This window comes from Thiomicrorhabdus sediminis (assembly GCF_005885815.1).
Taxonomy (GTDB): Bacteria; Pseudomonadota; Gammaproteobacteria; order Thiomicrospirales; family Thiomicrospiraceae; genus Thiomicrorhabdus; species Thiomicrorhabdus sediminis.
Map to the genome: position 1 here is coordinate 1211103 of NZ_CP040602.1, position 57671 is coordinate 1268773.

Below are 57671 nucleotides of genomic sequence, written 5' to 3' on the forward strand. Positions count from 1 at the left end.
TAACATATAAGGCTGCTCGTAAACGGCGCGCCCCAGCATGACGCCATCAAGCGCGGGAAACCCCTGAAAATCGGCATAGTGTTTTAGGGCTTGCAGGTGAGTTTTGATACCGCCGTTGATGGCGATATCCAAATTCGGATATCGCTGTTTGATGTGATGCACCCATTCATATTTAAGGGGTGGGATTTCACGATTCTCTTTGGGTGAAAGGCCTTGTAGCCAGGCTTTACGTGCATGCAGAATAACACCATTAACCCCTGCTTCGACAAGCTTTTCAATAAACTCGCTAAGGGTGTCAAAATCCTCCTGCTCATCAATACCGATGCGGGTCTTTACCGTCACCGGAATCGACACCTTGGCTTTCATGGACGCCACCGCTTCAGCAACAATTTGTGGATGAGCAAATAAACAGGCGCCAATCATATTGTTTTGCACACGATCACTTGGGCAGCCTACATTAAGATTGACTTCGTTATAGCCCCACTCTTCGGCCAAAGCTGCACAGTGCGCCAACTCCTGCGCATCGCTGCCGCCAAGTTGCAAGGCAACCGGACTGTCGGCCGGATCATGTCCCAGAAAGCGTGGCAAGTTATTACCATGAATCAAAGCGCCCGTTGTCACCATCTCCGAATAAAGCCATGCTTTTTGACTGATTTGACGATGAAAGTAACGACAATGCTTGTCGGTCCAATCCAACATCGGTGCAACAGAAAAACCCACTGCACTATTTCGGTGAGATAAATTGTCAGAAACTTGCTCAGGGTTGAGGCTTGGTAAAGGTTGTGTCAAAACGTTTCCCGTTTTATATCGTGCTGTTAATAGCCGGTTATTTTATTAAATTTAAGTCGATATTAGGCTTTAAATTGGCTTGTTTGATATTAATTCACCGGCTTTTTGCACTCAAGTCCGGCTTTAAGCTTTCTATTTAATCGAATTTAAACCAATTGTCACAGGAAAATTATTTAGACAATAATAAAATCTTTTAGGGCTATTGGCGTAGAAGTTGCAGTAAAAGCCGCTAAAATAGCCATGTCTATCGATACGGTCATAGACAGTCATAATAAATTAAACCTCTGGATATTGGATTTATTCTTTAATGAGAGCAGGTTTAATACAAACGATTTAAAACGGTTTTTCCTAAAGAGTACTCATGCAGCAAGCAATCGAACAACTTTACCAAAAAGTCTTCAGCAGCCTTAAGCTTGACGATAAGCAGACTTCTTTGTGCTATAAGGCCTGCGAAATGGCGATCAAGGCGCAAGAGTTACCTGAAAAAGGCGTAGTGAGAAGCTTTTTGGTTGCCGAGGTGCTTGCTCCATTGAAGCTTGATGAGGAAACGCTGATTGCAACGCTGCTAAGCGATGCCAACCTCACCCCTTTTTATCCCTGTGAAAAAATCGCCGAGGAGTACAGCGAGCAAACCGCGCACCTGGTACGAGGCATTCGTCGTTTGAATCAATTTAAAGAGTTCGATCTCGATCGCAAGGATGACGACGTTCAAAATGAACGGCTGCGCCAGATGCTATTGGCGATGACGTCCGATATCCGTATTATGATCGTAAAACTCGCTTACCGCGTGGTACGCATGCGCGAGCTTAAACACGAAAGCGATGAAATCAAACAACAGATTGCTGCCGAAACCGAATTGATTTTCGCCCCGCTCGCTAATCGTCTGGGTATTGCTCAGCTTAAATGGGAACTGGAAGACCTTTCGTTTCGCTATCTCGAACCGCAAAAATATAAAGAAATTGCCAGCAAGCTTCGTGATAAGCGCTCGGAGCGAGAAGAATACATTAAGCTGGTTATCGAAACCATCGACAATATGCTTAAAGAGCACGGCATCAAGGCGGATATTTCCGGGCGCCCGAAACATATCTTCAGCATCTGGAAAAAGATGCACCGTAAAAACTTGCCGATTGAAGAGCTTTACGATTTACGTGCGGTGCGAATCTATGTTGATAGTGTGCAGATGTGCTATGAAACGCTCGGCCTGATTCACAGTCGTTGGAGCTATGTGCGTCATGAGTTTGATGACTACATTACCACACCGAAAGAAAACGGCTACCAGTCGATTCATACCGTTATTATTGGCCCGGAAGGCAAAACGGTTGAGATCCAGATTCGCACCCCCGATATGCATCATAATGCCGAATACGGCATTGCCGCTCACTGGCGTTATAAGGAAGGTGGTCACTCTAATTTCGATGAGAGTTTGGAACGCAGTATCGCCAACATTCGTCAGTTATTGGAAAACTCCAATACGCCTGATCTGTTTAAAGAGATCAGTACCGAACTGCAGACCAAGCATATCTATGTCATGACACCGCAAAACGAGATCGTTACCTTGCGCCAAGGCTCTACTCCGCTTGATTTCGCCTACCAGATCCATACCGAGCTGGGGCATCGTTGTCGAGGCGCTAAAATCAATGGGCGTATCCAGCCGTTGAGTTATGTTTTACAAACCGGTGACAAGGTTGAAGTCTTGACCATTAAAAATGGTGAGCCGAGCCGTAATTGGTTAAATCCCAACCTTGGTTATCTAACCAGTAGCAGTGCCAGAAACAAGGTTCGCAGCTGGTTTAACAAACAAAACAAATCCGAGAATACCTCCGCTGGAGAGGCGCTATTCCACAAAGAAATCAAGCGTTTGCATGCGGAATCTATAGACAGCAAGAAGTTGTTGCAGCGCTTCAAATACGACACGTTGGATCTGCTCTATGAAGACATCGGTAAGGGGCGCTTAAACGAGCGGCAGATTACCAATGCGATTCAGGATGAGTTGCGCCCGAATAAAACCCAATCACGACAGCAGCAAAGTTTTGGCTTCCCTGCTCACAGTGAAGAGGAAGCGGTTGCCTATGTGGTCGGTGCGGTGCACCTGACAACTCATCTGGCGCCCTGCTGCCAACCCAAACCTTTTGATGATATCGTCGGTTTTGTGACGCGTGGTCGTGGTGTGACCATTCACCATAGAGAGTGCGCCAATATCCTAAACTTGTCACATGAAGACCGTCGTCGCTTGATTGATGTCTCCTGGGATAAGGATAAGGCTGAACAACCATGTTTCTTGGCGGAGCTGCAAATCAGCGCATTTGATCGTAAAGGGTTATTGCGCGATGTGATGACAAAATTGACCGATATGGATATCAATCTGATCGCCTCCAACACCAAAACCAATACCCAGGAACACAGTGTCACCATGATTTTGACGCTGGAGCTGGATTACGCTACGAACCTAGGCGACCTGCTCGATCAGGTGGAGTTGATACCGAATATCGAATCGGTATCGATAAAGACGTAAGACGACTCTCAGGTCCACTTAAGCATCAAAAAGCCCGTTTTGATAATGGGCTTTTTCCATTGCATAAAATCAAGGCAATAAAAAACCCACTATAACATACGCTATAGCGGGTTTATTTATATGGCGTCCCGTAGGGGAGTCGAACCCCTGTTACAGCCGTGAAAGGGCCGTGTCCTAGGCCTCTAGACGAACGGGACGGATTGTTGTTATCAAAGATAACGTTTTTTCTAACAGCTTTCACTGTTAAAGTCTGTTGATGATGTATTAGCCTAGGTGTCATCAACACACTTGAAAATGGAGCGGGAAACGAGGATCGAACTCGCGACCCCAACCTTGGCAAGGTTGTGCTCTACCGCTGAGCTATTCCCGCATAGTGGCGTCCCGTAGGGGAGTCGAACCCCTGTTACAGCCGTGAAAGGGCCGTGTCCTAGGCCTCTAGACGAACGGGACACTATATTGATAGTTAAAAACCATCATTGTTATCAAGCTCAATTATTCGGCCTAGTGAATAATTCTTTAAGCATAAAGCTTAATTGGTGGAGCTAAGCGGGATCGAACCGCTGACCTCAACACTGCCAGTGTTGCGCTCTCCCAGCTGAGCTATAGCCCCTCGAGCTGATGGGTGCGTATTATATAGAGTTGGCTGGGTAGGTCAAGCCTAAAATGCAAAAAAATTAAGTTTTTTTACGCTTTTTGTTTTTTTCTCTAGCCCTTGGCTGGTGCGCCTTACAGCTACATCTTCGGTCAAGTCTTGGCAAGCGTTTATAAAGCAATTGTTTTTATTAAGAATTTCACTCCAGCACTTGATATGAATGCCTATGAATGCCGGATTTAAATCGGCATTCGTTCCCCCCCCTATTTATCAGAATTTTGTTTATACAGACGATTAGCGGGAGTTGGAGAGCAATAAAAAACCCGTATTGAATTTAGGTTTTAAACAGTACCTGAACTCAAATACGGGCTGATTGGTGCTAAATAGCGCTGCCTGAGAGCTTATATTGCTCAACAGGGCTTATCTCAGTTTATTGCTGATTGGCTTTGCGCTCGGCAATAAATTGTAATGCCATACCGATACGAGTCAAACAACGCTTTTTACCAATCAATTCAGCGGTCTGGTCGATTGCCGGAGATTGTCCACCTCCGGTAATGGCGACCCTAAGCGGCATGCCGACTTTACCCATACCGACTTCGAGTTCTTCAGCGGTTACATTGATTGCCTGATGTATTACCTCTGCCTGCCAGTCACTAATACCTTCAAGTTTAGTTAATAGCAACTGTAGCGGCTCTTCCGCCACCGGACGTAAATGCTTCTTGGCGGCATCCGCATCGAATTCACTGAAGTCATTGTAGAAATAAGTTGCCCCTTGCGCCATCTCGACCAAAGTCTTGGCTCTGTCACGCAATAGATCAGCCACCCGATTCAATTGCGGTCCCTGACTTAAATCACAACCTAACTGAGTGACAAACGGTGCTAGATGCGTTGCCAAGTGATCGGCATTGGCCATCTTGAGGTGTTGTTCGTTAATCCACGTCAGCTTGACGGTATCAAAAGTTGATGGCGACCCGTTTACCGCATCCAGATTGAACAACTGAACCATCTCATCCATAGTAAAGACTTCTTGATCACCATGAGACCAGCCTAGACGCACCAGATAGTTCAACAACGCTTCCGGTAAAAAGCCCTGCTCCTTATACTGTAAAACGCTGACCGCGCCGTGACGCTTGGAAAGTCGGCTGCCGTCCTCACCCAATACCATTGGAATGTGAGCAAACTTAGGCACAGGTGCTCCCATCGCTTCATATAGATTGATTTGTCTGGGTGTGTTATTAAGATGGTCATCACCACGAATAATATGAGTCATGCCCATATCCCAGTCATCAATCACAACGGTCAGGTTATAGGTTGGTGTGCCGTCCGATCGGGCAATAATCAAATCATCCAGCTCACGATTGTTAACGATAACTTTACCTTTTACCAAGTCATCAATAACCACATCACCTTCTATCGGGTTTTTAAAACGAATAACCGGATCAATGCCTGCCGGTGGTTCGCCATCGAAGTCACGGTAGCGACCGTCATAACGAGGCTTAAGCCCTGCCGCTTTCTGCTGTTCACGCATTTCATCCAGTTCTTCTGGTGTGGCATAGCAGTAATAAGCCAAACCGCGTTCCATCAGGTCATTGATGACTTCTTTATAACGCTCAAAACGATGCGTCTGATAGATCGGACCATGGTCGTAATCCAAACCTAACCAGCTCATCCCTTCCAAAATAGCATTTACAGACTCTTCAGTTGAGCGCTCAAGATCGGTGTCTTCGATACGCAGTGTAAATTCACCGCCATTTTTCTTGGCAAACAACCATGAATATAAAGCGGTTCTAACACCGCCGATATGTAAATAACCGGTAGGGCTCGGGGCAAATCGTGTACGAATCACAACAGGACTCCAAAAATTAGGTTTAGAAAAAACGCCTATTATAAACGCTTAGAGAACGCTTACGGCTAAAATTACATACCCTAAGCCATGCTTTTCATTATCTGTTGGCTGATTGGTCGGATGCATAGAAATCAGCCCAGCTGCTTTTAATTAACCAGACGGTTAATAAGCTGATCAGAACCAACAGGCTAATCAAAATCAAGCCACTAAGAACAGTCAGCCACAGGCTTTCATATATCTGTGCCATATATTGCAACAACAAGCCAAAAGCGGCTAGAGGATAGACATAAGCCCAACTGGCCATGGAGATGCCGCAAACAATAAACTGCCTTAATTGGATTAACCACAACACTAAAAACAGTGAGGCAAAACTCAACCCTATCCAGCTAATGACATTCAGGCTTGTTTCATCAAGTTGCGTGCTAGCCTGCGGCTCATGATTGATAAATAAAGAGGCAATTGCCGCCAATGAAATCGGTGCAAGAAAAATAAACAAGCTAGGCCTTATATTGGCGTCGAAGCGAGGATAAAACAACAGGCGATAAAACAGTAAGGTGGCGATAATTAACCAGCCGAAGCAGCCTATCGCATAAAACAGATAGGCAAGCTCTTGTAGCCATAGTAGTTGTGCAGGAGTCTTGATGCTTAGCAGGATGCTGGCGGTAAAATTTCCCGAAAGCATAATAAACCAACTCGGCTGCAGGGCTTTGATATCAAGTTGATCATTAAACAGCCAGCCACTTAACAGATAAATATTTAATATAAATTGCAAAACAACGAGCATCAACAACAGGTTTAAGGCCAGCTCGGATTGACTGGAAAGAACCTGCGCTTCGATAAGGCTGAGCCAAAACAATAGCAATGTCAGCATAATCGCTGCAATAAACGATCGCTTGGCAGAGTCTTTCCACTCGATCAGTTGGTTTTCATAATGGCGCAGCCAGCCGAATAGATAAATTGCCGACACCAGAGCCAAGCTTACCCAACCATACCAACGAAGCCCCAATGCTAAATCGTGCTCAACAGCGAGTAATTGCTGGAAATGATAGGCATTGACAGAGGTGCCGAGAACGCCAAGAGGAATACCAAACAGGAAAATACTGGAAGACAAGTTACGCACAAAGCCCCTTGTGATTCACCAAATGCCATATAAGATAATTCATTTTAAACCACTATCGCTTTAACAAAGCCTATAAATAAAAGATTGCACGGTTATAGAAGGTTTTATTGACGCTTTCAAATGATACAATGATTGGTATTGACTGTGCATTATTCATAGGTGGCTTTATGCAATCAGATCAGCCTAGATTGGCTTTTTTTCCTATTAATTTATTTGGCGCCATTATGGGGTATTGTGGCTTGACCCTGGTGGCCAAGGAAATCAGTGATATCTTTGGTTTCGCCAGCCAAATATTTTATGCACTGGCTTTTATAACAACTTTGTTTTTCACTCTGATTTCAGTGATTTACATGGCTAAACTAATCAAACACATGAAAGCGGTTCATAATGAATTCAGCCACCCTGTTGCACTCCACTTTTTTCCTACTTTCAGTATCAGTCTATTGCTACTGAGTTTGATCTATAAAGATATTGATTTCGATTTAGCCCAAGTTTTATGGACACTGGGTGCAGTGATGCAGTTTGGCTTTTTACTGATGATTCTTAACAACTGGATTCATCAGGAAAAGTGGCAAATCACCCATATGAACCCGGCTTGGTTTATCCCGGTTGTCGGCAATATCGTCGTACCGATTGGTGCGGTTAACTTTGCCCCGCTTGAAGTCGCCTGGTTCTTTTTTAGCATCGGTTTGATTTTTTGGCTGATTCTTAACAGCATTGTTATGTATCGCCTGTTTTTCCACCCGCCAATGCTTAAGGTATTGGAGCCGACGCTGTTTATTTTAATAGCACCACCTGCGGTCGGCTTCATCTCTTACATGAATCTGCAAGCCATGGCTGGCGTCGATGATTTCGCGCGAATCCTCTTTTATATTGCGCTATTCATGACAGTGTTGTTATTGAGCCAGCTGCCGCGCTTTATCGCCGTACCGTTTTCGCTTTCATGGTGGGCTTACACCTTCCCTATTGCCGCAATGACATTGGCCAGTTTTATTATGTATGAACAGCTCGATATGTCGTTTTTTGCCTATATCGGCTTTGCCCTGCTGGCTATGCTTATTGCCTTGGTGGCACATTTGACGGCAAAAACCTTATGGGCGGTGAAAAAACAACAACTTTGCGTGCCGCCGCAACCCGCACAGAAATAATAATTATTTACCGATGCCGAAAAGGACAAGACTCGTTAATATGATTTCTTATAGCATTACTCCACTGGATCCAAAAGCGCATTTATTTGCCGTCAGTTTAAATATTCAAAGCCCACAACAGCCGTTTCAATATTTACGCCTGCCCAACTGGATTCCCGGGAGCTACCTGATTCGCGATTTCGCCAAGCACTTATCCAAACTCGAAGCGCAGGATAGCCAAGGCAATCGGCTTGAGGTTGAGGTGCTCGATAAATCCAACTGGCGTATTGCCAATCATGGCAAAGCCTTGCAAATCAGCTATCAGGTTTATGCTTGGGACCTATCCGTGCGCGGCGCGCATTTTGATGAAAGTCATGGTTTTTTTAACGGTACCTCTATGTTCATTGAAGTGGTCGGGCAGCAAGATCAAGTTTGTCGGGTGGAAATCGCCCAAACTGAATTCTGCCGACAACAACGATGGAAAGTCGCCACAGGAATGCCGGCGCAAAAAACTGATAAAAACGGCTTTGGCCTTTATCAGGCGGAAAACTATGCGGCATTGATCGATTACCCGGTTGAGATGGGAACCTTTAAGGAAATTAGTTTTGAAGCTTGCGGCATCCCTCATAGGATGGTGATTACCGGTGTATTCGATTGTGATTATGAGCGTTTAACCGCTGATCTTATCAAAATCTGCGAGACTGAAATCAAACTGTTTAAAGACCCCCCGCCAATGCAGGATTATCTTTTTCAGGTAATGGTGACCGGCAGTGATTATGGCGGTCTTGAACACAGAAACTCGACCGCGCTGATTTGCAGTCGTAATGATCTTCCCTACCACGGCATGGAAAAAGCCACGGATGGCTATCTACAGTTTTTAGAGCTCTGTAGCCATGAGTATTTCCATAGCTGGAATGTTAAGCGCATTCAACCTAAGGCTTATCAGCTTGCCGATTTGCAAACCCCGGTCTATACCACCCAGCTATGGTGGTTCGAGGGGGTGACCTCCTATTACGACAGTTTGATTCTGTTGCGTGCCGGAGTCATCGATCAACCGACCTATTTATCCATCCTTGCCAAACAGATGACCCGCGTTTATCGCATGCCGGGGCGTTTCAAGCAATCGGTGGCCGATTCTTCATGGCTAACCTGGACCAAGTTCTACCAGCAGGATGAAAATGCGCCGAACGCGATTATCAGCTATTACACCAAGGGAAGTTTGATTGCCCTGGCTCTTGATCTAATGATTAGAGAACAAAACAATAATCAGAAGTCGCTCGATGATGTATTGCTTTTTCTTTGGCACAATTTCGGCAAAAAACAGATAGGACTCGAAGACGGTCAAATTGAAGAGATTTGTTCTGAGGTAGCCGGCATGGATTTAAGCGAGTTTTTTGCCAGCAGCTTGTTTGCTACCGATGATATCGATTTTGCCAACCTGTTTGCCAAGTTCGGCATTGATTTCAAGTTGCGTCCTGCCGGCAGCCTTGCCGACCAAGGCGGTAGTGATTCTGACGCCAAAGACAATTATCTGGCCAATGCTTTGGGGGCGAATGTCGTCGATAGTGGTAATAATTCGATTAAGCTGACTCATGTCTGGCACAATCAAGCGGCTTATCATGCCGGTTTATCGGCCGCGGATGAAATCATTGCAATCAACGGCTTACGCATGCAAAACAAGGCTCAGCTTGAACAGTTGATGACTCGCAATAAGCCTGGTGCAAACCTGAGCTGTCATTATTTCAGACGTGATGAGTTAAGAGCTACCGAACTAAGCTTGACCGAGGCGCCCGCTGACAGAGTGGTGCTAAGCATCAATGAGACAAAAACCGAACTGAACTGGTTGCCTGTTTAGATTAACCCAGTCCATGCCGCGATTCAGTGACAGGATCAACGTGCAAGCCGCTTTACTTTGTTTAAAGGGGCTCTTACACTGGTTAGAGGCTTGATGACAAGCTTTTGAGAGAAAAGATGAGCAAAACCATAACCCCCGATGTGATATTAGAGAAGTTTCATCAACTGGAGATCAATCAAAGTTTTCAGGATGAAACCATTGCCGCACTTGAAACCACGGTTGGCAAACAACACCAACAAATACAGTTATTGGAAAATAAAATCCAATTGCTGACGGAATACATCAAGAGCCTGAAGATACAGGACGGCATAAAAAAACCGGAAGAAGAAGTTCCGCCACCGCATTATTAAATGGCGATAATTTGATAGATTGAATAGAATTAAAAATTAATTGAACACAGGATAATTCAATGAAAAAACTCCTAGCGCTCGCGTTAGCCGTGTTTGTCTGGCAGCATTTTTACTATGTTTCTTCGGCACCAAAGCTGGGGCCTGGCGTTGTCGCAGGCGGTGCGCCTTATGTCTCTCAAGCAGATACAAAAACCTTCAGGGACGGTGACTTTACCATTTACCCTAGCAACAACTTCAGTGCTGAAGTACGTGTGCTACATGCTACCCATTACTATTTTGACCGCGCCTCAAGACTATCACCGTTTGCGATGATTGTCGGCTGGCAGGAGATGTCCGATGAGAGTTATATCGAAGCTTATGACTTTTCCCATTTCGAGCGTAGTTATAGCTGGGATTCGGAAACCATGCCCTTGGAGAGCGAGGATGTCGAGCATAAGATCGCCAATCTGAATATTATTCCAGCCAATAATGGCGTTAAGGCGATGTTAAACAATATCAAGATCGGCAACGTTGTTGAGATTGAAGGGTTTATCGTCAATGTGAAAAGCTCAACCGGGTGGCGCTGGAGTAGCGCCCACAACGACAAGCTGTCAGCAGAACCCGGTAACCAGATTATCTATGCAACCAAAATTTCGATTGTAAAAGCCATTAGCCGTTTGTAATCAATCTTAACGGCGTCTTTTCGGCTTATCCCAATCGTTCAAATCGTGAACGGTGCGCTTGCCTCTTTGCTTTAAGGAAGGTTTGCGCGCCACCGGCTTGCTGGCCGTTTGCATACGTTTCTTTTTCTTTTCGCTAACCACTTGATGTTTATTCAAGTCCGGACGGGCTTCCGGTGGCAGGTGGACCGATTTCAATAATTGATTGACCTGCTTCCAGGATAACTCCTGAGTTTTTCCTTTACGTAGGTTGCGTGGCAAACTGAACTCACCATAACGGACGCGGTGCAAGCGACTTACCTGAACACCGACTGCCGCCCATATACGGCGTACTTCACGGTTACGCCCTTCTTTAATGGTGACACGATACCATTGGTTCATCGAGTCGGCTTCATGGGTCGGCATTTTGGTGACCTTGCCGAATTTTGCCGGTCCGTCTTCCAATACCACACCGGTTGTCACCAACTGTTTGATAATGGCATCACTGATCTCCCCGAAAACACGCACCGTATATTCACGTTCGATCTCATATGACGGATGCATCATACGGTTGGCCAGCTCGCCGTTATTGGTCAACACCAGCAGACCACTGGTATTCAAATCCAAACGACCAACACTGATCCAACGACCGTTAACAATGCGTGGAAGCTGCGCGAAAATGGTATCGCGCCCTTTTTCATCATTGCGTGTACATAAACGGCCTTCGGGTTTGTTATAAAGAATGACTTGGGTTGGTTGCTTTTGCAGACGTGTTTCACGAACCGCCTGGTCCCGCACCTTAATTTTATCTGCCGCAGTAGCTCGATCACCAAGCTTAGCGGTGCGCCCATTGATCTTCACCAAGCCCTGCTCGATCAAAGCTTCTACCGAACGTCTTGAGCCGAAGCCGGCTCTGGCTAGTATTTTCTGTAGTTTTTCACCTGTTGGTGCGTTCATAAATATTCTCGTATTCTCAAGCGTATGCAAACTAATGGCGCTATTTTACCGCGATTAGCATAATTGGGGTGCGCCAGTATTCTCAACTAGTCAAGTCATAGACCTACCAAAGCAAACAATAGCGCTTTGAGGTAATTAAAAGGCCCCAGCAATAAAGGGGTTAGGATGCCGAAAAACAGCAAGCCTAATAAAATAAAAAAACCGTAAGGTTCTAGGCGGTTGTATTGCCAAGCCAGCGGCTTGGGTAAAAACGCCGATAACACTCGACTGCCATCTAAAGGCGGAATCGGAATCAGGTTTAATACCATTAGAATCAGGTTGATGCTGACACCTGCGATACCGCTATAGATAACGAACTGAGCCATATCCGGTGAAGTTTCGTACATTACCGTGCCAAGCTTGGTCAGTAAAGCCCAGCCGATGGCCATCAATAAATTGGCCGCAGGCCCGGCTAATGCCACCCAAGCCATATTCGCCGCAGGGTTTCTGAAGTTACGCGTATCGACAGGCACCGCCTTGGCCCAACCGAAAACAAAACCGCCTAAAACCACCAAAACCAAAGGCACTATGACCGTACCGATCGGATCGATATGCTTTAATGGATTCAAGGTTAAACGGCCTAACATCAATGCAGTTTTATCACCGAACTTTAATGCCGCCCAGCCGTGAGCCACTTCATGCAAGGTTATGGCAAAGATGACCGGCAATGCCCAAACAGCGACTAACTGAATGGTGCTAAGCTCATTCACTGCAGGAACTCCCCTTGTCCTTGACGGATCAAAACCGGTTCTTCATCGGTAAAATCAATAATTGTGGTTGGTTCAAAGCCACTAAAACCACCATCTAAAACCGCATCCAATAAATGCCCGTATGATTCCTGAATACTCCAGCCATCGGTCATCGGTTGCGTCAAGCCATCCTGATTCGGTTCAATCATGGTGGCGGTCAACAAAGGTTTATCAAAATACCCCAACAAGGCATTGGTGACCGTATTCGGGGTAACGCGTAAACCAATGGTTTTTCGTTTGGGTGACTGTAAACGATTCGGCACTTCCCGGCTTGCCGGCAATAAGAAGGTATAAGGCCCCGGCAGATGGGTTTTTAGATAACGAAATTGAGGATTACCAACCTTAGCATATTCGGATAAATTACTCAGATCTCGACACATTAGTGCCAACGGGTGTTTTGGATCTAATTGACGGATACGACGGATGCGTTCGGCACCTTCCTTGTTATCCAGCAGACAGCCCAGCGCATAACCGGATTCGGTCGGATAAGCGATCACGCCCCCCTTATTTAGAATGTCGACCACCTGAAGCAATAAGCGCTCCTGCGGATTGTCCGGGTGAACACTTATATAGATGCTGTCTCTTGAACCGCCTTTAGCCACAATCGTCGTCCTGAATACTTCGTTATTTAAATAATACGCCGTATTATACGCAAAAGACAAAGCGCTTTAATGCCAATTGTTTATGCTGAACATAGGTTTCAGCACTTATTTACTCAGTAATTTGAAGCGATTGGCCACACCCCATTCGAAAATGGATTAGGCGCTTTGTTTGAAATGCGCCCATACCGGCGTCACGGTTTGCGGTAAAGGGGCTAGCCAACCGAGACCGCGCCAGGTATGTTCAGGACGATGAAAATCAGAACCCACCGAGGCCCAGAGCTCAAAACGTTTGGCCCTATCTGCCATCCCATTGATTTCCGCGCTATGACGAGGTTGATTGACCACTTCGATGGCCTGTCCACCAGCGGCCTTAAAATCGGTAATCATGCGGTTGAGTTTACTGCTGGTGAATTTATAGATACCAGGATGGGCAATAACCGCAATGCCACCGGCTTGGACAATCCATTCAACAATCTGCTGCAATGACGGCCAGCTGGCCGCGACATAACCTGGACGCCCTTTTTTCAGATAGCGGTCAAACGCTTGCTGTGTGTTTTTCACCAGATCATGCTCAACAAGAATCTGCGCGATATGATTACGCCCGACAACCCCTTCACCAACCTTGTCATTGAGTTTTTCTTCAAGGTTATCGATATTAACTCGAGCCTTGTTTTGTAAGCGCTCACAAATCAAGGCGGCGCGTTCCAGGCGCAAATTGCGGATATGTTGCAAGCCTTGTTGCAAAGCGCTATTGGTCACATCAAAATCCAAGCCGACAATATGAATGGTATGCCCTTGCCAGTCGCAAGACGCTTCCACACCGCTAATCAGTTCCACCTGATTGTTTTTTGCATAATCAAGCGCCTGCATATAACCGGCGGTGGTGTCGTGATCGGTAATCGCTAAATGGGTGACCTCATGTTTAACGGCTAGATCAATCAACTGATTCGGTGACAAGCTGCCATCGGATGCGGTGCTATGACAGTGCAAATCGATTTTCATAACTTTTGTCATAACAGATAACCTTTAAAACAAATGGCAGACAAGTTGGATTAAATTTCAATTAGGGGCTAATGGTGATTTTGATGTTTAGCAACACTGAAAGAGAAAAATCTTAAATGCGGCTAATTTCCTTTAAATTCAATACAAACCCATATAGAATCCCCTCTAAATTAACATAAAAGCAGCCCTAATTATGAAATTCTTGTTCGATTTGTTTCCCATTATTCTTTTCTTTATCGCCTATAAGATGTATGACATCTATACCGCCACAGCGGTGATTATCGTCGCCTCTGTCGTTCAGGTAGGTTATGTTTACTGGAAACATAAACGCGTGGAAAAAATGCATTTGATTACCTTGGCTTTAATTCTTGTTTTGGGTGGCTTAACCCTGATTCTGCAAGACCCTGCCTTTGTTATGTGGAAGCCTACAATCGTTAACTGGGGCTTTGCCCTGGTGTTTCTTGGTAGTCACTTTATTGGCGAAAAGCCGATTGTACAGCGCATGATGGGACAAGCAATCAGTCTGCCCGATCTGATCTGGGTTCGCTTAAGCTGGCTTTGGATTTTCTTTTTCATTATTTCCGGCATTACCAACCTTTATGTTGCCTATAACTATGATGAAGACACCTGGGTAAACTTTAAACTGTTCGGGCTAATGGGAATGACGCTGGTATTCATTGTCATTCAAGGTCTGTATATCAGCCGTTATATTCAGGAATCGGATTCCGAGGCGGAAGCGGAAGCACGTCTTGATGGGCACACAGAAGATGAACTGACTGAAAAACTGAATGATAAGAAAAAGTTTTAATCAGATTTGATAAACACTTGTTATTTAAAATAAAAATCAAGGAATACACCATGCTTTATTCGATTTTCGCTTATGATGTTGCAGACAGCCTACCGCTCCGTAAACAAGCCCGACCAGGCCATATTGCGCGCTTACAAGAGATGGCTGAAAGCGGCCGACTGCTTCTGGCAGGACCTAATCCGGCAATCGACAGTGAAGACCCGGGCGAAGCCGGTTTTAGCGGCAGCTTGATTGTCGCCGAATTCGATTCGCTTGAGCAGGCTCAACAGTGGGCTAATGATGATCCTTACCTAGCGGCCGGTGTTTACGAAAAGGTTGTCGTCAAACCATTTAAAAAGGTTCTGCCTGCCTAAAAAAATACTACGGCAGAATGGCTTGAAAAGGCTTGTTTAATAAAGCTTGACTGTATATATTTATAGTTTAAGAACGCACTCGATCAATAAAGCACAAGATCGGTTTAAAATCGTTATTTGCTTTTACAAGCCATTATGCGGAGTTTAATTTATGTCCAATGTCGCCTATCTGATTCCTAAGCGTAACCAGAAACTGCAACTGCAAACCGCCATTGATCCTTTGGAGATGATGGATGTCGATTTCATCAGTATTCCGCTTTTGGGTTGGACATCGGCCGGTGAACCGATTCAGATGGAAATGGATTATGACACGGTCTCAGTCCCTTCCAGCATGGTGAAGCGTGAAACCTTTGCTCTTAGAGTCAAAGGAAGTTCGATGATCGATGAAAACATCGAAGATGGCGATATTGTCATTATTGAGCGCCGCAGCTCGGCTGAAAACGGTGAATCCGTTGTGGTGCGTATCAACAATGAAGAAGTGACGATGAAAAAACTCTATATCGAAAAAAGTGGCGTGCGCCTACAGCCAGCCAATAAAGATATGGAGCCGATTATCCTTAAAAACGAAGATATTGAGATTCTCGGTATCGTTACCGGTATTCTGCGCCAACCTTAATCCATCAGGCTATTCAAGTAATGACTCAACAAGCGATCCGTCTTTTTATTACCGGTGGCACCATCGATAAAGACTACAACCCAATTAGCGGTGAACTGGGTTTCGCCAATTCGCATCTTGATCAATTGTTGACCGAGGCCAATACCACCTTGGCGATCAAACCACATCAGCTGATGTTAAAAGACAGCTTGGACATGAACGAAGACGATCGACTCATTATCAGTCAAGCTTGTCAGCAATGTGCCGAACAGCATATCGTCATTACCCATGGTACAGATACCATGACATTGACTGCCCAGAGCTTATTGCAGAATCCGCAACTGAATAATAAAACCATTGTCCTCACCGGGGCCATGCGCCCTTTTAAACTGTCAAACTCAGATGCAGCGTTTAATATCGGCAGCGCCTTAATGGCTGTACAACTTCAACCCCCAGGTGTCTATATCTGCATGAACGGCAAGGTCTTCAACGGCAATAAAGTCATTAAAGACAAGCAAGCCGGCCAATTCACCCTACCGGCTTAGTCTTATTTAATTTTCGAGGTTTTATGGCGGTCATTATCGCTTATCTAATGGTTGTACTTATTTGGACAACCACGCCGCTGGCCATCGTATGGGGCGGCGCTGACGATTGGTTTTTCGCGGTGGCCGGCCGCACTGCGCTTGGCGCTCTGCTGATTTTACTAGTCTATTACTGGTATCGTTGGCGCTCAGCAACACTCGCCTTTTCTTTTAGAGTTGAAGCCTTAAGGGTCTACTTCTTTGCCGCACTGCCAATTTTTGGCGGTATGACCATTATGTATTGGGCGGGACAATTCCTGCCTTCCGGATGGATTGCGGTGTTATTTGCGCTAACGCCGGTCACTACAGGTTTATTGGCTTATTTGCTGTTGCCGGAACAGCAATTGAGCTGGAGAAAGTGGTTGGCGATATTTATCAGTCTTGGCGGCCTGCTGATTATTTTTGTGCCCAACCTTTCATTGCATCTAGAATCATTACAGATTTACGCCATCTTGGCGGCCATCTGCTCAGTATGCCTGCATTCGCTAGGCAGCGTGTTGGTTAAGCGCTGTCATGTGCAGCTTCCGGCGCTGCATATCGTTATCGGCGCCTTATGGTTTAGTGTCTTGGGACATTTTTTGATTGCTCCGGAGACTTTGATCTCTTGGCCACAACTTAGCGATAGAGCGGCTTGGGCAATCGCTTATGCCGCATCTGTCGGCTCCGTGATCGGTTTCTTATTCTATTTTTATCTGGTTCGCCAGGTTGATGCCATGAAAGTGGCGTTAATTCCGGTACTGACTCCGGTGTCGGCGATGATGTTTGGTGTCTTGTTTAACAATGAAACCGTGAGTGTCACCATGTGGATCGGAACCGCGGTGTTCTTGACAGGACTGCTGTTATTTGAATGGCGCTTTAAACGCCGTACGTAGGCGTCTGCCAGAGAGTTTTGCACTAATAAAAACACCCTAATTAAAGGGCGTCTAGTCATAGCATCAATAATAGCGGGTATTATTGATTACCACTCCAATGCACGAAGATATTTGAACATTTCTCTTGCGGCCTTTGGTGGCTTCCCCTGCTGTTGCTCCTTAACCGCATTACGCATCCACTGTCTCAACTGCTGGCGATCGGCTTGCGGATAATGTTCCATGAATTCATGTAAAGCCGCGTCGCCCTCACCAATCAAGCGGTCGCGCCACTGCTCAAGCTTATGAAAGTGTGCATTTTGCTGCTTACGCTTGGCTTCGATTTCCGCCAGCTTTTCTTTGATTTCAACAATCAGATCTTCGTCCTGACGCAAGATTTTACCAAGATAAGCCTTTTGTCGCTTCAAAGCCGGTCCTTTATCCATGGTTTTCAGTAGCAATACCGCATCGGTAAAGGTTTTCGGCAACTGTAGCTTTTTGATTTGCGACTCGGTTAATTCGGCAATTGATTCACCTAAGTCCTGCACCGCTTTGGCCGCCTTTTTAATATCTGTGCGGCTTTCAAATTCTTCTTGCTCCCAATCGGGAACCTCTTTTTTGTGTTTTACACGGTGACGTTACGTGGTCTGACCATATTACTCTCCAATCATTTCCAGCCACTGTGCTTCACTAAGCACCGTGACACCGAGCGATTCCGCTTTACCAAGCTTGGAACCGGCTTTTTCTCCGGCAATCAGATAGTCGGTTTTCGCCGAAATGCTACCCGTTACCTTGGCACCCAATGCCTCAAGCTTTTGCTTGGCATCAGTTCTTGTTAATTGTTGTAGGCTGCCGGTTAACACCACTACCTTACCACTAAAAGCAGAGTCCTGCTGTTCGACAACTTCTGGCGTCGGCCACTCAATACCGGCGGCAAGCAAACCATCGATTACTTCCAAGTTGTGCGGTTGCATAAAAAACTCGACAATATGCTGGGCGACAATCTCGCCAATATCGGCAACCGCTAGCAGCTGCTCGATACTGGCGGCTTTAATAGCATCCAAAGTGATAAAGTGATTGGCCAGATTTTTAGCGGTAACCTCGCCTACTTCTGGAATTCCCAAAGCGAAAATAAAACGGGCTAAGGTGGTCTGCTTTGATGCTTCTATGGCAGCTACGATATTTTGCGCCGATTTGATCGCCATACGATCCAATTCGGCCAAGGTTTCAATATCGAGCTTATAAAGATCATCCGGGTGTTTAATCAAAGACAGATCAATCAATTGATCAATCAGTTTATCACCCAGACCGACGATATCCATCGCCTTACGCGAGACAAAATGCTGTAAAGCGCGCTTACGCTGAGCCGGACAGAAAAGCCCTCCAGTGCAGCGATAAACCGCCTTATCTTGCTCTTTAATGACATCCGAGCCGCATTCCGGGCAATGCTCAGGCATCACAAAACGGGTTATCTGCACTGGGCGTTGTGCCAGCACCGGTCCGACCACTTCAGGGATTACATCGCCCGCTCGGCGGACAATTACCGTATCACCAATACAGACATCCTTACGATCGATTTCATCTTGATTGTGCAGCGTGGCATTAGAGACAACCACACCACCGACAGATACCGGTTTCAAACGGGCAACCGGTGTCAAGGCGCCGGTGCGTCCGACCTGAATATCAATGCCGAGCAACTCCGTCCAGACCTCCTGCGCGGGAAATTTTCTAGCAATAGCCCAACGCGGTGCTTTGGCGGTGAAACCCAATTGAGAATACAGCGTTAAATCATTGACTTTGTAGACAATACCGTCGATCTCATAAGGTAAATCATTACGCTTGGCCAACAACTCATCGTAATAATCTGACATGCCTTTAGTGCCGGATACCACACGACTGTCCGGATTGATCGGCAACCCCCATTCGGCAAAACTTAAAATCGTTTTTTCATACTCGGAGGGCTGCTGCCAATCGTCACTGATCTCACCCCAACCATAAAGATAAAGGCTTAGATTGCGTTTCGCGGCAATTCGAGGATCAAGTTGGCGCAGGGTCCCCGCCGCCGCATTGCGAGGGTTGGCAAAAACCTTCTGCTGATTTTGCATTTGAATCTCATTCAAGGCATTAAACGTCTTTTTCGACATGAAGACTTCACCGCGCACTTCGAGCACCTGAGGCCAGCCTCTCCCCCAAAGCTTTAAAGGAACGCACCGCATGGTGCGGATATTATGAGTGACATCCTCACCGACAGTACCGTCGCCTCGAGTGGTCGCCTGAATCAGCTCGCCGTTTTCATAACGGATATTGATTGCCAAACCGTCCATTTTCGGTTCGGCAGAAAACGCCAGAGGCTGTTCATTATTCAAACGATCATTAATTCGACGGGCAAAATCTTGCAGATCATCCTGACTAAAGGCGTTATCCAGTGAGTACATAGGTACCGCATGAGTCACGCTATTGAAGTGAGCCAACGGCTTGTCACCGACACGCTGGCTTGGCGAGTCCTTGCTAACCCATTCCGGATGCAGCTTCTCAATCGTCAATAAGCGCTGGTAGAGCTCATCATAATAGGCATCGCTAGCAAGTGGCTCATCCAGCACATAATACGCATGGTTAAGCTTGGCGATTTCTTGTTTTAAATCGTCCAATAATTGCTGTTGTTGAGCTTGGCTGAGATGATCAATGGATTGCGACATAATATTTATAGACAGGAAAGTGAGCAGATAAATGGTTATTGGTTTTCATGTGTTTGCTAGCCATGTTTTATAAGTGCTTGCGCTGTAAAAAACATGGCTTGGTCGTGTAGCAATCAGGTCAAAGGCTCTGATTCATAGTCCAAGGCGGTGTCCCGCATGCTTTGGATATCGGACTCACGGATCAAATGGCGATCCATATCATAAAGGCGTCCGCCCAAACGCTGGGAAATCTTACGTGACATAAGAATCAAGTCATCCATCGCCGCGGGCGCTCTTACCGTAGTCGGTAGCTCCAAAATCATCACCACGCCTGGGGTATGATAGTTTTCCAAATTCTCTTCAGGGAAAGTACCCGGCTCAAGCATATTGGCCACGCGGATAATCGGATTACCGGTAGAATCCTTTTTAACGAAAATCGACTTATCCGATAACGTTAAGCCTACCCCTCTTAGAGCGGCATTGACATCGGTCATGCTAAATTCTTTACCGGTACTAAGAATCATAATGATAAACGCTTGCGGAGCCTTATTGGTCGCCGATACCGGCTTACGTATCTTCTGCTCAGGCGGGATGCCAAAAGAGGGTTTAACCTCTTCAGGAGCCATGGCTGCATCGATCTCGCCGTTTAGACCTGGATCATCGACAACCAAAACATGATGCTTGCCTCCGGTGGTTTGTGATGTCTCAGCGGCATATTGCACTGCATCCGGCTCATTCTCAGGCGCCTTAACGGCATCGATTTCGTTCTTTACCCTGTCTTTGTCTTTCGCATCTGCCGGTATATCAAATTCATCACCAAAAGAAAGCACACCTTGATTCTGATTAAAACGCTCTTCTTCACTTAGTGTATTTTCGGCATGAGGTATCGTTGCATCTATTGCCAACTCCTGCTGAGCTTGATTGACTGCATCTGTGACAATTTCGACGGGCTCTTCGGCAGGTGTCTTGCTGGATAACTGTTTTTTTACCAGATTTGATTGAGATTCAGCCGTGATTCTCGCATGAGTTTGCTCAGAAACTGGAGTATGTTCAGAGCCTAGATTGTGTAATGCCTCTTTGGCTTTAATCTTGTCGATTTTCGGCTCTTGATGAGTTTTTTTGACATCATCCGTTGATGGATTTCGTGACGGGGAAGCGGACGGACTGTTTTCAGAGCTTTTATTGAGAGTTTTTTTGCGGCTACGACTAAAAAAATACAAGCCAATTAAAACGACACTGGCAAAAATTAACAAAACAATTTGTAACTCATTCAGCATTGAGTAACTCCACTACACCCTGATCTATTTGTATTCTATTTCTGTGATTTTAATGAATTTGACGGTTATTACACCTACAGACTTGGTGATTAAAGACACGTTATATATGTCCAAAATACGCCTGTTTATAATTATTTTACGGCTAATTGTAACCTTTTTATTACGCATTGTGTCATCGATATTACACAAAAAAACTGCACCCAATTCGGCACAATCCTGCGCCAATTGGGTAAAGCCTAAAAATGCACGGTTTAATATCGATTATAATAGCGTTTTTGCCTTAATAATCGTTGATCAGATGCACCACAAAACCACAGTTATCCTAGGTATCGATATCGGCACCAGCGGTATTCGCGGCTGCTTGGTCGAGCGCGATCTTAACAGCAATAACGAACAAATCCTGCTGCAACACAACCAAAGTATGGCGCTGCCCGACAATGCAGACAACGACCAAAATGGCGTATCCGTTCAAGACCCTAGGATCTGGATTGAGACATTAAACCGGGTCTTGCGGCAATTATCCGTCGATTTCGATTTACAGCGCGTCGAACATCTTGTTTGCGATGCTACCTCCTCGACCGTGCTTCTGGCCGATAGCGAGCTTAAGCCGATCACCAAGGCATTGATGTACAACGATAGTCAAGCCAAGGCTGAAGCACAAAGAATTGCATCGCTATGCCAAAACCTAAATATTGAAACGGCCGCTAGCGGCGCTTCAAGCACGCTTGCAAAAGCCTTGCTGCTTATCAACAGAGCGGCATTATCGACACGCCCTTCAAAAGATGATGCAAAGTCTGTCAAAATTCTCCACCAGATTGATCTTGTGAACCATTATTTGGCCGACTTCGATTATATTAGCGATGAAAACAACGCCCTAAAGCTGGGTTATGACTCGATTGCACAAACCTGGCCGGACTGGGTTGTAAACCTTATCGAACAAGACAGCTCGAATCGATTAAGCCTACCTCAGATCGTTAGCTCAGGAACCTGTCTAGGCAGGGTGAAAACAAGTATTGCGCAGCGTTATGGTATAAACCAAAGTGCAAGGCTTTATGCCGGAACCACCGATAGCATCGCCGGTTTTTTAGCCACGGGTGCGCATAAAACCGGCGATGCGGTGAGCTCTCTTGGCTCCTCCATCGCAGTAAAGCTGGTTACCGACAAGCCGGTTTTTTCATCTCAATTTGGCCTTTATAGTCACAAGCTGAAAAGCGCCTGGCTGGTTGGTGGGGCATCCAATTGCGGGGGCTTATCGTTATTGCAATTCTATGATTTAGTTGTACTCATTAAGCTATTGGAATTAATTAAGCTATTGCACAATAAGCAAGACTATCAAAAACAAAGCGATTGTTACCCGCTGATCAAAACCGGAGAGCGCTTTCCGATTGCCGACAGCGATAAAAAAGCGGTGCTACCCGAATATATTGCAATGGCCAAAAACATTGATACAGAACGAATCGATGAGATTTTAAACGCCGCACGTAGCACTAACCATTTATCTGAACAACAACAGGCTTATATCGCTCCTCATATCGACAATATTTTGCACTTGATCAACGGATTGGTGAATATCGAGACACTATCCTATCAACGCCTCAGCGAAATGAGCGGCACGCAAGTAAATCGCCTGTTTAGCATTGGCGGCGGACTGCAAAACGAAATATGGATGGCTTTAAGAGGGTTGCATTTCAAAACCCTTCACAGCAGTTTGATGAACAATACATCAACTGATGGAAGTGCCGCCTTGGGTGTCACACGATTAATCGAATTTTAAACCGCAATCTTAACAAAGGAAAAAAAACAATGACCGTTGAACAGCTTATCAGCTTGCTGCAACAAGCCCCGCAAGAATTCAATCAAGTGATGGAGGTTATCGATACTAATTATAACTTCACGCCAACCGCTTTTAAAAATGGTGAGTTACAGAATGAAGCCAACCAAAACAACGGTTCATGTAAAGTATTTTCTTTTGCGCAGTTGCACAATCTAAGCGAACAAGCAACATTGAATGCATTCGGTAAGTTCTATAGCGTGGATGTATTGCAGCACCCCCAAAACGATGACCATCAAAACATTCGTAATTTCATTAAATTTGGCTGGCAAGGCATTGAGTTCACTGGAATTGCCTTGTCTGAAAAATAGTTTTTACGCCAAAAAAAAGCGACCCAACAGGGTCGCTTTATTATTACCGCTACTGTCGCAACCAGGTTGCCGATAACTCAAGCAAGCAGGTTAAGCAGCATGCACTTTTTTGACCAATTCAAGATCAAGGAAGCTATGACCAAACGCATCACCGGCTAGTACCTCGAATGCATCCCCCTGCTCACCCATTTGATTCAACACCAAGTCCGCCGCACTGAAATCGTCTTCTTTTGTGTAGTCATTGATCGTGATAATGGTTTTAACATTGGCCGCTGCCGATGATTGGATACCGTTTGAAGAATCTTCAAAGGCAATCGCATCATTTGCCGTCAGGTTCATCTGCTCTAAAGCCCAGATGTAAATATCCGGCGCAGGTTTTTTGGCCGGGACGATATCGCCAGCAGCGATCACTTCAAACCAATCCTCTGAACCTTGACCCAAAGTGCTTTCCAATAGTGCAGTAACATTCGCAGGTGTGGTTGTGGTAACAATCGCCATTCTCATGTCTTCTGAACGAGCCTGATTGATCAGGTTTTCAACACCGGTACGCAGTGGAATTTTACCTTCAGCCATCAATTGGGTGTAAAACTTGGTTTTTGCGGCATGCAAGCCCTTGACGAATTCATCAAAGTTATCCGGCTTTACAAAATCCGTATTAAACTTTTCCAAATAGAAACGAATACGCTCTTTACCACCAGTGACCGCTAGTAGCTCACCATAAAGCGCTTCATCCCAATTCCAGTCTAACCCGGCTTCGGCAAAAGCCATATTGAATGCTGGACGATGACCGTCCTTTTCCGTGTCAGCCAAGGTGCCATCCACATCGAATAATAACGCTTGTAAAGTCGACATAACTTTGTGTCCTTAAAATATAAAAAGTGTGCAGATTCTGCGGTAAAGCAGAAAAATATTCAAGCTTTTCACCACGAATTCTCGTTATGCAATAAATAACCTAAACTTATAGTTGGCAGTCTGACTTCGTTTTTCGGCCAAGCTTTTTACCCATAAAGCTGTGATAGAGAATTTATAGACTTTTATTTGGCTATTTTTCCTAAATTTTCCTTGGGGACACTATAGTAATTTTTACTTGTTGAAAATTGCTAAAGCTGATATAAAAGACGGTTGAGAGCTGCGAAAAACCAACAAAACATAATAACTGTCGCAGTTTAGGAGAAAAAAATGGAAAAACACGTCGACTTTATTGAAAACTATCCTGCGTATAAACCTAAAAAGGGTGAAGAGTACATGAGCCCTGAGATGTTGGCACACTTTAAAGAGAAGTTGCTTGCATGGAAGGAACAGCTTCTAGAAGAAGCCAATAGCACAGTGTCTCACCTTAAACAGGATTCTGAGACCCCTGCCGATCCAAATGACCGTGCCTCACAGGAAGAAGAGTTTGCTCTAGAGTTAAGAACTCGCGACCGTGAGCGTAAGTTGATTTCAAAAATTGAAAAATCGCTACGTGATATCGAATCCGGTGAATACGGTTATTGCAAAATGAGCGGTGAAGAAATCGGGATTGCACGCATGGAAGCTCGCCCGACAGCCACCTTGACTGTTGAAATGAAGCGTAAGCAAGAGATTCGTGAAAAACAAGGCGTTGCCTAATCCCCTTGTTCGTTAAGGGCTTATTTATTACAAACAACACAATAATCAGTTATAAATAAGCCCAAGGCTTATCAGCCGAACCCTTCTAAATATCCAAAACACGGATTTCCGATTCGTCGTTTCCATAATAAAGAGCATTGTTTTGAATACGTCATCACTTATTGACGCCCTACTCAACCCTTCGACCTATAAGCATAATGTTGAAGTTATCACCACGATTGAAACCCATATTTCAATCGTTTTTCTCACCGGTGAATTCGCTTATAAATTAAAAAAACCGGTAAACTTCGGCTTTCTTGATTTTTCAAGCTTGGCCAGCCGCAAGAAATTCTGCCAATTAGAGTTACAGCTCAACCAAAGAACCGCCCCACAACTTTATCTGGGCGTTATGGCTTTGGTAAAAAAAACAAATGACAGCAACTCCAATATCGAAATCATCGCGCTTGATCAAGCGGATGAAAACCCCACCTTGGAAGTGATTGACTATGTGGTCAAAATGCGCCAGTTCGATCCAAATGGAGTCTTAGGAAGGCTCCTTGACAAACAAGAGCTTGACGAGAATACGGTGGAACAGATTGTCAGCAAGATTGTCGGCTTGCACCAACAGGCTGAAGCGGTTGCGATGGATTCCTATCTGGGGGAACCTGAAACCCAACTGAAGCCGATGGTTGACAACTTCCCCAGCCTCAAGGATTACTGTAAGGATCCCATCACCTCGAAACAACTTAGCGAAATCGAAAGCTGGACGCATGAGCGGTTTGCCGCTTTAAAACCTGCGATTCAGTTACGCAAGCAAAATGGTTTTGTCCGTGCCTGCCATGGTGATCTGCACCTCGATAATATTACCTTATTCGAGGAAAACGGCGTTGTCGAACCGCTTTTATTCGACGGTATCGAATTTAATGACAGTTTTCGCTGGATCGATGTGATCAGCGATCTTGCCTTTTTATTAATTGATTTAGAATTCCGCGGCAAGCTCGGAACAAGCAGTCAATGCCTATCTCTCTATTTGAGTCGAACACTTGACTATAACTCTTTGCAATTGCTCAATTTTTATAGAAGTTATCGCGCCATGGTTCGTGCCAAAATCACTGGCTTGAGAGCCATGCAACTCGGTGTAGACAGTCTTGAACAGAAACAGGTATTAAACCTTGCTAAAAACTATGTTCACCAAGCCCACTGTTATACTCAGGTCAATTCACCGGTAAAATGTATTTTGCTACAAGGGATATCAGGAAGCGGCAAAAGCCATTTTGCCAACCAGATGCTAAAACAATTACCTGGCTTTGAAGCGATCGTCATCAGTTCCGACCGAATCCGCAAAACGCTGTTTGGGCTTGAACCTCATCAACGCGTCGATGACCAGCAAAAAAGCAAGCTTTACAGTGCCGAAATGAATCAAAAAACCTACCACGCTATGCTGCAATATGCGCAAACTTGCATGCAAAACGGTTTCAATGTCATTGTTGATGCCACCTTTCTCAAGCAAGCGCATCGTTATAAGTTTGTCAATTTATGCGCCAAGCTTAAACAAGAGTTTTATCTTATTTATATCAAAACCGATCGCGAACAGGCCGGTTTTGCCATTGAACAGCGCCTCCATCTTAATAACAACCCTTCTGATGCTGATGCTGTGGTGATGCAGAACCAGTTACGCTATTTACAAGAGCCGAGTGGGGCTGAAGCTTTATGGTTGCACGCCAAGCAGCTTCGACAATTTTTTCCCCAGCAGGCCGTTCAAGAATACCTCAATCTGGCCGATATAGATTAAGCTGGCATGGCTGTGCCCTAAGCGCTCATAATCGTTACATTTAAGTAAAACAGCCTGATACCAGCTAATCTAATTCACTGAGATAACACTGATACAGGTTTACAGAGATGCACCGTCGACAACAACACCCCCTATCAAATATGCCAGTTATTGCGCTCGGATGGCTATGCTGCTCTGTTTTTATTGCATTCTCAGCGCATGCCGAAACCGAAAAACCCTTAGCTCAAACCAAGTTTTTGGGTTTACCGTTACTGACCAGTTCCACCGAGGATGTACGTGAGCATTTCTGGAAGGTTGGTGGTTTTCTGCAGGCTAAAAGTACAATCAAACAACTTAATTACGATAAGTTTTTCACCTGGTCTGCCATTCGCGACAGCTATTATGTCTCCTTTGAATACAATTACGCGGGACAAATCATTAAAGCCAAACGCCTTTATCGACCGACTTCACTGGAAAACAACAATCGTCACACACCAATTAAAACCATAGATATTGCAAGAGAGCTGATAGCGGATTTGGGCAACCCGAGCTCTGTCGAGCGTAAAGGCTGGGGCGGCAGCTTAACTTATCGCAGCTATCGCTGGGAAGATGAAACCATGCGGGTCATCGTTGATCGTGAAGGCAGTGAAAGTCTTGGCAATATCTTTGTCGAATACCAGATCAAGAGCCATGACAGATTTGCGGTTGAACAAAATGATGCAACAGGCAATAATATATAGAAAGGCGATTGCCCAATCGTCACTAAACACCCATTAAAGGAGGCTTTATGGATATCAAAAGCCCATCTTTCAATGCCAGCAGCATTGCACAAAATGCATTTAAACAAGATGAGAAAGCCTTAACGGCTTATAGTGACCATATCAATGCTTCACTTAAGCAGCAAAACGCTATTGCTAAAGGGGAGTATCTTCCCGAAGCCCGGCTCAACTATCAGAACTACCTCGAAGCAGAGCCGGTTCCGGGCGTCGAGCAGAACCTATTGGGTATTCACATGACTGAAAAACATATGTTAAGCCTGCTGAAGGTCATCGAGACCGAAAAGCAGACTTTTGAACAATCCATGGGCAAGATTTTTGACGGCTGGGCTTAACCCGATTGTTAACCTCCAAGATCGACTCCACCCCATAAATCAACCTGTTAGTGGCAGCCACCGTGAATACCGCGTTTTTGAAAGTACTGCTGGTGATAATCTTCTGCCGCCCAGAAATCGGCCATCGGCTCTAGAGTCGTGACTATAGGGTTACTAAAGTTCGCTTGAGCCTGCTTCATCACCTCTTCAGCGAGAGACTTCTCTTCATCATTGGCATAAAAAATCACCGAACGGTACTGAGTACCGATATCAGGTCCTTGTCTATTCAGTGTTGTCGGATTATGCATGCTGAAAAACAGTTCAAGCAGCTGACGACGACTGATTTCGTTATTATCGAATTCAAGCCAAACCACTTCTGCATGATTGGTATCACCACGACAAACACTATCGTAATTCGGTGATTCGGTATCGCCACCGGCATAGCCTACCAAGGTTTTTTCTATGCCGTGAATATTATCAAAACGATACTGGACACCCCAAAAACAACCGGCGCCAACCATCATGGTTTCTGTACTCATTAAATATCCCCTAAAAAATTTAAATATAACCAAGCAAAATATATTGTTCTCACCGTAGATTAACTCATCATCAAGACTACAGTTTTTTTATGAAATTCTGCATAGCGGACCAGGCTTCAGGCAAATGAATAAAGCTGTGGTCCCCGCCACTATATACGATAGTCTGATGGCGCGTAAATAGTTCATTTTGATAAATCTGCAAAGCGTAATCAACATCAATGACTTCATCATCTTTATCGACCAACAACAAGCTTGGCAAACCACAATCCATCTCATTGATTTCAAATTCACTCAAGGCATTGATATAGCAATCATTTATCTCCACGAACTCTTTTGTTACGGGATTTTGATAACGCCCTAAATGTTGATTAAAAAGCTGTACTACATTAAATGCCGGATTAATCATAATATAGGGCAACCGATATTTATGGGCAAAATAACGCGCATAAAAGGCCCCCATCGAAGATCCGATTAAAATCACATTTTGTGTACTTTGCAACACCTCGGCAATGACCTCGTCAAGTTGTTTTGCACTGAGTTGCGGGCTCGAAATCTGGTAACTGGGAGTTAACAATTCGGTTAAGCGAGCAGAGCTTGCTGTCAAACCATTCTGGTCAGCGCTGGACTGTTCGACTTTATGTTTGAACCACTGCCCTTTGGCACTCATGGCACTGCTTAAAAATCCATGGAGATAGATGCCTGTGAAGCCGGTCATTCTGGTAGAATCCTTTGTATGATAAAAAAACCGAAAATCCTCAATAAAACACCTAATTTAACGGTTTTGCACGCCGCTAAACAATATGGTTTAAGTGAGTTTCAAGCACAATTGGTGGCGAACCGAACCGACTCCGTCGAGCAGCTCGATAAAATTTTGTTTCCGCAATTAAAGCATATCCAGCACCCTGGCGCGTTAAAAAATATTGACCAAGCCGCCGACATTATCGCCAAGGCGATTCAAGGCAACGGATTTATTGTTCTCGCCACCGACTACGATACCGATGGCGTGACTTCTGCATGGGTGGCAAATCAGGCGTTGCAAAATTATTTTGGCGTTGATAAATCACGTATTCAACACATAATCAGTGAGCGTCAGACCGGTTACGGCATTACCGACGAGGTGGTGCAACGTATTTTAAATCTTGACGGTCAGATTGACCTGGTCATCTCGGCCGACCAAGGCTCAAGTGATGAACCCCGTATTCAGCAACTCAAACAGCATGGTATCAAGGTCTGCGTCACGGATCATCACCAGATTCCAATAGATGGCCCGCCTGCCAGCGCGGCTTGTATCATCAACCCGCAACAAGCCGGCTGCCAATACGACAAGACCGTTGCCGGTTGTTTCGTGATTTTTTTGGTTATGACTCAGGTTCGCCAACGCCTGATTGAACACGGATGGATAGATAAGGAGACACCAAGCTTAAAGAATCTGGCACTAAATGTCGCGCTCGGCACAGTGGCCGATAGCGTGAGCTTAAAAAGCCCAAACAACCGCGCCATTGTTAAAGCCGGCTTACAGCTGATTAATAACTTTCACAGCCCTGCCTGGCAAGCGATGCGCCAACTGAACGATAACCAGGGGCAAGCATTCGATGCCGAGTTTTTAGGGTTTCAAGTCGCCACTCGCATCAACGCCGCCAGTCGTGTCAGCGACGTCAATACCGCATTGAAATTTTTACAGGCCGAAACAATCGATGAAGCCGCCCTCTATCTTGAGCAACTTGATAGCGACAACCTTAATCGCCGTGAACAGCAAGAGGTCATGCTGAAACAGGCACAACTTCAAGCGCAGCAAAACTACAAAGACTCCAGTTACTCGATCAGCTTAAAGCTGACCGGCAATCCCGGCATCCAGGGCATTATCGCCTCACGCATCGGTGAGCAGTATGGCTTGCCTACGGTTGCCATGACCGATTTGCAGGACGGCTTTCTTGCCGGTAGTGCACGCGGAATAGTTGCCGATGTCGATTTAAGGCAAGCTTTTCAGTGGATGTCGGAACAAAATAACGAGCTATTTACCTCCATGGGTGGCCATAAAGGCGCTGCCGGCTGCATGATACCGATCGAACAATTTGGCAGTTTTCAAAGCTTATTTGAACAAGCGATACAAAACCAACTTGGCGATGAAGCCCCTGCCCCGACCATTGAAACCGATGGTGAACTGGCGGATTGGCAGCTGGTACCGCAACTGATTGATGAAATCAGTCAACTTGAGCCGTTTGGACGAGAGTGGCCCAAACCGATTTTTAGCGGACGCTTTAAACTGTTACAGCAACGCTGGGTGGGGCAGACGCAAACCCATTTAAGCTGTAAACTGCAGAGCATTGGCGGTACCATTCTGCAAGCCATTTATTTCAATGCACGCCAGGACGACAGCGAACAGTTGGATATTACGACAGGTCAATGGGTGCAGTGCGCCTATGAGCCTAACCTCAATCGTTTCGCCGGGAGAACCAGCTTGCAGCTACGCTTAACCACTTTATTAAGTGCATAAAAAAGCCCGAACACTAAAGCAGTGTTCGGGCTCTACTCAATTTAGTCACAAACCCGAGTTGATTTTATTCAATAAAACCTAAAATCTCGGCTTCGATATCGGCTTTATCGATAATCGCTTTCTGAGTGATCGGCTTATTGAACAGATCGGCAATCATTTGCGGCATCACTACATTGGCTTTTTCGACAATAACTTGCAATGCTTCAAGGTCGGTTTCATACTTTGTATCGGTCAAAGCATAAGCGACAATTGTAGAGAATTTCGTCCATTCTGCCGTCGAATAAGCGATGGTCTTCAATGACTTATTTTTTCGACAAGTATCATAAGCCTTGAAACAGGTCGCTGTGTGCGGGCACATTAGATAACCGACATCGAATGCCGACTTGATATAGTCGATACCCTCTTCATCTGAACAGAAGTCTGCAGCGAAAACCTGCTGCAACTGCGCCAATTCAGCGTCGCTTAGCTGATAGAACTTTTCTTCATCAAGTTGTAGCATCAACTCCTTAGTGCGCTGCGCACCAAACATATCGAACAGGATACGCTCAACATTCGATGACTTCAGAATATCCATTGCCGGCGATGTGGTTTGAATGACTTGCGCATCACGAATATCATAAATACCGGTATTGATAAAGCGCGTTAATACATTATTGGCATTCGATGCGATATGGATCTGCTCGACAGGCAAGCCCATTTTCATTGCATAGTAACCCCCTAAGGCGTTACCGAAGTTTCCGCTTGGTACATTCAAATAAACCTTGTCACCAATATTGATCGCACCCTGCTTAGCCAACTGTAGATAGCTGTAGATGTGATATATGATCTGGAAAATAATACGACCGAAATTCACCGAGTTTGCTGCAGATAAGGAGATATTGTGCTGCTTTAAACTCTGGTTAAACGAATCAGAAGTCAATAGTCGTTTCAGCGCGGATTGGGCGTCATCGAAATCACCATGAATACCGATAACCTTGAGGTTGCTCGCATCCTCAGTCACCATCTGCAGACGCTGCACATCAGAAGTACCACCGTCCGGATACATACAAGCAACCTGAACATTATCACGATTCTTGAAGGTTTCCAGCGCCGCCGGGCCTGTATCACCACTGGTTGCCGCCAAAATCAGGTACTTTTCATTACGCGCCTGAGCAACCGATGACAAAACCAAACCAAAAGGCTGAAGCGCCATATCCTTAAATGCACGTGTGGGTCCGTGATACAGCTCACTGACAAAAAGATCGTCATAAACCTTCTCAACGGGTACCGGGTTTGTCGGGTCATCAAACTTGTCATAGAGGTTTAACGCCTCATCGATAACGGACTCATCGATATCGACATTACACATACCCAACAATGTTTTCGCTAACGCCTTATAGCTTGAATCTTGATGCTGGCGCAGAAAATCCAAATCGAAACTCGGTAAAGCTTGCGGTGAATAAATACCACCAAAAGAAGACATTGGACTCAGAATAGCCTGAGAAAAAGTAATTGATTGCGGTCTTTGACCATCATTACCGCGAGTTTCAATAAATTTCATAATAAACCTTACAAATCCCAAATATATGCGCTATCGGCATAGTCGTTTGATTTAAATCGAATAATAGCGCGAATTATACAGAATTCACCGTGAAATTGCGCTATTTGAAGCATTTACAACGCCGATCAAGTTGTTTACATCACAAAAACAGAGTCGTTATCTAATGCATTTTATGCAATGACTTTTTCATTCGCCAAAAACGTTTCAGATGCGTGCTTTGACAGTGATAACGGTACTGCGCGCCGATATCAAGCAAAACCTCTTTAATCTGACCGGACTTAAGTGCCTGTAACAAAGGCGCAAACCAATCCTTTTCAAGCTGCTGCAGCAGTGCAACCCATTCTAATAACTGCAAGCCATCCAATTGGCTTGACATTTGATCGAAAACAAAAAAGTGCTCATTTGCCTGACTGGATTTGTGCCAATTCTGAAAATTCAGCGGCACAGCATTAAATTCACTTTGACAGATTTTCGCCATACCTTTAAAAAAACTTTGTTGAGCATAAACCGCGGCATTGCTGCGTAACTTAACCTGAGTTGTATCGAGTTGACCTTGACCCCAGACCCAAATGCTATTAATTTCCGCCATACCCTGTAAACGACGCTGCTCATTGACCGGGTGGTTAAAAAACAGCATTTGCGTTTCATTGATCAATTGACGCCAATATTGTGCGGCGCTGCCTTGCGGATAAAACTCATTGATTGGTTTGAAAGCGACATGATCAATCACAGTAGTCTGCAAACGAATCGCTTGCGGCATGGCAAGATACCAATGCGTATCATCCCCTAATAACAGGCGGATACCATCCTCGGCAAAGTGCTCATTAAAGCTGGTGACCAAAGCTGAAGATTCCTGACGAGTCACAGCCAATTCGCTATTTGGAATCAACACCAAACTATCCCGGTCGGGAATCATTTGTACCGGATCAACACAAAGCCAGTATTGACTCGCTTCAGCACTATCCAACCTACTAATCACATCATCACCAAGCGCACGGCACACGGCTATGGGCAAGCTTTCGGCTTGGTGAAACAGATAACTGGCTTGCTCATAAAAATCTTGCGGTTTGACCGGAAATTTATCGGCGCGCGCTAATAATGTCTGCAAAGCAGGAAGCCGCAACTTTTTTAACTCTTCCTCGGCTTCGGCAATGCGCTGCGGATGCAGTAAATCCGGCATCCATAAAGTCAATACATCACGCTGCTGCACAATATTATCCCTTAGTTTTATTATAAAACGCTCATAAAAAAACCGGGTAAGCCCCGGCTTTTATCGCCTGTCCAGCCTGTAAAATCAGGCAAGCTTTGCTGGCAAGAAATTAGCCCAAATCTTCAACTCGAATACGAGTGATTTCGCCATCGATCTCATCTAACGAAGACAAAGCTTGTAGCGCTTGATTCATCATAGATTCTTTGACACGACTGGTAGTCATTACCAAATTCGCCTCTTCCGGCTTACCTTCACTCGGTTCTTGGTGCATATGCTCGACACTGATGTCGTATTCAGCCAAAATCGCACTGATCTTCGCCAATACACCTGCATGATCCTTAGCGTAGCAACGCAGATAGTAACCGACTTCAACCTCATCAATCGAAACCACCGGAGCCGATTCTAATTTGTCTTGAGCAAAAGCCAATGCCGGCACCTGATCGGCCTGCGGCTGATTCTTCCAGCGGATCACATCGATAATATCGGCAACCACCGCACTCGCTGTAGGCCCTGCACCGGCACCAGGACCATAATACATGGTTGGCCCGACATGATTACCTTTTGCCATGACTGCATTCATTACGCCATTAACATTGGCAAGCAAAACATTCTTAGGCACCAATGTCGGGTGAACACGCAGTGAATAACCGTTTTCGGCACGACTTGCGACACCCAAGTGCTTGATCTCATAACCCAATAGGCTGGCATAACGAATATCGTCTGCGGTGACCTTACTGATCCCTTCGGTATAAACCTTATTGAACTGCAACTCGATACCAAAGGCGATAGAAGCCAGAATCGTCAACTTATGTGCCGCATCGATGCCTTCAACATCAAATGTCGGGTCGGCTTCGGCATAACCCAGCTCCTGAGCCACTTTTAAAACCTGTGCAAAATCCGCACCCGGTTTTTTCATTTCAGTCAGGATATAGTTACCGGTACCGTTGATAATCCCGGCAATCCATTCGATCTTATTGGCGGCCAAACCTTCACGAACCGCCTTGATAACCGGGATACCACCCGCGACAGCGGCTTCGTAACCGATCAACACGCCTTTTTCTTTGGCTTTATTAAATAGCGCATTACCATGCTCGGCAATCAATGCTTTGTTGGCAGTGACAATGTGTTTGCCGTTTTCAATTGCGGTTTCCAGCAAGGTTTTTGCAAGCGTTGTACCGCCCATCAACTCAACAACGATATCGACATCAGGGTGATTGACCACCTCGGCAGTATTATCAGTAATGGTAATGCCTGTCGTGTCTACCGGACGTGCACGATTAATATCACGCACTGCAATAATCACCACTTCAATATTTTGCCCAAGACGACGAGAAATTTCGTCCATAGTGTTTTGCAAAATAGAAACTGTGCCGCCGCCAACAGTACCTAATCCTAATAAGCCTACCTTAACTGTGTTCATTAACTGCTTTTCCTAAACCTTTGTTTTTAAAATAAATCAATCTTGTTTGATTAAACCGTCTTTGCGGAACATATCGCGGATACCACGAATCGCCTGACGGGTACGATGTTCATTCTCAATCAGACCGAAACGGACATGATCATCACCATAATCACCAAAACCGATACCTGGGGAAACCGCTACCTTAGCTTCGGTTAAAAGTTTTTTAGAGAATTCCAAAGAGCCCAAGTGACGGTATTCTTGCGGAATCGGCGCCCAGACAAACATAGTCGCTTTCGGCGGTTCAACCGGCCAACCGATAGAGTTTAAACCGTTACATAAAACGTCACGACGAACCTTATACATATCGGAGATTTCCTGTACGCACTCTTGTGGCCCTTCCAGTGCCGCAATCGCCGCAACCTGAATAGGCGTAAAGGTTCCATAGTCCAAATAAGACTTCATGCGCTTAAGCGCGTTAACCAAAGTTGGGTTACCGACCATAAAGCCAACACGCCAACCCGGCATATTGTAACTTTTTGATAAGGTATAGAATTCAACCGCGATATCCTTGGCACCTTCTACCTGCATAATCGAAGGCGCCTTATAGCCGTCAAAAACGATATCGGCATAAGCCAGATCGTGGATAACCCAGATTCCATGCTCTTTGGCGATAGCCACCACCTTTTCGAAAAATTCCAAATCAACGGTCTGGGTCGTCGGGTTACCCGGGAAGTTCAATACCAGCATTTTTGGCTTCGGCCAAGAATCCTTGATCGCCTTTTCCAACTCTTCAAAAAAGTCGACATCCGGTGTCATGCGCACGTGACGAATATCGGCACCGGCAATAACGAAGCCATAAGGGTGGATTGGATATGCCGGATTAGGTACCAGTACGGTATCGCCCTTATCCACGGTTGCCAGAGCCAAATGCGCCAAACCTTCTTTGGAGCCGATAGTGACTACCGCTTCGCTGTCTGGGTCCAAATCGACATCGAACTTGTTTTTATACCAGTTACAGATCGCTTTACGTAAACGAGGAATACCCTGAGATACGGAGTAACGGTGTGTCCCTTCACGCTGAACTACTTCGATAAGTTTATCGACAATATGTTTCGGTGTATCCTGATCTGGATTCCCCATCCCAAAATCAATAATGTCTTCCCCACGACGACGGGCCTCGGCCTTTAGTTCACCAACAATATTAAATACATAGGGAGGAAGTCTTTTAATTCTTTGAAAATCGTCAGCCACGAAATTATGCCTTCTAAAATAGAGGATCGAAAACGAGTCCAGGGTTATGTTCTTGCACTTGCTGACATCGGCTTTGATGTCGAGTCAATCAATGTCTCAAAATCTGAATTTTGAGAGGGAAATAATTAAAGGCACAATGATACAACAACCAGTGGCTTTTCGTCCATCGAAATCTGGTCATCAGAGCTTTAAAACTAACGGCTTTGGCACAACTAGACAGCACATTTTACTCACCCTATTTGGTGAGGCTTTTATTGCACTTTTAAAAACATTATTCGTGATTGCAAAACGATTACTGAAAACCGACTTTACAACACCATAAAACAGCCCTTTTTAGACAGGTTTTGGTGAATCTGGCGTTATAGCGCAATGCAACGGTTATAATATGGCTCTATAGCGAGAGACGTTTTCACCACGCTTACCCAGATACAAAGGTTTACAGATGAAATTCACCGAACACCGTGACTCCAATATCAATGCGATCAAGCATTATGAACCCGGCTTGGTCAAGGTTAACAATTTAACATTCACGCACAGCTGCTATATTACCCAGCATAAAACCGAACAGCATTGGCCTTGTAACGCTATCGAACAGCTTGATCAAAGCCTGCTTGAACAACTGCTGGCGGAAAAGCCGGAGGTCATTATTCTCGGCTCGGGTGACAAACAGCAGTTTCCCGCCGCGCAGTGGTTTGCTTTTTGCGCCAGTCAAGGTATCGGACTTGAAGTGATGGCCAATGATGCCGCTTGTCGTACCTACAATGTTTTGACCACCGAAGATCGTGAAGTGGTGCTCGCCTTGATTTTCAATAGCTAATCGCAAGCAACAAAAAAAGGCGCTTAATGCGCCTTTTGATTGAAGCCTTTTCAGGGCTTGAGAATTTTCTTTATATCCACCTTACGCCCTTGATAACGCGCTTCCAGATAAAGTTTTGGTCGCTTGGTATTGCCGGTAGCACCCATGGTCGCAACCACCTGTCCACTTTTGACAATATCCCCTTCTCGAACCAATAAAGCACTGTTGTGGGCATAGATCGACATATATTCATCAGTATGCTTGATCACCAACATCCAACCAAAATTGGCAATCCCATTACCCGCATACACCACCTTACCAGATGTTACTGCCTTAACGTCTTGACCAGGTAAGCCATAGATTTCCAACACCGAAAGTCCGGCGCGGTCGCGGATATAACGGTAATCTAAACCTTTATGCATCGGCCAGACCCACTTACCGCTTTTCTCCATCTTAACACGCTCTTGCGGTGTATCCTGACGCTCAATCGCTTTTGCACTATCCTCTTTCGGCGGGCTTAACTGCTTAGCTTGTTTAATCGGCGCTTGGTTTTTCGGCTGCAACGGTTCTGGCTGCACCCTTGATTGTCCTGTAATATCATTTGCCGGATCTTCATTATCATCAACCAGTTCCGGAGAGGTCTGCAATGCCTGAACAGATGGAATCAATAGCTCCTGATTAACATAGATAATATAAGGCGGAAGTAGCTGATTGTATTTAGCCAACCGACTCATTGAGATATCACACTTAACCGCAATTTCACTTAAGGTATCTCCAGAACGGACACGATAACTGCCCTGACAGTCCTGAGCTTGCGACGGCTTTGCTTGGGCACTTGAAGTAGTCGCACCATGATCACGAGGAGCATACTTTAAAGGCGAAGAACAAGCACTCAAGCCTAATACCATGGTTGCCAGATATATTACTCGTGTTTGCGGTTTAGTTAACTTCATAATACTATCTACTCTCAGTCCCTGTTATCTACCTAATAAGATGATTTGAACAAATCAATTAAAAAATCTCTGCTTTATATGCGATGTAAATCGCAATTAAAGCCACAAAAAGCCAACCCAACCAGTCAACCCATTGACGCACCTTATGCTCAAGCTTTTCGCCACCCCAGCGCATCAATCCAGCAACCAGAAAAAAACGTGCCCCACGGCCAATAAAAGAAGCCATCATAAACGGCAACAAAGCCATTGATGCCGCACCGGCGCTTATCGTGAACAATTTATAGGGAATCGGGCTAAAACCGGCAATAAACACGATCCAAACGCCGTACTCCTCAAACCATTGATTGATGGTTTGCAGTTTCGCTTCATAACCTAACGACTCAATGGTCGGCATTAAGGCATCCATGGCAAAATGACCGATGGCATAACCCAACAATCCACCTAAAATAGAAAACAGCGTTGTCAACCAGGCATAATAGAAAGCCTTTTCCGGGCGTGCCAAACTCATTGGCATTAACATAACATCCGGTGGAATCGGGAAAAACGACGATTCGGCAAAACTCATCGCACTCAAATAACGGGTCGCTAAACGGTGTCTTGCCCAACGCATACATAAATCATACAGCGGAGAAAACAGCTTCATTATTCGACCCCTGTTTTCATCGGTACAAACATGACTTCGGCAAGACAGGTTTCCTTGTAACCATTCAATGTTTTCTCGAAACCGTATAATTTTTGTTCATGCTCACCAATGGGCATTACCAGACGACCGCCAACCTTGAGTTGATTAATCAACTCTTGCGGTAACTCCGCCGGTGATGCCGCGGAAATAATCGCATCAAACGGCGCTTTTGCAGGCCAACCCCAGTGACCATCACTCATAGAAAATTCAACATTGCTAAGCTCAAGCTTGCCAATCACCTGCTGCGCTCTTTGCGACAAGGCCTCAATACGTTCAACACTGTAAACCTTATCAACCAATAAAGACAATATCGCCGTTTGGTAACCGGAACCGGTACCTATCTCAAGCACATTTCTTACCGGACGATCACTTTGCAACAACCATTGCGTCATTTTCGCAACCACCCAAGGCTGGGATATTGTTTGCCCATAGCCTATCGGCAAAGCGGTATCTTCATAGGAACGCGTGGCCATTGCTTCATCAAGAAACAGATGCCGTGGAACCACTTTAATGGTGTCTAAAACGCGGGGGTCGCTAATGCCTTTTTCAATTAATCTATCAACCAAGCGATTTCGGGTGCGCTGCGAAGTCATACCTAGACCTTGGTACAACTCAAAAGCGCTATTGGGATAATTCACTCAAACCTCTAATTTTTATACTATGCTTTACAACGGATTATTTTTGTCATCTATTCTATAGGTTTAGAGCGGACTGGTGCAGCTTTTCCAACATTTTATAATCGGTTAAATCGATCTTTAATGGTGTTATTGAAGCATAACCATTTTCAACCGCATGGAAATCGGTACCCTCTCCAGCATCCGCGGCCGGTCCGGCAGGCCCAATCCAAAAAATCGGTAAACCACGCGGGTCGACCTGTTTGACAACTGGCTCTGACTGATGGCGATGCCCTAAACGGGTAACCTTAACACCCTTGAGTGCTTCTAAAGGAATATCCGGTACATTGATATTGAAAATCGTATCACGTGCCTCCAGCACACTGAAATCCTCCATTGCCTGAAGAAACTGTATAACCACAGCCGCTGCAGTTTCATAGTGCTTCTCACCACACAAGGAGACAGCAATCGAAGGCTTACCTAAAAAGCGCCCTTCGGTGGCTGCCGCAACCGTACCGGAATAAAGCACATCATCGCCCATATTAGCACCGGCATTGATTCCTGAAATAACAATATCAGGCTGATAACCCAAAGCACCATTGACCGCCAAATGCACACAATCGGTCGGCGTGCCGTTAACGCTATAAACCTGACAACGTTTGTCCTTACAGTGATTGCCATGCTGAGTTAAACGCAATGGCTCCAATAGCGTTAACGAGTTACTTGCTGCGCTACGGTTTCTTTCCGGGGCAACCAGATCCAGTCTTTCAAAATCCAGTTTATCGATAAATGTCTGCAGCAATGACTGAATGCCTCCGGCAAAATAGCCATCATCATTAGAGAGAAGAATTTTCATGGTGTAAAATACCTTATTCGACCACGACAATAACCCAGCCGTGTTTGATGAATTTCGTGCAATTATATAAGTTTCCACTATGACAGACCACGACAAATCTTTATTTCAACAAGCCATGGCTGAAATGTCAGATATAAAGCCGATCAAAAACGGCAATCAATATTTGGAGCATCAAGAAAATGCTCAGCAACTGAAAGCACAACAACGTCAAGTGATTAGAAAACTGCGTCAAAAACAACTGCAACCGAAATTCAATAGCGACAGCTTCGAGAAAGACCATGATATCGACAGCCAACCGGTCGGCAATTTTGCCACTTTAAGTTATTTTCAACCGGGATTACGCGCACAGGAAATTGAAAAACTCAAAAAAGGCAAATATCCCAATCAGGCGGAACTCGATTTACACGGTTTGACAGTGGAACTGGCAGAAAAACAGATTCGTGACTTTCTTAAACAATGCTATGGCTATGAATTACGTTATATTCGCATTATTCACGGTAAAGGTTATAACTCGGAAGACAATTTTCCGGTTTTAAAAAATCTGGTCAATCAGATACTCAGACAAACCCCGTTTATTCTGGGATTTTACAGCGCTCCAGCTAAACAAGGCGGTAGTGGCGCGGTAAATATTTTGCTTAAAGCGCAATAAACCCACCAATAAAAGACAAGCCAACAAACAAGTATAAGAAATGGCGATTTAAGGAGTGGCGATTGAATTGGTTGCCGAATCGTCCATGACAGACTCATCTGTATTGGGATCAGGCTGTTTAAGCGTGATCACATTAACAAACACCTCATCTTTTTTCACCATACCCAAAGTTTGACGGGCGATGGTTTCAATCGCCTGCGGGTTGTTTTGCAACTCATGGACTTCTTCGGCAAGTTTAGCGTTCTGAAGTCGCTGTTCGGTTAAAGAGCTTTCCAATTCGGTTAATTGGTTCTGTAAAGTAAAAAGCTCGCTTAGCCCTCCGTCAGAGGACAATAAGCGAGCTTGTAAAACAACAATCAGCAATGCCAATGCGAGGTAAATCTTTTTCACATCAGACTCCTTGCTCAAGGCTCCAAAAGAGCCTTTGATTGTTATAAATAACTAGAACCAGAATTACTTAAGGTTATAAAACGCTGATTTACCAGGGTAAACCGCAGCGTCACCTAACGCTTCTTCAATACGGATCAACTGATTGTATTTAGCAATACGGTCTGTACGTGACATAGAACCGGTCTTGATCTGACCACAACCTGTTGCCACCGCGATATCAGCAATGGTTGTATCTTCGGTTTCACCTGAACGGTGAGAAACCACAGCTGTGTAACCGGCTTTCTTGGCCATCGCAATCGCTTCGAAAGTTTCTGTCAAAGTACCAATCTGGTTGATTTTGATAAGGATAGAGTTGGCGATACCTTTCTCGATCCCTTCAGCCAAGATTTTAGGGTTAGTTACGAACAAATCATCACCAACGATCTGTAGGCGTTTACCGTCTTTTTCTGTCTGGTATTTGAAACCATCCCAGTCTGACTCGTCCAGACCGTCTTCGATAGAGATGATTGGGTAGTTGGTTACCCACTCAGACAATAGGTCAACCATCTGTTCTGAAGTCAGCGTTTTGTTTTCAGAAGCCAGCGTATAAACACCATCTTTATACAATTCAGAAGATGCGGCATCCATCGCGATCATAATATCTTCACCAGCTTTGTAGCCAGCCGCTTCAATCGCTTCTAGGATAACCTGTAGCGCTTCTTCGTTAGACTTAAGATCCGGTGCAAAACCACCTTCATCACCGACCGCAGTGTTGTAACCTTTATCAGCCAATACTTTTTTCAACGCATGGAATACTTCGGCGCCATAGCGGATTGCTTCAGACATAGAAGGCGCACCCACCGGCATAATCATGAACTCTTGGAAATCTACTGAGTTATCCGCGTGCTCACCACCGTTGATGATATTCATCATCGGTACCGGCATTTTGTAATCATCAGTTTTTAGGTAAGCGTATAAAGGCAAACCTTTTGACTTAGCTGCTGCTTGAGCTGTGGCAATTGACACCGCCAAGATCGCGTTCGCACCCAAACGTGCTTTGTTGTGAGTACCATCAAGCTCAATCATTTTGTTATCGATCGCTGCTTGATCAGTCGCGTCCATACCGATAAGCGCTTGCTTGATTTCGCCATTGATATTGTTAACAGCGTTAAGGACACCTTTACCACCGAACTTTGACTTATCACCGTCACGCAATTCAATCGCTTCGCGAGACCCGGTTGAAGCACCTGAAGGTGAAATACCACGCCCCATAGAACCATCTTCAAGAATCACATCTGCTTCTACTGTCGGGTTACCACGTGAATCGATAACTTGACGTGCTTTAATATCTTTAATCAACGACATTTTTTTTCCTATTAACTTTTATAAACGAATAATCTTATTTTAAGGCACCTATATGACAGCGCCATGACAAATTCTTAGCTTTGCTTGCTGATAACGGTTTTGCCGTTTGCTACAGCCCGAGTTTAAAGAGAGAAATTATCTTCGATAAATCCACGTTCTTTAACTACTGAGTCCAACGCTTTTAACGTTTCCAGTAGCGGTTCAAGCTGACCTAAAGGCCACATGTTAGGCCCATCACTTAGAGCTTTTTGAGGATCAGGGTGCGTTTCCATAAACACACCTGACACTCCAGCTGCAATCGCAGCTCGGGCCAGCACAGGAACCATTTCTCGCTGACCACCTGAAGTTGTACCTTGTCCACCAGGCTGTTGCACAGAATGCGTTGCATCAAATACTACCGGGCATTCGGTTGAACGCATTGACGCCAAACCGCGCATATCGGAAACCAAGGTGTTATAACCGAATGATGTACCACGATCGCAGACCATAATGTTGTCGTTACCGACTTCACGGGCTTTAGCAACTACCTGATTCATATCCCAAGGCGCTTGGAACTGGCCTTTTTTAATATTGACCGGCAAACCTTGGCGACAGACGTTTTGAATGAAATTGGTTTGACGAACCAAAAACGCCGGGGTCTGCATCACATCAACCACCGAGGCAACTTCATCCAACGGGGTATCTTCATGCACATCGGTTAATACCGGCACACCGACTTCATCCTTCACTTTTTGTAGAATACGCAAGCCTTCTTCAATTCCTAAACCACGAAAACTTGCGGTAGAAGAACGGTTAGCCTTATCGTATGACGATTTGAAAATAAAAGGAATATCCAACTTCTCGGTCATCTCTTTTAGCTGACCGGCAGTATCAATCGCCAGTTGTTCAGATTCAATAACACAAGGACCGGCAATCAAAAAAAACGGTTGATCAATTCCGACATTAAAACCACATAATTTCATTGCTTATTCCTATTACGCTTTATTCTTATAATCATTAGCCGCATTCACAAATGCACTGAACAATGGATGACCGTTTCTTGGTGTAGAGGTAAATTCCGGGTGGAACTGACAAGCTACAAACCAAGGATGCTCAGGAATCTCAATGGTTTCAACCAGATTACCATCTTCTGAACGACCCGCAAAAACCAAACCGGCTTGTTCAAGCTTAGACACATAACCGTCGTTAACCTCATAGCGGTGACGGTGACGCTCACGAATCAATTCACTGCCGTAAATATCAGCAATTTTACTGCCTGCAGTCAGACTACAATTTTGTCCACCCAGGCGCATGGTGCCGCCGAGGTCAACATCTTCATCACGCTCAACCAGATTGCCTTCTTCATCGGTCCATTCAGTAATTAGCGCCACAACAGGGAAAGGTGTTTGGGCATTCAGTTCACTACTGTGAGCATTTTCCAAGCCCGCCACATGGCGAGCATACTCAACCACCGCCATCTGCATACCCAAACAGATACCCAAGTAAGGAATCTTGTTTTCACGCGCATATTGAATCGCGAGAATCTTACCTTCAACACCACGCTCACCAAAACCGCCAGGCACCAGGATCGCATCTTTATTTTTAATCGCATCCAAGCCCTCTGTTTCCAGTGATTCTGAATCGATATATTCGATATTAACGCGGGTATTGGTGTGGATTCCGGCATGTATCAAAGATTCAATCAATGATTTATAAGCCTCTGTCAAATCGACATACTTACCAACCATAGCGATTTCTACTGTCTTTTCAGGATTTAGCTGAGCTTCAACCACTTGATCCCAGTCAGACAAATCAACCGGCTTGGCATCGATTCCTAAGCGTTTTACCACAAGATCATCCAAACCTTGTTCATGCAACATTCTAGGCACTTCGTAGATAGTACGCGCATCCAAAGAGTTGATAACGGCTTTCTCTTCAACATTGGTAAACAACGCAATCTTACGCTTTTCGCTCTCTTCCAATGCCATTTCAGAACGACAAATCAGAATATCCGGTTGAATACCGATGGAACGCAACTCTTTTACCGAGTGCTGAGTAGGCTTGGTCTTGACCTCACCCGCTACAGCAATGTATGGCAACAAGGTCAGATGCATAAATAGAGCGCGATCACGCCCTACTTCGATGCTCAACTGACGAATGGCCTCCAGAAACGGTAAAGATTCGATATCACCCACAGTACCGCCAACTTCGACCAGAGCAACATCGGCGTCACCCGCCGCTTTGAGGATACGCTTTTTGATTTCATCAGTAACATGCGGGATTACCTGAACCGTTCCACCAAGGTAATCACCACGACGCTCATTGCGAATAACGGTTTCATATACCTGACCGGTAGAGAAGCTGTTACGCTTGGTAAAGTGACGCTGAACAAAGCGTTCATAATGACCTAAATCCAAGTCTGTTTCGGCGCCGTCATCAGTAACAAAAACCTCGCCGTGCTGCAACGGACTCATGGTTCCTGGATCGACATTGATATACGGATCCATTTTTAACATACTGACTTTAAGACCACGAGCTTCCAACAAGGCACCCAAAGATGCCGCTGCAATGCCCTTTCCTAAAGAAGAAACAACACCACCTGTTACAAAAATAAATTTAGTCATCAATTAACACTTTCTAGAATATGAAGTTTATGATTAGAAGTAATCAGAATGGAACCGAATTATACCGTATACAGCGGTTTTCAGCAATGGGATAATTCATAAAACCTGTAGACACGACGTTTTTCTCAACAAAATTTTATTTATACTGCATTCAGCCTTTAAAACAGCACTTTACAGATATTTTTCAAAGCCCAATAATTAACGCAACTGTAAAATTTGCAAGATTTGCAAATAACTCATTTCAAGAGTCCGAGGCTCAACTTGTGATTTTTCTGTTGGCGACAAATTTTGCAGACAATTTTGACACCCCAGCACCGCCAATATCCGCCCCTCATCATCTTGTAAAACCGGCCAAAAAACTCTTAACCAAGGAGGAATACGATGCTGCTGAAAAAAGTTTTTTAAGGCTTTTTTATTGACCGCGCCCTCGTCAAGATGAGCAATCGGCTTACAAACCAGGCCTGCCTTGGCATGCACAACGTTGAATTTAAAAGTATAACCCGGGTTGATCACTCTGCCCTGCAGTCCGCTAGAGTCGATATTCGACTTTAACTTAGCAATCGATGCCCATTCAATGCCACGGCAATAATCCTTAGCAGCTTGCTCGTTATGCTCTGTAAACCATTTAGGCAAAATATATAAACGCTGATATTGCCAACGCAATTCATACGAGCGCATCTTATAAGCCGCGTTTTGCACCCTATTATCGCCTTGCAGAGAGAAAACCAATACATACAGCCATTGGTAATGTTTTTTGCTCAACACAACTCCCGGAAAAAAAACGCTCAACCAATAACGGATTATGTTTTTTTGCTCAATCCAGTCAACCTCCTCAAGCGCCCTGAGCTCAATAAAATCAAAACTGAAACAACTGCTTTCAAGTCCTGATTGAGCCATTTTATCGAGCAGCAGGTTTGCCTCGGAAATATGCCCCGCACTATCCGACACTTTTTGCTGCACATCCGGCCAAAGCTTTTCAATATCGGGCAACAAGTTGTTACGCAACCAATTACGCCTAAATTGGTTATCTTGATTGGAAGGGTCTTCAATAAAGCTCAGCTCAACGCTTTTTGCATAATCGAGCATCGCCTGATAAGAGACCTTCAATAAAGGCCTATGCAGAATCAGATTATCATTCAGGCATTCATAGCACTCTAAAGCTCTTGACTCCGGCATTCCCGACATGCCTGGCACCCCGGCACCACGAAACAGATTGAGTAAAACGGTTTCAGCCTGGTCGCGCTGATGATGGGCAAACAATAGAACAGGCGCAGCCAAGCTTTTAAGGCTACCGCGCGCTTTGAAATCGCTTGCAACCATTTCCGTTAACGCCTGATAACGCGCTTTTCTGGCAACGGCTTCGATACCTTGGCGCTTAAAACTGTCCAACTGCAATTTTTTTGTTTGAAAAGCGACGCTCAACTGCCGCACTTGCTGCTGACAGAACTGTTGCCAATCATTGGCCTCTGCTTGCAGGTTATGATTGATGTGCAACACGGTTAACGAAAACTGCTTGCTTAAATCACTTTGCACATAAATCAGTTGATGCAAAGCATGCAGCAGCACACTGGAATCCATCCCTCCGCTATAGGCGATATAAAGCGGCTGCTGACACCCTTTTAATGGTTTATGTGAATTCAACCAATGTTCTAATGTCTGCATAACCGGTAAGGTGTTTTTCATTGCATCACTTGCTAAAGAAAATTGTTTCGCTTGCAGAGAAGAATGATCCGCATTAGATTGAGAAGCATCAGACAAGACTGAGAGGTTTTGTGAGGAATGATCAGATGACATAAGTGCCCCTTAGACCAAGAAGCACTTATTAATAAAGCGCGCTACTAGGCAACGTCAAAGTTACCATAGTCCATATAACGCTGATAGCGCTTAGCCAAAAGCTCATCGACCGGCTTGGCTTTCAAGGCATTTAATTGCGCCAATAAAGCGGCTTTAAGGTTGGCTGCCGCTTGCGCTGGATTACGGTGAGCCCCACCTAAAGGTTCATCGATAACTTGATCAACCAAACCCAGCGAGCTTAAACGCTCAGCGGTGATTCCCAAAGCTTCGGCAGCATCGGCGGCATTAGCGGCGTTTTTCCAAAGAATCGAAGCACAGCCTTCCGGAGAAATAACCGAATAGGTGCTGTACTGCATCATCATCGTTGTATCACCTACACCGATTGCCAAAGCGCCACCAGAACCACCTTCACCAATTACCGTACAGATAATCGGTACGCGCAATTCCGCCATTTCAATTAGGTTGCGCGCAATCGCTTCACTTTGACCGCGCTCTTCGGCATTAATCCCTGGATAGGCACCCGGAGTATCAATAAAGGTTAACACCGGTAAATTAAAACGCTCTGCCATCTTCATTAGGCGCAACGCTTTACGATAGCCTTCTGGACGCGGCATACCGAAATTACGACGAATTTTTTCTTTGGTGTCACGACCTTTTTCCTGCGAAATCACCATAACCGCTTGGCCATCCAAGCGAGCCAATCCTGCCACAATGGCTTCATCATCAGCAAAAGCACGATCACCATGCAACTCTTTAAAGTCGGTGAAAATAGACTTGATATAGTCAAGCGCATAAGGACGTTGCGGATGACGAGAAACCTTGGCAATTTGCACATCGCTTAATTTACGGAAAATCGACTCAGTGAGATTTCGGCTTTTCTCTTCCAAGGCTGAAATCTCTTTAAGCAAGTTCATATCACCTCCATCCAGGTGACGTAACTCATCAATCTTGGCTTCCAATTCGGCAATTGGTTGTTCAAAATCTAAAAAATCCAATTTCATAATAGCTTTACTTGCCTCTCAAGAGCATGGTTTAGCAACTCCATCACCATGCTTGGTTTTAATTTTTTGACATTCTACCAAAATGGTACTTTGTTGGGTGATTTTGTCAGCATCGATTTTCAACAAGCTCCGGCTCACTTACCCCCCTGTTTTCCGAGTCACTCTCTTTTTGGGTAAATTTTAGTAAAAAGTTTGAGTTTTCAATTTATCACGCTAAAATCCAGCCCTTTCAGCACATTAGGCTTAGCTTATAATCATGCATTAACAATGACTTAATGTTTGGTTTTCAAAAAGTTAGCAGATTTTACATTTACGAGACCTCGGGAGGCTCCATGTTTTCATTTACCAGAAAAACACTTTCTATCGCGATACTAAGCTCTATTTCGCTATGCAGCACTCAAGCCGTGGCGGGCGAAAAAACCGGTTTTAGTGGAAATGGTGAACTTGGTTTCAGCAACAGCACAGGTAATACCGACAGCAACGCTTTATACGCGGCTTTAAAAATGCAATACCTTCAAGCTCGTTATGACGTCTTGGGCGGTATTGAAATCAGCGATAAATCTGAAAACGGCACACAAACCGAATCTCGCTACGCCATTGATGCTCAGTACAACCGTTACTATGCCGAAGATAAAAACTTCTACAGCTACCTTGGCGGCAAACTGACACACAGCAAATTTGAAGATATCGATCTAGAAACCACCGCCTCTGTCGGTTTGGGTAAACGTCTTTATAAAACCGAACGTGTATTGCTGACAGGGCAAGTCGGTATCGGTTATCAAAACACCGACTATATCTCGGCTACAGCTTCCGAAGACCAGGTTGTCTATCAAGCCAAACTTGACTACAGCAATCAAATCAACAACTATGTTAAATTCACTCAGGACCTAATCGTTAATGCCGGTAATGAGCAAACTAAAACGGAAGCCAATACCGGCTTGAGCGTTAAAATTGCCGAACAGATGAAACTCAAAGCAAGCTTCAAATATCGCAACAACAGCAACCCTGCACCAGGAACCGAAAAGACGGATACGCTAACGCTGGTCAGCGTTATTTATGATTTTTAATCGTTTGATCCAAAACCATAAAAAACCATAAAAAAAGCCCTGGCGAAAATGAATTCGCCAGGGCCTTTTATCAGCGCGGTTTGACCGGTTACTCAGTATCAATAAATCGAGCTTATATTTTTACACCTCAAAAAACGCTTGTTTGATTTCTGCCAATTCTTGCTCCATTAACATCAACGCCTGATGACGTTTACTCTGCGCAAATATATCCTGCCCCAACACCTGACCATCAAACACCACCTCACCGGCAATCATCCGCCAAACCTGATCACTTAATTGCTGACCAAACAATAACGCGGTAGCTCTCTTATCAACCAAGTTCTCCAACTGCATTTGCAAGCAGAAGTTTAGTGCCTGAAATTTCACCAGCCACTTGCTATCCGGGTGCAGATAATAAATCGCATCATGTAACGCATCTAAAGCCTCCTGATGTTCACCGGCGGCCAAAAGTGCCCAAGCTCTTAATTCGGCAATTTTTACCTCGGCCCAGAAGCTGCCCGGATCAGGTAGCAAACCGATCAACGAAGCAACACCTTGATGGTCACTGAAGCCTAAGGCATCAATCAGCTCAGCAAGACCGGAATAATCTTGCGATTCAGGCAAAGCAAGCAACGCTTCACGCAATAGACGACCAACATTCTGGTTACTATCGATTAACTCCGTGACAGGATAGATTTCCGACATTCCCGGCACAATAATGCGACAGGCCTCAAAATGACAGTGACGATAATTGGCGACATACACCTCACAACCTTGCTCTCGCACCAAATCACAAAGCTTTTGCCACTGCTGCTCGGTAGTTCCGGAAAAATCCCAGTTGACGAAATCAAAATCGGCATCATGAGTTATAAAACGGGTATGGATCAAGCCGCTAGAATCAATGAAGTGGTTTTCAATATTCTCATCTTCGGCCACCGAGTATTCATCAAATACCGTTAATTGGAAACCATCCAGATTATTCAGGTGGCGTCCTTGCAACGATTCGGTCAGAGTTCTTTCCAATGCCACTTCAAAAATCGGGTGTGCACCAAACGAGGCAAAGCAGGTACCGGTTTTCTGTTCAAATAAGGTGACATTGATCACCGGGAACTGACCACCCAAAGAAGCATCACGCATCGACACTTCAATGCCCGCTTCTTTCAATGAAGCCACCGCTTCAACAACTGCCGGGAACTGCTCAACCACCTCATTGGGGATTTCCGGTAAACAGAGGTTTTCACGCAAAATCTTATTTTTCACCCAACGTTCGAAGATTTCAGACATTCCCTGAACTTGCGCTTCCAACGCCGTATTACCTGCAGACAAGCCATTACTTGCATAGATATTGCTCAACAAATTCATCGGGAAATAGGCCACTTCCTGGCTATCGACATTAATCAATGGAATCGCGCTGACAAACTCATTTTGGTCATTAAAGCTGAGCAGCTCGTTAAAGCCCAGCTCACCTTCCGGGTCATAGAACTGCCAAAGACGCTCATTCAAACATTCGCCAATATCCTGCTCGGTGAACCGCTTATCATCCGGATAATAGAGCCAATCTCGGTTTTGGCCATTGGCGCTGATCCAATAATCAGAGAAAAAGTAATTGGTCGAAAGGCGCTCTAAAAACTCACCCAACGCACTGGCCAAACAAGCTTTTCGACTGGTTCCTTTCCCATTGGTAAAAATCGGCGGGCAACGCTTATCGTTAATATGCAGTGAATAAACATTTTTAACCGGATTTAACCAGGATGCCTCATCAATCTGAAACCCCATTGACTTCAACTGGCTTTGCATCGTATTGATGGAGTTTTCCAAGCAAGCATCCTTGCCCTTGATATAGGTTAATTCACTCATATAAATAACTACTTTGTTTAGGAGGTTGAATAGAGACTTGCCTATTAATTTTTTAGCAAGCATTTATAAGTCACTGTTTTCTAATATTAAATTATTTATAACAGGGATTTAAATTTTTGATAAAAGAAAGGCTATTATTTCAGCACTTCTTGAATAAAATGAAATTGTATACCTTTTTCATTTCAAATGAGGGCTTTACCATGGATTTAAAAGCAACATCTTCTTTAAGTTTTTCTGGCATGCTTGCCATCACATTGATGTCAGTAAGCACAAACGGCGCAGCCTCTGCAGAAGGCCACCCCGGTAAAGCGCTTCATGAAGCGGCGAACTGCATGAGTTGTCATACCTCAAAACCTTATGACCCGCAAAAGACCACTTCGTTTCCGAAACTGGTGCAAACGGTACAGTTCTGTAATGACAACCTAAATGCCGGTATGTTTGAAGATGAAATTGAACAATTGGCCGATTATTTAAACGAGACCTACTACCACCACGTCAAATAATCTATAAATAAGCGACTCAAACCATAAGCCATGACCAAGTCATGGCTTTTTTATTTACGCTCAAAAGTCGATAACAACTCTTGCAAGGCAGCAATCTTGTCATCCCCTGCCTGCTCAACACCTTCTTGATAAAATTGATTAGACGCATCCCTTACCAGCTTATCAATCGCTTCAATGGCAAAATAGTGCTTGGTACTCTGAGAGATGGCTTGCCAATCACGCTTTTTAGCGAACCAACGGCTTTTCAAAACCTTATCGTCTTTGAATAGCTCTGCAACGTGCATTAAGGCATTGGTCAAAGGCTCGATTGCCTCAAATGGCATCAAAGGTCGACCATAGTCGCCGTAATAACTGGCACGGTGTAATTTAGCGATTTCGAATGCAACGTTCATTTCCGCCAAACCGTTCGCCTTGGCTTGCGATTGAGCTTGCGTTAGACGTTCAACATTAAGCATTGGCGCATCGGATTTCCAACGCCCAAAAACGATATATAAATTGTTGCGTTCGATAAAGTGGGTTTTACCATAACCTAAATCCAAGGCATTTGCCTTAGGCACAACATAATCCAACTTCTCGGTTTCCAGCTTGGTGGTATCGGTCCATATCTGCCAAACACCGTCGCTAGAATTGCTTTCTTGCTTAACCATCGGCACACAAGACAAACCATAGTCGTGACCTTCGATATATTCAATGACCGAGATACGGTAATCGCCATTCGGCATAACCTTAACCACCTCACCGATAATAAAGGCATCATCCTTGATATTGGCGGCAGGATAGGCGACAAAAATATTCTGCCCTGGTTTAAAGGTTTCAGCGTGCACTGACACGCTGATGACAAACAGCATGGACACTACGACTAAAAAACGATTCATTGATCGATATAAAGAAAAAACTGGTTTCATAATCTCATACTTTATTAGTTAACAATTCATTTAGATTGTTCAGATTGCGGCGTTGCTCTCACTGCAAGCACATCACAATGTGCATGGTTAATTACCGCATTGGTGGTCGAACCGATCAAGCGACTCATAGCAGACAGGCCATGAGCACCGATCACTATCAGATCAAAATGTTCGCGTTTGGCGAACTGCACAATATCTTCCTCGGCCAAGCCGTTTATCAATTCTATATGCTTGATAGCAAATTCATTGGCCAAGGAAAACAGCTGCGCTTGCGCCTGATCCAACAAGGGCTTGGTCATTTCCTCATCCCAGACACCTGGCATCCCCATCACTGCAACATCTTCCAGAACCGGGTAGCTTGGCACCTCAACAATATGCAAAAGACACAGATGTGCTTGATATTGCTTGGCAAGCGCTAAACCCTTGGCAATAACACAGCGGTTCAAGTCGGTAAAATCGACTGCCACGACAATTTTTTTATAATGACAGTCGGCTGCCTGAAGTAGATTCTCATCTCCTGACATGGTGTCTTTTATATCCATAGCATCCTGACCATCGTTTTTTATTTGCGCCATCACTCTGCCCCTTCTAGAAATAAGACAAAAAATTGTGCCAAACACACACTTTAAAGCCTAACCAAGCTGGCGAAAATTAGCAATTTTTACTGCAGAGTTTTTCACATTTACTGTGGATAAGTTTGTGCGTAATGGGCGGTAAAAACCGAAAAAAACCAATAAAGTCTTATAGCTTAGTTAAACTGCTTAATTTATAGGCATTCACTTAAAACAGGCTTAAAATAGACTTAAGATTTCTGTTGCTTCTGCTTTCGCTGCTCAATGGTTTCGGCAACATTATTGCGCAAATAAAGCGGTTGAGGCACTTTATCATCCAGCAATGCGGCACGATCCTGAGACCCCCTTGCCAGTTGCGCCATATACAACGCATTAGGCAAAAGCTTGTGGTAATCAGCACGAGCTGAGAACTGCTCAACCAGCTCAGGATAAGCCTGATCAATATCACCAAACATCACATCACTAGCCGCTATCGCTTCAGCGACACTGTTTTCATCCATCAGTCTGACCTCTTCAGTCACCTGAACACCATTTTCGCGACCATATAGTCCCTGTAACAAATAGATTTCATTCATGCGTGCATCGAGCACAGCCGACCAGGTCTGGCTATCTTTGTCAGTCGAATCTAGAACATTATTTTGAAAATAGTCCTGCGCCATGGTTTCCAAAGACGACATGGCGATGACCGGTTTCTGCCAACCCAACGCCAAGCCTTGTACAACCCCTGCGGCAATCCTTAAACCGGTAAAGGCACCTGGGCCTTCGCCAAACGCCAAATAATCTATCTGCGTTGAATCAATGCCCGCCTCGTCGATCACATCATTGACCATAAACAAAACCTGCTGGGCATGACGTTGCGGCAACAGCTCGTGACGGCAATAACTCCGCTCACCAATCAATAAGGCCACTGAACATGCCACGGTTGAGGTTTCAATGGCGAGGATAGTCGGCAAATCATTGCTGTTCATTTATCGGTTCTCTTTTTTATCTGATTAATCTGCTTTAAGCAGAAACGTTTTATTCGTCTGTTTCAGTAAGCTTATTAATGGCATATTGCGCATCATATACCCACGGAAAGTCCGGCAAGCTATTGCGTATCACATTACCGTAATTTTTTGAGCTCAAACGCGGGTCACAAAGCATCAATACGCCACGATCTTCAACATCACGTATCAGACGACCAGCCCCCTGTTTCATGGCTATAACCGCTTCGGGCAGTTGAAAATGGACAAAACCATTCAAGCCTTTTTCTTTCAGATAAGCTTCCCGTGCTTGAACAATCGGATCATCCGGTGGCGCAAAAGGAATACGGTCGATAATCACCAACTTCAATGCATCACCTTTTACATCCACGCCTTCCCAAAAACTGCTGGTGCCCAATAAAATTGCCTGCTCGGCGCTTTTGAACTTTTGCAGCAACGTCAATTTCGGCTGCTCGCCTTGAACCAGCAGATCACCCGACCAATGGTCGGCAAGAATGGCACGTGCTTCCTGCATCGCCTTATGACTGGTGAAAAGCAGAAATGCGCAGCCTTTACTGGCTTTAAGCAAAGGCCACGCGGCTCGTAAACAAATTTTTATGTAATTGGGGTCGCGCGGTTCCGGCAAACCAACCGGGTGGTATACCAATGCTTGTTTTTGATAATCAAACGGACTTGGCCAATGACAGTTTTTCGATTCCTGCAATCCCAAACGTTTGGCAAAATAATCAAAACTACCGTTTACACTCAATGTGGCCGAGGTAAACAACCAGGCCCCACCTATTTGCTCGCGCTGCCGGCTAAATGGCCCGGCCACACTCAATGGCGTCAAATTAAATTTAAACCGGGCTTGAGCAGATTCGACCCAACGAATTTTATTTTCATTCTGGCTGTTTAACCAATCACTAAGCTGTGTGGCGAATTCTTTGGCGCGCTTTTGCACAGCAGCAAGCTGCTTACCGCGTTCCTCAACACTTTTGAGTTGCTCAACAACTTGCTCCAGCAAGGATAAAAAGCGTTTGACAATGACTTGAAACGCTTTTTCATCATTGAGCTTCTCCCATGTCCAACGCTTCTCCCATTTACCGAGAGAGTCGTTCAATGACTTGATATTGTCATCAAGTTGCTCGGCCAAATCTTTGATTTTACGGGTTTCCGGTGCTTCCAACTGTTGAGCTTGCTTGATGTCTCGCACCAGCTCTTCCAGTTGCGACCGGGAAATGGCAAAGCCGAGAAACTGCGCGGCAATATCCGGTAGCTGATGAGCTTCATCGAAAATATAGATATCGGCTTCCGGTAAGATTTCACCAAATCCGTTTTCACGCAAAGCCAAATCGGCACAGAACAAGTGATGATTGACCACCAGAACTTGGGCCTCTTGCGCCTGATTTTTTATTTTTGGGTAAAAGCAATCCGACTCAACGTGACATTCTGCCGCTTGGCAAAACTCCATACGCGCACAAACCTTACGCCAAATCATATCGTTTTCCGGAACACTATCGAGTTCAGCCCGGTCGCCGCTGCGTGTTTTCTGCTCCAGCCACTCGCGAATCAGCGCCAGCTTTTTCCAATCTTCTCGACTATGCTGCTCAACGGTTTCGGTGATTTCCATGCGTTGCGGACAGACATAATTATCGCGTCCCTTCAATAATCGAGCTTTACCGGGAATATCGCAGGCTTTAAACAGTATCGGCAGGTCTTTATGAACCAGCTGCTCTTGCAAGGTTTTGGTCGCCGTAGAGACAATCACCTTCTTGCCTGATAACAGGGCCGGCACCAAATAGGCAAATGTTTTCCCTGTTCCGGTTCCGGCTTCGGCCATTAAGGTAGATTTTTCATCAATCAACGCTTTAATTTCATGCGCCATATCGAGCTGAGATTGACGGGAAGCATAGCCGTTAACCAGCTTAGCCAGATAACCGTCATTTTTCATGACATCTTCAATACTGCGCTGATCCTGAGTTTTTGATAATTTTGCTTTGTTTTCAGACATAAAAAATAAATCGGACTGTTATATTTCTTTATAAAACACAACGCCTTAACAACAGCCCTTAATAGTCGCTTTTAAGTCATTGTCGATTGCAACCAATCCCGTCACCCAGACAAGCTTTTGGATTCATTATCCTGCGATAACTTCAAAATAGTAGGAATTATACGCTAAGCGTCGAATCACCGAGTATTTTCTCTTGTTTACAGCGGTATAGATCGAATCTTTATTTGACAAATAGATTCATTTAACAAGCCGCTTTGACAATGAAATGAACGCCTTACCACGATAATTTGCCAATACTTTTGGCAAAGCCGCATTTTATTAATAAGTTTTTGTCACTAGGGCTAGACAAAAAGCGGCTTTGGCACTATAATTCGCGACTTCAAATTTGAACTTAAGTCGAATTGGTTTTTAATATTCGGCACTTTTTAATGGATATATCTAATGAAAATTTTATCTTCTCTAAAATCAGCAAAGACACGTCACAAGGACTGTCAGGTTGTTAAGCGCCGTGGTAAGGTTTACGTAATTTGTAAAACCAACCCTAAATTTAAGGCTCGTCAGCGTTAATATTTAGCGGTAAACAACAAAAAAGGCGCACTGATCATGCGCCTTTTTTTATACCTGAAATAACCTTTAAACCTTTGCAAATTATTTCAGGAAAGCCTTAAGAAGACTTAGTGGTTAAAAAACTCTTTTTCAACCTTCTTGATGGTGTCAACGATCAGTTGCGTATCCACCTTACCGATAAAATAGTTAGCCCCCATTTCTATCACTTCACGACTGTTGTTATCGCTTGTCATAGAGGTGTGAACAATAATCGGCAACTGACGCGTACGTGGCTCTTCTCTTAATTTTCGAATCACCGTATGTCCCGATGCGACCGGCATTTCCAGGTCGGTAAAGATCATCGAAATCTCATTCAGATCTTCCAACTCCTCAATATAATCCAACAGCAACTGGCCGTTTTCAAATGCTTTGCACTTAAGACCAAGCTGCTCAAAGACCGAGCTCATATACTTTTGGATGGATTTACTGTCTTCAGCGAACAATACGGTTCTATTGTAGATTTCGTCGATAAAATCATGCCCCTGATTACCGACTTGTTTAGCCGAAGCAAAAATCTTCTCCGCCATGGTCGGCATCGCTTCAATCAACAGTTTTTCGATGTCGAGAATAAAACAGAGGGTTTCACTGTTATCCAAATAGGTGTGGTTAACGATTTGATTGGTATTGACATCGACATTGTAGTTACCGGCAGGATGAATATCTGACCAGTTCTTCTCTTCCACCCCGTGGATATAAGAAACCCGCAAACCGACAAAGTTATGGCTGAAATCGGAAACGATAATAATCGATTTCTCGCGCTCTTCTTCGGTCATATCAAAACCCATCCACTTCGGCAGATCGATGACCGGCAGATAAACACCACGCAACTCAATCATCCCTTCAATCAAAGGATTGGCATCAGGCATATCAGAAATCTCATAAGCACGCGCTTCCAGTACTTCACGTACTTTAAAAACATTCATGCCGTAATAAGGCGGCTCATAATCTTCACGGGCAAACTGCACTTGGAAAATCATCAAGCTCAATTGATTGTTTTTACTTAACTGCGCGGTTTTTTCAACCTGCTCTAATGTTGCTGACATAGGGATCACCTTAAAGGGTTGCTAACTGATAAATGGATCAAATTTCAAAACAATCGCCGCATCAAGCGACTAAATTCTATTTTTATGTAAATTCATTCTAAAACAAATTATCCAATTCACAAACAGTTAAACCAAAACGCACA

At 44.8% G+C, this 57671-nt stretch carries 56 protein-coding genes and 4 tRNA genes (1 of these 60 only partly in view); 23 read left to right on the forward strand and 37 right to left on the reverse strand.

Translation table 11 applies throughout. The annotated features are described in order from the left end of the window. On the reverse strand, nucleotides 1–789 hold the 5' portion of the coding sequence (gene dusA, locus FE785_RS05545) for a tRNA dihydrouridine(20/20a) synthase DusA (RefSeq protein ID WP_275115334.1). It extends 294 nt beyond the left edge of the window; 789 of the gene's 1083 nt are visible here — the first part of the coding sequence; its start codon is at nucleotides 787–789; the stop codon falls past the left edge of the window. A gap of 361 nt (nucleotides 790–1150) precedes the next feature. On the opposite strand from dusA, the gene FE785_RS05550 reads away from it, so the two are divergent. After that, entirely contained in the window at nucleotides 1151–3301 is a 2151-nt protein-coding gene (locus tag FE785_RS05550) for a RelA/SpoT family protein (RefSeq protein WP_138564808.1), read from the forward strand. Nucleotides 3302–3422: 121 nt separating this feature from the next. Here the strand turns inward: FE785_RS05550 and FE785_RS05555 are convergent. The 6 genes from FE785_RS05555 to FE785_RS05580 all read right to left on the reverse strand — a co-directional run bounded on the left by FE785_RS05555 (nucleotide 3423) and on the right by FE785_RS05580 (nucleotide 6859). Beyond that, nucleotides 3423–3498, reverse strand: a tRNA-Glu gene (locus tag FE785_RS05555). A 98-nt stretch (nucleotides 3499–3596) separates the two neighbouring features. After that, nucleotides 3597–3671, reverse strand: a tRNA-Gly gene (locus tag FE785_RS05560). A 4-nt stretch (nucleotides 3672–3675) separates the two neighbouring features. After that, nucleotides 3676–3751 (reverse strand) — tRNA-Glu (locus FE785_RS05565). An 84-nt stretch (nucleotides 3752–3835) separates the two neighbouring features. Further along, nucleotides 3836–3911 (reverse strand) — tRNA-Ala (locus FE785_RS05570). Nucleotides 3912–4323: 412 nt separating this feature from the next. Continuing rightward, the gene (gene gltX, locus FE785_RS05575; RefSeq protein ID WP_138564809.1) at nucleotides 4324–5739 is read right to left on the reverse strand and encodes a glutamate--tRNA ligase; all 1416 of its coding nucleotides are present in this window, start codon (nucleotides 5737–5739) and stop codon (nucleotides 4324–4326) included. Nucleotides 5740–5836: 97 nt separating this feature from the next. After that, nucleotides 5837–6859 (reverse strand): SLAC1 family transporter, encoded by a 1023-nt coding sequence (locus tag FE785_RS05580; protein WP_168188917.1) that lies wholly within the window; start codon nucleotides 6857–6859, stop codon nucleotides 5837–5839. 167 nt (nucleotides 6860–7026) lie between these two features. On the opposite strand from FE785_RS05580, the gene FE785_RS05585 reads away from it, so the two are divergent. From FE785_RS05585 to FE785_RS05600, 4 genes are all read left to right on the forward strand, one after another. Beyond that, on the forward strand, nucleotides 7027–8007 hold the full coding sequence (locus tag FE785_RS05585; RefSeq protein WP_168188918.1) for an SLAC1 anion channel family protein: 981 nt from the start codon (nucleotides 7027–7029) through the stop codon (nucleotides 8005–8007). Nucleotides 8008–8047: 40 nt separating this feature from the next. Beyond that, on the forward strand, nucleotides 8048–9841 hold the full coding sequence (locus tag FE785_RS05590; RefSeq protein WP_238696215.1) for a M61 family metallopeptidase: 1794 nt from the start codon (nucleotides 8048–8050) through the stop codon (nucleotides 9839–9841). 116 nt (nucleotides 9842–9957) lie between these two features. Next, on the forward strand, nucleotides 9958–10191 hold the full coding sequence (locus FE785_RS05595) for a SlyX family protein (protein ID WP_138564813.1): 234 nt from the start codon (nucleotides 9958–9960) through the stop codon (nucleotides 10189–10191). A 59-nt stretch (nucleotides 10192–10250) separates the two neighbouring features. Further along, complete coding sequence (locus FE785_RS05600; protein ID WP_138564814.1) at nucleotides 10251–10853, forward strand: hypothetical protein; 603 nt, start codon at nucleotides 10251–10253, stop codon at nucleotides 10851–10853. A gap of 6 nt (nucleotides 10854–10859) precedes the next feature. On the opposite strand, the gene rluB is transcribed toward FE785_RS05600, so the two are convergent. The 4 genes from rluB to FE785_RS05620 form a co-directional block, all read right to left on the reverse strand. Further along, on the reverse strand, nucleotides 10860–11786 hold the full coding sequence (rluB, locus tag FE785_RS05605; protein WP_138564815.1) for a 23S rRNA pseudouridine(2605) synthase RluB: 927 nt from the start codon (nucleotides 11784–11786) through the stop codon (nucleotides 10860–10862). 95 nt (nucleotides 11787–11881) lie between these two features. Next, nucleotides 11882–12535 (reverse strand): site-2 protease family protein, encoded by a 654-nt coding sequence (locus tag FE785_RS05610; protein WP_138564816.1) that lies wholly within the window; start codon nucleotides 12533–12535, stop codon nucleotides 11882–11884. Continuing rightward, nucleotides 12532–13176, reverse strand: a complete 645-nt coding sequence (locus FE785_RS05615; protein ID WP_138564817.1) for an L-threonylcarbamoyladenylate synthase — start codon at nucleotides 13174–13176, stop codon at nucleotides 12532–12534. The genes FE785_RS05610 and FE785_RS05615 overlap by 4 nt, the downstream gene beginning before the upstream one ends. A gap of 156 nt (nucleotides 13177–13332) precedes the next feature. Beyond that, nucleotides 13333–14190, reverse strand: a complete 858-nt coding sequence (locus tag FE785_RS05620; protein WP_238696216.1) for a PHP domain-containing protein — start codon at nucleotides 14188–14190, stop codon at nucleotides 13333–13335. Nucleotides 14191–14371: 181 nt separating this feature from the next. On the opposite strand from FE785_RS05620, the gene FE785_RS05625 reads away from it, so the two are divergent. The 5 genes from FE785_RS05625 to FE785_RS05645 all read left to right on the forward strand — a co-directional run bounded on the left by FE785_RS05625 (nucleotide 14372) and on the right by FE785_RS05645 (nucleotide 17387). Next, complete coding sequence (locus FE785_RS05625; RefSeq protein ID WP_138564818.1) at nucleotides 14372–14986, forward strand: septation protein A; 615 nt, start codon at nucleotides 14372–14374, stop codon at nucleotides 14984–14986. 50 nt (nucleotides 14987–15036) lie between these two features. Continuing rightward, entirely contained in the window at nucleotides 15037–15339 is a 303-nt protein-coding gene (locus tag FE785_RS05630) for a YciI family protein (RefSeq protein WP_138564819.1), read from the forward strand. A 151-nt stretch (nucleotides 15340–15490) separates the two neighbouring features. Continuing rightward, nucleotides 15491–15955, forward strand: a complete 465-nt coding sequence (gene lexA, locus FE785_RS05635; RefSeq protein ID WP_138564820.1) for a transcriptional repressor LexA — start codon at nucleotides 15491–15493, stop codon at nucleotides 15953–15955. Nucleotides 15956–15975: 20 nt separating this feature from the next. Beyond that, on the forward strand, nucleotides 15976–16479 hold the full coding sequence (locus tag FE785_RS05640; protein ID WP_138564821.1) for an asparaginase domain-containing protein: 504 nt from the start codon (nucleotides 15976–15978) through the stop codon (nucleotides 16477–16479). A 23-nt stretch (nucleotides 16480–16502) separates the two neighbouring features. Then, on the forward strand, nucleotides 16503–17387 hold the full coding sequence (locus FE785_RS05645) for a DMT family transporter (RefSeq protein ID WP_138564822.1): 885 nt from the start codon (nucleotides 16503–16505) through the stop codon (nucleotides 17385–17387). Between the two features lie 86 nt (nucleotides 17388–17473). Here the strand turns inward: FE785_RS05645 and yjgA are convergent, their stop codons facing one another. The 3 genes from yjgA to FE785_RS05660 form a co-directional block, all read right to left on the reverse strand. Beyond that, a complete protein-coding gene (gene yjgA / locus FE785_RS05650) occupies nucleotides 17474–17911 on the reverse strand; it encodes a ribosome biogenesis factor YjgA (RefSeq protein ID WP_238696217.1) in 438 nt (145 codons plus the stop codon). A gap of 108 nt (nucleotides 17912–18019) precedes the next feature. Then, nucleotides 18020–20059 (reverse strand): NAD-dependent DNA ligase LigA, encoded by a 2040-nt coding sequence (gene ligA / locus FE785_RS05655; protein WP_138564823.1) that lies wholly within the window; start codon nucleotides 20057–20059, stop codon nucleotides 18020–18022. 113 nt (nucleotides 20060–20172) lie between these two features. After that, entirely contained in the window at nucleotides 20173–21315 is a 1143-nt protein-coding gene (locus FE785_RS05660; protein WP_138564824.1) for a cell division protein ZipA C-terminal FtsZ-binding domain-containing protein, read from the reverse strand. 298 nt (nucleotides 21316–21613) lie between these two features. Here FE785_RS05660 and FE785_RS05665 point away from each other — a divergent pair, with 298 nt between their 5' ends. Next, nucleotides 21614–23089 carry an FGGY-family carbohydrate kinase gene (locus FE785_RS05665; RefSeq protein ID WP_168188919.1) on the forward strand — a complete coding sequence of 492 codons (1476 nt, stop codon included), beginning with the start codon at nucleotides 21614–21616 and terminating at the stop codon, nucleotides 23087–23089. 29 nt (nucleotides 23090–23118) lie between these two features. After that, on the forward strand, nucleotides 23119–23457 hold the full coding sequence (locus FE785_RS05670; protein WP_138564826.1) for a HopJ type III effector protein: 339 nt from the start codon (nucleotides 23119–23121) through the stop codon (nucleotides 23455–23457). 90 nt (nucleotides 23458–23547) lie between these two features. On the opposite strand, the gene FE785_RS05675 is transcribed toward FE785_RS05670, so the two are convergent. Beyond that, nucleotides 23548–24309 (reverse strand): HAD family hydrolase, encoded by a 762-nt coding sequence (locus FE785_RS05675; protein WP_138564827.1) that lies wholly within the window; start codon nucleotides 24307–24309, stop codon nucleotides 23548–23550. A gap of 327 nt (nucleotides 24310–24636) precedes the next feature. On the opposite strand from FE785_RS05675, the gene dksA reads away from it, so the two are divergent. From dksA to FE785_RS05695, 4 genes are all read left to right on the forward strand, one after another. Continuing rightward, the gene (gene dksA / locus FE785_RS05680) at nucleotides 24637–25065 is read left to right on the forward strand and encodes an RNA polymerase-binding protein DksA (protein ID WP_138564828.1); all 429 of its coding nucleotides are present in this window, start codon (nucleotides 24637–24639) and stop codon (nucleotides 25063–25065) included. A 142-nt stretch (nucleotides 25066–25207) separates the two neighbouring features. Beyond that, the gene (locus tag FE785_RS05685) at nucleotides 25208–26836 is read left to right on the forward strand and encodes a bifunctional aminoglycoside phosphotransferase/ATP-binding protein (protein WP_138564829.1); all 1629 of its coding nucleotides are present in this window, start codon (nucleotides 25208–25210) and stop codon (nucleotides 26834–26836) included. A gap of 107 nt (nucleotides 26837–26943) precedes the next feature. Continuing rightward, nucleotides 26944–27555: a hypothetical protein gene (locus FE785_RS05690; RefSeq protein WP_138564830.1), complete on the forward strand. Its 612-nt coding sequence runs from the start codon at nucleotides 26944–26946 to the stop codon at nucleotides 27553–27555. A 47-nt stretch (nucleotides 27556–27602) separates the two neighbouring features. Beyond that, entirely contained in the window at nucleotides 27603–27926 is a 324-nt protein-coding gene (locus tag FE785_RS05695) for a hypothetical protein (protein ID WP_138564831.1), read from the forward strand. A 47-nt stretch (nucleotides 27927–27973) separates the two neighbouring features. Here the strand turns inward: FE785_RS05695 and msrA are convergent, their stop codons facing one another. Then, nucleotides 27974–28444 (reverse strand): peptide-methionine (S)-S-oxide reductase MsrA, encoded by a 471-nt coding sequence (gene msrA, locus FE785_RS05700; protein ID WP_138564832.1) that lies wholly within the window; start codon nucleotides 28442–28444, stop codon nucleotides 27974–27976. A gap of 76 nt (nucleotides 28445–28520) precedes the next feature. Beyond that, complete coding sequence (locus FE785_RS05705) at nucleotides 28521–29159, reverse strand: YqiA/YcfP family alpha/beta fold hydrolase (protein WP_138564833.1); 639 nt, start codon at nucleotides 29157–29159, stop codon at nucleotides 28521–28523. A gap of 18 nt (nucleotides 29160–29177) precedes the next feature. Here FE785_RS05705 and FE785_RS05710 point away from each other — a divergent pair, with 18 nt between their 5' ends. Continuing rightward, the gene (locus FE785_RS05710) at nucleotides 29178–30938 is read left to right on the forward strand and encodes a single-stranded-DNA-specific exonuclease RecJ (RefSeq protein ID WP_138564834.1); all 1761 of its coding nucleotides are present in this window, start codon (nucleotides 29178–29180) and stop codon (nucleotides 30936–30938) included. Nucleotides 30939–31002: 64 nt separating this feature from the next. Here FE785_RS05710 and thrC read toward each other — a convergent pair whose 3' ends face one another. The 4 genes from thrC to alaC all read right to left on the reverse strand — a co-directional run bounded on the left by thrC (nucleotide 31003) and on the right by alaC (nucleotide 36341). Beyond that, nucleotides 31003–32478, reverse strand: a complete 1476-nt coding sequence (gene thrC, locus FE785_RS05715; RefSeq protein ID WP_138564835.1) for a threonine synthase — start codon at nucleotides 32476–32478, stop codon at nucleotides 31003–31005. 160 nt (nucleotides 32479–32638) lie between these two features. Continuing rightward, complete coding sequence (locus tag FE785_RS05720; RefSeq protein ID WP_138564836.1) at nucleotides 32639–33688, reverse strand: hypothetical protein; 1050 nt, start codon at nucleotides 33686–33688, stop codon at nucleotides 32639–32641. Nucleotides 33689–33797: 109 nt separating this feature from the next. Next, a complete protein-coding gene (locus FE785_RS05725; RefSeq protein WP_138564837.1) occupies nucleotides 33798–35108 on the reverse strand; it encodes a homoserine dehydrogenase in 1311 nt (436 codons plus the stop codon). Nucleotides 35109–35144: 36 nt separating this feature from the next. Then, nucleotides 35145–36341 carry an alanine transaminase gene (alaC, locus tag FE785_RS05730; RefSeq protein ID WP_138564838.1) on the reverse strand — a complete coding sequence of 399 codons (1197 nt, stop codon included), beginning with the start codon at nucleotides 36339–36341 and terminating at the stop codon, nucleotides 35145–35147. 91 nt (nucleotides 36342–36432) lie between these two features. Between alaC and FE785_RS05735 the strand changes: the two genes are divergently transcribed. Both FE785_RS05735 and FE785_RS05740 read left to right on the forward strand, forming a co-directional pair. Continuing rightward, nucleotides 36433–36663: a hypothetical protein gene (locus FE785_RS05735; RefSeq protein ID WP_138564839.1), complete on the forward strand. Its 231-nt coding sequence runs from the start codon at nucleotides 36433–36435 to the stop codon at nucleotides 36661–36663. A 120-nt stretch (nucleotides 36664–36783) separates the two neighbouring features. Next, on the forward strand, nucleotides 36784–37158 hold the full coding sequence (locus FE785_RS05740) for an Mth938-like domain-containing protein (protein ID WP_138564840.1): 375 nt from the start codon (nucleotides 36784–36786) through the stop codon (nucleotides 37156–37158). A gap of 50 nt (nucleotides 37159–37208) precedes the next feature. Here the strand turns inward: FE785_RS05740 and FE785_RS05745 are convergent, their stop codons facing one another. The 4 genes from FE785_RS05745 to surE are packed head-to-tail and all read right to left on the reverse strand — an operon-like array spanning nucleotide 37209 to nucleotide 40242. Further along, nucleotides 37209–38090: a M23 family metallopeptidase gene (locus FE785_RS05745; protein WP_138564841.1), complete on the reverse strand. Its 882-nt coding sequence runs from the start codon at nucleotides 38088–38090 to the stop codon at nucleotides 37209–37211. A gap of 58 nt (nucleotides 38091–38148) precedes the next feature. After that, complete coding sequence (locus tag FE785_RS05750; protein ID WP_138564842.1) at nucleotides 38149–38733, reverse strand: YqaA family protein; 585 nt, start codon at nucleotides 38731–38733, stop codon at nucleotides 38149–38151. Continuing rightward, entirely contained in the window at nucleotides 38733–39410 is a 678-nt protein-coding gene (locus tag FE785_RS05755) for a protein-L-isoaspartate(D-aspartate) O-methyltransferase (protein ID WP_238696218.1), read from the reverse strand. The genes FE785_RS05750 and FE785_RS05755 overlap by 1 nt, the downstream gene beginning before the upstream one ends. 55 nt (nucleotides 39411–39465) lie before the next feature. Next, a complete protein-coding gene (surE, locus tag FE785_RS05760; RefSeq protein ID WP_138564843.1) occupies nucleotides 39466–40242 on the reverse strand; it encodes a 5'/3'-nucleotidase SurE in 777 nt (258 codons plus the stop codon). A gap of 79 nt (nucleotides 40243–40321) precedes the next feature. On the opposite strand from surE, the gene FE785_RS05765 reads away from it, so the two are divergent. Then, nucleotides 40322–40891, forward strand: coding sequence for a Smr/MutS family protein (locus FE785_RS05765; RefSeq protein WP_138564844.1), 570 nt, complete (start codon nucleotides 40322–40324; stop codon nucleotides 40889–40891). 48 nt (nucleotides 40892–40939) lie between these two features. Here FE785_RS05765 and FE785_RS05770 read toward each other — a convergent pair whose 3' ends face one another. The 6 genes from FE785_RS05770 to FE785_RS05795 form a co-directional block, all read right to left on the reverse strand. Continuing rightward, nucleotides 40940–41281 carry an FtsB family cell division protein gene (locus tag FE785_RS05770; RefSeq protein WP_138564845.1) on the reverse strand — a complete coding sequence of 114 codons (342 nt, stop codon included), beginning with the start codon at nucleotides 41279–41281 and terminating at the stop codon, nucleotides 40940–40942. 63 nt (nucleotides 41282–41344) lie between these two features. Beyond that, nucleotides 41345–42625 carry a phosphopyruvate hydratase gene (gene eno / locus FE785_RS05775; RefSeq protein WP_138564846.1) on the reverse strand — a complete coding sequence of 427 codons (1281 nt, stop codon included), beginning with the start codon at nucleotides 42623–42625 and terminating at the stop codon, nucleotides 41345–41347. Nucleotides 42626–42747: 122 nt separating this feature from the next. Next, on the reverse strand, nucleotides 42748–43587 hold the full coding sequence (kdsA, locus tag FE785_RS05780; RefSeq protein ID WP_138564847.1) for a 3-deoxy-8-phosphooctulonate synthase: 840 nt from the start codon (nucleotides 43585–43587) through the stop codon (nucleotides 42748–42750). A 12-nt stretch (nucleotides 43588–43599) separates the two neighbouring features. After that, nucleotides 43600–45228, reverse strand: a complete 1629-nt coding sequence (locus FE785_RS05785; protein ID WP_138564848.1) for a CTP synthase — start codon at nucleotides 45226–45228, stop codon at nucleotides 43600–43602. Between the two features lie 198 nt (nucleotides 45229–45426). Continuing rightward, nucleotides 45427–47022 (reverse strand): tRNA lysidine(34) synthetase TilS, encoded by a 1596-nt coding sequence (tilS, locus tag FE785_RS05790; RefSeq protein WP_138564849.1) that lies wholly within the window; start codon nucleotides 47020–47022, stop codon nucleotides 45427–45429. A gap of 44 nt (nucleotides 47023–47066) precedes the next feature. After that, nucleotides 47067–48023: an acetyl-CoA carboxylase carboxyltransferase subunit alpha gene (locus tag FE785_RS05795; RefSeq protein ID WP_138564850.1), complete on the reverse strand. Its 957-nt coding sequence runs from the start codon at nucleotides 48021–48023 to the stop codon at nucleotides 47067–47069. A gap of 332 nt (nucleotides 48024–48355) precedes the next feature. Between FE785_RS05795 and FE785_RS05800 the strand changes: the two genes are divergently transcribed. Beyond that, a complete protein-coding gene (locus FE785_RS05800; protein ID WP_168188920.1) occupies nucleotides 48356–49090 on the forward strand; it encodes a DUF481 domain-containing protein in 735 nt (244 codons plus the stop codon). Nucleotides 49091–49210: 120 nt separating this feature from the next. Here the strand turns inward: FE785_RS05800 and ycaO are convergent, their stop codons facing one another. Then, nucleotides 49211–50926 carry a 30S ribosomal protein S12 methylthiotransferase accessory factor YcaO gene (gene ycaO, locus FE785_RS05805; protein ID WP_138564852.1) on the reverse strand — a complete coding sequence of 572 codons (1716 nt, stop codon included), beginning with the start codon at nucleotides 50924–50926 and terminating at the stop codon, nucleotides 49211–49213. Nucleotides 50927–51126: 200 nt separating this feature from the next. Here ycaO and FE785_RS05810 point away from each other — a divergent pair, with 200 nt between their 5' ends. Next, a complete protein-coding gene (locus tag FE785_RS05810; RefSeq protein WP_138564853.1) occupies nucleotides 51127–51429 on the forward strand; it encodes a hypothetical protein in 303 nt (100 codons plus the stop codon). Nucleotides 51430–51479: 50 nt separating this feature from the next. Here the strand turns inward: FE785_RS05810 and FE785_RS05815 are convergent, their stop codons facing one another. The 4 genes from FE785_RS05815 to FE785_RS05830 all read right to left on the reverse strand — a co-directional run bounded on the left by FE785_RS05815 (nucleotide 51480) and on the right by FE785_RS05830 (nucleotide 55879). Continuing rightward, a complete protein-coding gene (locus FE785_RS05815) occupies nucleotides 51480–52334 on the reverse strand; it encodes a hypothetical protein (protein ID WP_138564854.1) in 855 nt (284 codons plus the stop codon). Between the two features lie 26 nt (nucleotides 52335–52360). Then, nucleotides 52361–52909 (reverse strand): universal stress protein, encoded by a 549-nt coding sequence (locus FE785_RS05820; protein ID WP_138564855.1) that lies wholly within the window; start codon nucleotides 52907–52909, stop codon nucleotides 52361–52363. A 227-nt stretch (nucleotides 52910–53136) separates the two neighbouring features. Beyond that, a complete protein-coding gene (gene tsaB / locus FE785_RS05825) occupies nucleotides 53137–53874 on the reverse strand; it encodes a tRNA (adenosine(37)-N6)-threonylcarbamoyltransferase complex dimerization subunit type 1 TsaB (RefSeq protein ID WP_138564856.1) in 738 nt (245 codons plus the stop codon). Between the two features lie 49 nt (nucleotides 53875–53923). Further along, on the reverse strand, nucleotides 53924–55879 hold the full coding sequence (locus FE785_RS05830; protein ID WP_138564857.1) for a DNA repair helicase YoaA: 1956 nt from the start codon (nucleotides 55877–55879) through the stop codon (nucleotides 53924–53926). Nucleotides 55880–56320: 441 nt separating this feature from the next. Between FE785_RS05830 and ykgO the strand changes: the two genes are divergently transcribed. Beyond that, the gene (gene ykgO, locus FE785_RS05835; protein ID WP_029407609.1) at nucleotides 56321–56446 is read left to right on the forward strand and encodes a type B 50S ribosomal protein L36; all 126 of its coding nucleotides are present in this window, start codon (nucleotides 56321–56323) and stop codon (nucleotides 56444–56446) included. A 107-nt stretch (nucleotides 56447–56553) separates the two neighbouring features. Here the strand turns inward: ykgO and FE785_RS05840 are convergent, their stop codons facing one another. Then, the gene (locus FE785_RS05840; protein WP_138564858.1) at nucleotides 56554–57528 is read right to left on the reverse strand and encodes a chemotaxis protein CheV; all 975 of its coding nucleotides are present in this window, start codon (nucleotides 57526–57528) and stop codon (nucleotides 56554–56556) included. Between the last annotated feature and the right edge of the window lie 143 nt (nucleotides 57529–57671).

Coding starts and splice junctions, on each gene's coding strand:
- FE785_RS05550 (WP_138564808.1), top strand. CDS start 1,151: ATGCAGCAAGCAATCGAACAACTTTACCAAAAAGTCTTCAGCAGCCTT.
- FE785_RS05585 (WP_168188918.1), top strand. CDS start 7,027: ATGCAATCAGATCAGCCTAGATTGGCTTTTTTTCCTATTAATTTATTT.
- FE785_RS05590 (WP_238696215.1), top strand. CDS start 8,048: ATGATTTCTTATAGCATTACTCCACTGGATCCAAAAGCGCATTTATTT.
- FE785_RS05595 (WP_138564813.1), top strand. CDS start 9,958: ATGAGCAAAACCATAACCCCCGATGTGATATTAGAGAAGTTTCATCAA.
- FE785_RS05600 (WP_138564814.1), top strand. CDS start 10,251: ATGAAAAAACTCCTAGCGCTCGCGTTAGCCGTGTTTGTCTGGCAGCAT.
- rluB (WP_138564815.1), bottom strand. CDS start 11,786: ATGAACGCACCAACAGGTGAAAAACTACAGAAAATACTAGCCAGAGCC.
- FE785_RS05620 (WP_238696216.1), bottom strand. CDS start 14,190: ATGACAAAAGTTATGAAAATCGATTTGCACTGTCATAGCACCGCATCC.
- FE785_RS05625 (WP_138564818.1), top strand. CDS start 14,372: ATGAAATTCTTGTTCGATTTGTTTCCCATTATTCTTTTCTTTATCGCC.
- FE785_RS05630 (WP_138564819.1), top strand. CDS start 15,037: ATGCTTTATTCGATTTTCGCTTATGATGTTGCAGACAGCCTACCGCTC.
- lexA (WP_138564820.1), top strand. CDS start 15,491: ATGTCCAATGTCGCCTATCTGATTCCTAAGCGTAACCAGAAACTGCAA.
- FE785_RS05640 (WP_138564821.1), top strand. CDS start 15,976: ATGACTCAACAAGCGATCCGTCTTTTTATTACCGGTGGCACCATCGAT.
- FE785_RS05645 (WP_138564822.1), top strand. CDS start 16,503: ATGGCGGTCATTATCGCTTATCTAATGGTTGTACTTATTTGGACAACC.
- ligA (WP_138564823.1), bottom strand. CDS start 20,059: ATGTCGCAATCCATTGATCATCTCAGCCAAGCTCAACAACAGCAATTA.
- FE785_RS05660 (WP_138564824.1), bottom strand. CDS start 21,315: ATGCTGAATGAGTTACAAATTGTTTTGTTAATTTTTGCCAGTGTCGTT.
- FE785_RS05665 (WP_168188919.1), top strand. CDS start 21,614: ATGCACCACAAAACCACAGTTATCCTAGGTATCGATATCGGCACCAGC.
- FE785_RS05670 (WP_138564826.1), top strand. CDS start 23,119: ATGACCGTTGAACAGCTTATCAGCTTGCTGCAACAAGCCCCGCAAGAA.
- FE785_RS05675 (WP_138564827.1), bottom strand. CDS start 24,309: ATGTCGACTTTACAAGCGTTATTATTCGATGTGGATGGCACCTTGGCT.
- dksA (WP_138564828.1), top strand. CDS start 24,637: ATGGAAAAACACGTCGACTTTATTGAAAACTATCCTGCGTATAAACCT.
- FE785_RS05690 (WP_138564830.1), top strand. CDS start 26,944: ATGCACCGTCGACAACAACACCCCCTATCAAATATGCCAGTTATTGCG.
- FE785_RS05695 (WP_138564831.1), top strand. CDS start 27,603: ATGGATATCAAAAGCCCATCTTTCAATGCCAGCAGCATTGCACAAAAT.
- msrA (WP_138564832.1), bottom strand. CDS start 28,444: ATGAGTACAGAAACCATGATGGTTGGCGCCGGTTGTTTTTGGGGTGTC.
- FE785_RS05705 (WP_138564833.1), bottom strand. CDS start 29,159: ATGACCGGCTTCACAGGCATCTATCTCCATGGATTTTTAAGCAGTGCC.
- FE785_RS05710 (WP_138564834.1), top strand. CDS start 29,178: ATGATAAAAAAACCGAAAATCCTCAATAAAACACCTAATTTAACGGTT.
- thrC (WP_138564835.1), bottom strand. CDS start 32,478: ATGAAATTTATTGAAACTCGCGGTAATGATGGTCAAAGACCGCAATCA.
- FE785_RS05725 (WP_138564837.1), bottom strand. CDS start 35,108: ATGAACACAGTTAAGGTAGGCTTATTAGGATTAGGTACTGTTGGCGGC.
- FE785_RS05735 (WP_138564839.1), top strand. CDS start 36,433: ATGTCTCAAAATCTGAATTTTGAGAGGGAAATAATTAAAGGCACAATG.
- FE785_RS05740 (WP_138564840.1), top strand. CDS start 36,784: ATGAAATTCACCGAACACCGTGACTCCAATATCAATGCGATCAAGCAT.
- FE785_RS05745 (WP_138564841.1), bottom strand. CDS start 38,090: ATGAAGTTAACTAAACCGCAAACACGAGTAATATATCTGGCAACCATG.
- FE785_RS05750 (WP_138564842.1), bottom strand. CDS start 38,733: ATGAAGCTGTTTTCTCCGCTGTATGATTTATGTATGCGTTGGGCAAGA.
- surE (WP_138564843.1), bottom strand. CDS start 40,242: ATGAAAATTCTTCTCTCTAATGATGATGGCTATTTTGCCGGAGGCATT.
- FE785_RS05765 (WP_138564844.1), top strand. CDS start 40,322: ATGACAGACCACGACAAATCTTTATTTCAACAAGCCATGGCTGAAATG.
- eno (WP_138564846.1), bottom strand. CDS start 42,625: ATGTCGTTGATTAAAGATATTAAAGCACGTCAAGTTATCGATTCACGT.
- kdsA (WP_138564847.1), bottom strand. CDS start 43,587: ATGAAATTATGTGGTTTTAATGTCGGAATTGATCAACCGTTTTTTTTG.
- FE785_RS05785 (WP_138564848.1), bottom strand. CDS start 45,228: ATGACTAAATTTATTTTTGTAACAGGTGGTGTTGTTTCTTCTTTAGGA.
- tilS (WP_138564849.1), bottom strand. CDS start 47,022: ATGTCATCTGATCATTCCTCACAAAACCTCTCAGTCTTGTCTGATGCT.
- FE785_RS05795 (WP_138564850.1), bottom strand. CDS start 48,023: ATGAAATTGGATTTTTTAGATTTTGAACAACCAATTGCCGAATTGGAA.
- FE785_RS05800 (WP_168188920.1), top strand. CDS start 48,356: ATGTTTTCATTTACCAGAAAAACACTTTCTATCGCGATACTAAGCTCT.
- ycaO (WP_138564852.1), bottom strand. CDS start 50,926: ATGAGTGAATTAACCTATATCAAGGGCAAGGATGCTTGCTTGGAAAAC.
- FE785_RS05810 (WP_138564853.1), top strand. CDS start 51,127: ATGGATTTAAAAGCAACATCTTCTTTAAGTTTTTCTGGCATGCTTGCC.
- FE785_RS05815 (WP_138564854.1), bottom strand. CDS start 52,334: ATGAAACCAGTTTTTTCTTTATATCGATCAATGAATCGTTTTTTAGTC.
- FE785_RS05820 (WP_138564855.1), bottom strand. CDS start 52,909: ATGGCGCAAATAAAAAACGATGGTCAGGATGCTATGGATATAAAAGAC.
- tsaB (WP_138564856.1), bottom strand. CDS start 53,874: ATGAACAGCAATGATTTGCCGACTATCCTCGCCATTGAAACCTCAACC.
- FE785_RS05830 (WP_138564857.1), bottom strand. CDS start 55,879: ATGTCTGAAAACAAAGCAAAATTATCAAAAACTCAGGATCAGCGCAGT.
- ykgO (WP_029407609.1), top strand. CDS start 56,321: ATGAAAATTTTATCTTCTCTAAAATCAGCAAAGACACGTCACAAGGAC.
- FE785_RS05840 (WP_138564858.1), bottom strand. CDS start 57,528: ATGTCAGCAACATTAGAGCAGGTTGAAAAAACCGCGCAGTTAAGTAAA.